Genomic DNA, 56857 nt, shown 5'->3' on the forward strand with positions numbered 1-56857 from the left:
CTGGCGCCGGAAATCCATGCGACGAGCAGCTGGCGTCATAAACCCGCCGCTCGCTTCGCGATGCTCTGGCTGAAGGACTTCAAGGCGAGCAGGCGCCCCGATGCCGGCGGCGGCGATTGCAACCTCCCCCGCCGGTCCGCTTCAGGGTCTGACTTTGCGGCCAGCAGCTACCATTGCGGCAATGGCTTGTAGCGACGACCGGCAACGATCTCGCGGACATGGTCGCGGCCGGCCAGTGCCTCGCCGCGAAGCCTGTCGATATCGATCGTCGTGAAAGCACCGTTGGAATAGAGCACCTTGCCCGCAACGATCGTGCTCGTGACCTCGGCCCGGCTGGCATAGCGCAGCAATTCGCTCGAGAGATGCTGCATCGACATCAGATGCGGACCGCTTCCATCCAGTACGACGATGTCGGCGGCCTTGCCGGGCTCGAGCGATCCGGCAATGTCGTCGATTCTGAGCACCGAGGCGGCCTCGATCGTCGCCATGTCGATGATGTCGCCGGCGGCGAGAAAATCCGCGTCATAGCCGGCGATGCCCCATTTCACGCCATGGATGAGCCAGGCAGCGCGCATGTTGACGAAGATGTCGTTGGCCTGGTTGTCGCAGCCGAGAGCGACCCGGATGCCGGCCGCACGGAAGCGCGGCAGGTTCGGGATCGCGTTGAGATTGGCGACGCATTCGACCGGGGAATGCGCCAGGCCGGCATGGCCGCGCGCCAGCAGCTCGATCTCCTTTTCGCTGGCAAGCACCGCATGGACGGCAACGAGATGCTCGTCGATGACACCGAGATCCGCCAGGCGCTCGACGGGTCTGCGGCCGAAGACCGACAGGCAGAACTCGACCTCCTCGCGGTCGCGCCCGATATGGACCTGGATCGTCGTATCGTGCCGCCGCGCCAGCTCCGCCCCGCCGCGGAAATAGGCCTCGGAGAAATTCATCAGGGCCGACACGTTGACGGAGCCGCGGATCAGGCCGTCGCCGCGCGGCGGATGGCGTCTCAGGAACTCCTCGGTGGCGGCGAGCTCGCGCTCGGCCTCTCCCTCCCGGGCCTTGTACCAGGAGCGGTCGGCGATCTGGCTGTAGAGCGCGGCATGGTGGAAGTCCTGGTCGGCGGCGCCGCGCGCCATGACGCAGCGTATGCCGGTCTCCTCGATCGCGGCGACGATTGCCGGCTCGTGGGCGGGGTTCAGCGTGCCCTCGCACATCGTGGTGATGCCGGAACGCAGGAGCTGCGCTGCGAGCAGGCGCACGGTCGTACCGGCCTGTTCGGCGTTCAGCGAGCGCTGCGCCGGGCTGTAAAGACGCGGAATCATCGGCAATTCGCCGCTGGTCAGCGAGCGCACGAAACATTGCGTGCAATGGGTGTGGGCGTCGATGAAGCCCGGCATGATGATGGCGTGCTCGTCGCCGAGAACCTGCTCGCAACGGTAGCGCGAGGCGATCTCCTGGCGCGGGCCGACTGCCAGAATACGCCCGCCGCGCGAGACGACCATGCCGTCCTCGATGACGGCCCGGTTCCTGTCCATGGTGACAATGCGACCGCGGACTCCGAGGTCGACGCTTTCCTGCTGCACTGACGGCTCCTGTATCGGGTTCAGAGGATGAAAGGCTCGCCCGGGCGCAGTGCGTCATAGGCTTGGGAAATCGTGTCCATATGCGTCATCACGGCCTGCCAGGCCTCGTGGGCATCGCGCCGGGCGATAGCCTCCGCGATCCGCCGGTGTTCGGCGCTGAAATGGGCGCGCCGCTCCGGCCGCAGCACCGCGCGGCGCATGGCGCCCCAGACGATCTCCTTGCGAGCCCGGTTGACGGTCTCGAACAGCTCGATCGCCAGCGGATTGCCGCAGGCAGCGGCGATCGCGCGGTGAAACCCCTCGTCGAAGACCTCGTAGGCATCCATGTTGCGCGCAGCCGCACAGCGGCGGCAGGCGGCCTCGATCTCGGCGATCTGAGCGGCTGAAGCGTTCACGGCAGCGAGCGAGGCGAGCGACGGCTCGAGCATCCTGCGCGCGTCGTGGATATTGCGCGGACTGCAATTGGCCACAGTGCCTTCCGTCGCCGCCTCGATCTCCGTGCGCCGGCCGCGAAAGGTGCCCCGGCCGACATGGCGCCAAAGTGAGCCGCGGGCCTCGAGACGCTCCAGCGCGTGCCGGACGGCATGCCGGGTCACGCCAAGACGCGCCGCAAGTTCACGCTCGGTCGGCAGGCGGCGGTCGCTGTCCTGAATGGTCCCCTCGAAAATCAACTCGATGCTCTCCTCGAGCGTCGATCTAATCTCATCGGTCATCCGCTGGCGAGTCATAATTGCAACCAATCATTTGTCTGGTTGAAAAGCAGATGCCTAAGCTTTGCGCCACATGTCAAGAAATAACGAGCACATACCCCATTGACAGCGCCTATCGTGACGTGTGGATTATCAACCAGACGGGACACAATGCGATAAAAATCGCAACCAATATAGCAACCAATCGATCGGGATGGAGATCTTCGACATGGCGGTACGGAACGGACTGGCTGCCGGGCTGGCGCTCTTCGCATGCCTTCTGCCCATGGCGGCGGCCGCGGGTTCAATCACGGTGGCGAATAATGGCGGTGCTGCCGGCGCGGGTTATCGCGACGCCTATTACAAGCCCTTCACGGCGAAGACCGGTCACGTCGTCGTCGACGATTCCTTCAACCAGGAACTCGCCAAGCTCCGTTCGCAGGTCGAAACGGGCAATCTTGTCTGGGATGTGGTCAGCCTGACCGCGATCAACGAGGCGACAGCCTGCGAAGAAGGCCTGATCGAGCGCATCGACTGGGCGCGCTATGTCGATCCCAAGGACTTCGCCGCAGTCGGCGGCTTCGGCCAATGCGGATTACCGAACAATTTCGTGTCCGGCTCCCTGGTCTACGACACCAAGCGCTATGAAGGCGGGGAGGCCCCCAGGACCTGGGCGGATTTCTGGGACGTCAAGAAATTCCCCGGCAAGCGCGGCCTGCTCTACCGCGCCGAGCAAACGCTCGAGGTCGCGCTGATGGCCGATGGCGTGCCACCGGCCGAGGTCATGACGGTGCTCGCGGCGCCGGGCGGCGTCGACCGCGCCTTCAGGAAGCTTGCCGAGCTCAAGCCCCATATCAAATGGTGGAAGAGCGGCGACGAGTCGATGCAGAACATCCTTACCGGCGAGGTCGTCATGACCTTCGCCTGGAACGGGCGGGTCGCGATCGCCAACCGCACCAACAATCGCGCGCTCAAGATCGAATTCGGCGCCGGCCATGTCTCAGGCAGCCAGATGATCGCGATCATGAAGGGCACCAGGAAAAAGGACATCGCGCTGGATTTCCTGGCTCTCGCCTCCTCGCCAGAACCGCAGGCGGCCTTCGCACGGACCATCGACTACGCGCCGGCCAATGCGAAAGCCTATGCCTTCATGAGCGAGGCCGAGCGCGCCACGCTGCCGGCCAATCACCTGCACCTCGCCTCGCTGCAAAGCGGCCAGCTCTATCTCGACTTCTGGCTCAACAATGGCGACGCGCTGCTGCAGCGCTTCATCACCTTCGCCGCCCAGTAATCCAGCCGTCCCCGGCACAGGGAGCCGTGACATGAAGACCTCGAAGGCCATTCTCGCCATCGGGCTGGCGTTTGCCGGACTTGCCGTCCAGCCCGCCACGGCCCAGTCGCTTACGGTCGCGAACCAGGGCGGCCAGCCCGGCGAGCTCCAGCGCAAGACCGTGTTCGAGCCCTTCACCGCCGAGACGGGCATCAAGATCAATATCGACACGTTCAACCAGGAACTTGCCCGCATCAGGACGCAGGTCGAGACCGGCAACCTCGTCTGGGATGCCATCAGCCTGAACCCGATCAACGAAGCGGCCGGCTGCGAAGAGGGGCTGCTGGAGAAGATCGACTGGTCGAACTATGTCGATGCGAAGGCCTTCGAAGCGGTCGGCGGCTTCGGTGCCTGCGGTGCCCCCTATCTCGCCTCCCCCGGCACGCTGGTCTACGATTCCGACAAGCTCAGCGGCGATGCGGCGCCCCGTAGCTGGGCCGATTTCTGGAACGTCGCGAAATTTCCCGGCAAGCGCGCGCTGATGTATCAGCCCGACCAGACCGTCGAAATCGCGCTGATGGCTGACGGCGTCGCGCCCTCCGACGTGGTCAAGGTGTTGACCGGGCCGGGGGGCCTCGACCGGGCCTTCCGCAAGCTGGCCGAGATCAAGCCGCATGTGAAATGGTGGAAGAGCGGCGACGAGTCGATGCAGCTCCTGCTCACCGGCGAGGTCAGCATGGGCTATGGCTGGCTCGGCCGTGTCAACGCCGCCAATGCCTCGAACAACCGCAAGCTGCGCATCGTCTGGGATGCCGGCTACACCAACGCGCTGATCTATTTCGGCGTCCTGAAGGGCTCGCCTCGCAAGGATGCGGCGGCCAGGCTGATCGCCTATCAGCTGTCGCCGCCCGCCCAGGCCCGCTACATGGAGCAACTCGGCAACCCGCCGGCCAATTCCGACGCGAATGCGCTGCTCAGCGAGGCCAGGCGCGCCGCCCTGCCCGATCCCAAGGCGCGCAACGGCATGATGCAGGCGGGCCCGACCTATATCAATTTCTGGCTCGACAATGGCGACGCCATCCGCCAGCGCTTCGCAACCTTCGTGGCCCAGTGATGAGCATGGCCGCGACATCTCATGAGTTGGCAGCAGCGCCGACGCCACGGACGGCCAGTCTCGCCGCCCAGGTCGGCGCGGCGGAGCGACGCCATCTCTGGCGGATGCTGGCGCTGCTCGCGCCGAGCGTGCTGTTCACCGCCTTCTTCTTCGTGGTGCCGCTGGCGCTGTTCATGTTCCGCAGCGTCGACAATCCCGAGGTGCCCGGCTACCTGCCGCAGACCGCGGCGGTGATGCAGGCCTGGTCGGGCCAGGGCGAGCCGGACGAAGCGGCCTTCGCGGCGCTGGCCGCGGACCTGCGGGCAATCCGCGACACCCCGGCGCTCGGGCTGATCGGCCGCCGGCTGAATTACGCGCTGCCCGGCTTCCGGGGTCTGCTGACCCGCACGGCGCGGCGCCTGCCGGCCGTGGATGACACCGCGACGAAGGCAGCCTTCCTCGCCATCGACGAGAAGTGGCGGGATCCGGCGATCTGGGGCGTGCTGCACCAGCAATCGGGCCGCCTGACGAGCTTCTACCTGCTGACCGCGCTCGACCTCGAAAAGGCGCCGGACGGCGAGATCCGCCGCGTCGCGCCGGAGCAGCGCATCTTCATCGATCTCTACGGCCGCACGCTGACGGTCAGCCTCGGCGTCACGGCGCTGTGCCTGCTGATCGGCTATCCCGTCGCCGCCGTGATGAGCAGGGCCGGCCCACGCGCCGCAAGCTGGATGCTGATGCTGGTGCTCGTGCCGTTCTGGACCTCGCTGCTGGTCCGCAGCACCGCCTGGGTCATCCTGCTGCAGAACGAGGGGCTGGTGAACAAGAGCCTGATCGCGCTCGGCCTGATCGACCAGCCGCTGGCGCTGATCTTCAACCGGGCCGGCGTCTTCATCGCCATGGTCCATGTGCTGCTGCCCTATGCGATCCTGCCGATCTACAGCGTGATGAAGGGTATTTCCGGCAATCACCTGCGTGCAGCCGCTTCTCTCGGCGCGCCGCCGCTGCGGGTCTTCCGCACGGTCTACCTGCCCCTGACGCTGCCTGGACTGGCAGCGGGCGGAACGCTCGTCTTCGTGCTCTCCGTCGGCTTCTACGTCACCCCGGCGCTCGTCGGTGGGCCTGGCGACCAGATGATCGGCTATTTCATCGCCTATTTCACCAATTCGGCGGTCAACTGGGGCCTGGCCTCGGCGTTGGGCGCCCTCCTCCTGCTCGTCGTCGCGGCGATCTATCTCGCGCTCGGCAAGCTCGTCGGCTTCGACCGGCTCAGGGTGCGCTGACATGGCCGCTGCAACTCACATCCCCGCCACCGAGCGGGCCGTCCTGATCGGGTCCCGGATCTTCACGACCCTGGTCTTCGTCTTCCTGATCGCGCCGATCTTCGTCGTCGTGCCGCTGTCGCTGACCGCGGGACAATTGCTCGTCTTCCCGCTGCCGGGGCTTTCCCTGCAATGGTATCGCGAGTTCTTCACCAACCCGCTCTGGACCGGCGCGCTCGCCAACAGCGTCTTCGTCGCCCTCGTCACCACGGTCGCGGCGACGACGCTGGGAACCACGGCGGCGCTCGGCCTGCACGGCGCCCGCTTCCGGTTCAAGCCGATCCTGGTCGCCCTGCTGGTGACGCCGATCGCAGTTCCGGTGGTGATCATCGCGGTCTCGGCCTTCTATTTCTTCGCGTCGATCAATCTCGTCGGCACCTATCTCGGGCTCATCCTGGCCCATATCGCGCTGGCGCTGCCCTTTGTCGTGATCACCGTGTCGGCGACGCTGCAGAGCTTCGACCCCAATCTGCCGCGAGCCGCGGCCAGCCTGGGCGCCTCGCCGCTGCGGACCTTGCGCACCGTGACGCTGCCGATCATCGCGCCGGGCGTCGCCTCAGGCGCCGTCTTCGCCTTCGTCACCTCATTCGACGAGCTCGTGATCGCCCTGTTCCTCACCAGCCCGCAGCAGCGGACCCTGCCGCGCCAGATCTTCAGCGGCGTCAGCGAGAATATCTCGCCGACGATCACGGCAGCGGCCGTGGTGCTCCTCGTCGTCTCGGTGCTGCTGATGCTGGTCATGGAGTGGCTGCGCGCCCGCTCGCAACGCTTGCGAAACCCCTTGGAGACCGCCTGATGCCCGCCGCTACCGTAGACCTGCTGATCGAAGGTGGAACCGTCATCGCCTTCGACGGACAGGAGCACCGCTATCTCGAGGGCGGCACCATCGCCATCTCCGGAGACGAGATCGTCGCCGTCGGACCGGGCTTTGCCGGAGAGGCGAAGCGGCGCATCGATGCGCGCGGGAGGATCGTCATTCCTGGCCAGATCAGCACGCATGCCCATATCGGCGCGCATGAAGGCCCGCGACAGCTGATCGACAGCGGCCGGCGCGACTTCATCCGCTCGAGCTTCCTGCATTTCCTGCCGGCGAGCCGCTCCGGCCGCCCCGGCTTCCTCGCTCCGCAGGATGCGCGCGCCTCGCTGCGCTATGGCTTCGCCACGCTGCTTCGGCAGGGCGTCACCACCGTCCTCGCCTTTGCCCCGGCCGGGCCGCGCGACGGCGAGCTGATGCTGGAGGTGGCGCAGGAATTCGGCATCAGGCTCGTCTGGGCACCGATCGTCGCCGGTGGTCGCTACTGGCTCGAGGATGACGGACGGGTCGTGCGCGAACTCGATGATGCCGCAGGCCTGAAATCGCTGGAAGCCAGCGCCCGTTTCATCGAGACGCATCGCGGCGCTCTCGACGGCCGGCTGTCCGGCGTGATCGCGCTCGACGAATATTATGTCTCGACTCCGGCGCTGAGGCGCGAGGCGAAGCAGGTGGCGCGCGGGCTCGGCGTGCCCTTCACCCTGCATTTCGTCGAGCAGCACCGCGAGTTCTTCGAGACGATGGGTGCGACGGGCAAGACCCCGGTCCAGTGCCTGGCCGAGGAAGGCCTGCTCGACGAAGCAACCATCCTGGCGCATTGCGTCTATATCGCCTCGCACCGTGCGGTCGGCTATCCGCTCGAGGACGACATCGCGATCCTCGGCGCGGCCAAGGTCAATGTCGCGCATTCCCCGGTCGCCTTTTCCCGGCGCGGGCTCGCTCTCGAGAGTTTCTCCCGCTATCGCCGGGCCGGCATCAATGTCGCGCTCGGCACCGATACTTATCCGCTCGACATGTTCTCGGAGATGCGGATGGCGTCGCTGATGAACAAATTCGCCGACAACAATCATGAGGAGGCGCCGGCAGAAAGCGTCTTCTCCGCGAGCAACCTTGCCGGCGCGCAGGCGCTGGGACGCCCCGATCTCGGGCGGATCGCGCCCGGCGCCAAGGCCGATCTCGTCGTCATCGACCCGCGCTCGCTCACCTTCGGCCCCAATCCCGACCCGGTCAGGGCGATCGTGCATCTGGCGACCCCGGAGATGATCGACAGCGTGATCGTTGCTGGCCGCCTGCTCGTCGAGGGCAAGCGGCTGCTGGTCGCCGACGAGGACGAGATCATCGACGCGGCCGCCCGTTCGAGCCGGGCCGTCTGGGACGGTCACGCCGCACATGACATCCTCGGCCGCAGCGCGGCTGAGCGCTTCCCGCCCTCCCTGCGCGCCTGGACGGAGTAGGCCATGACCCTCACCGCAACCGCACATCGCGACGCGCCTGTCCCCAGCGCGCCGCTCGTCAGCTTCTCGCATGTCCAGAAGAGCTATGACGGCCAGGTCCTCGTCGTGAAGGACCTGTCCCTCGACATTGCCCGGGGCGAATTCCTCACGCTGCTCGGCCCCTCAGGCTCGGGCAAGACGACGAGCCTGATGATGCTGGCCGGCTTCGAGACGCCGACCAATGGCAGCATCACCTTGCAGGGCCGCGACATCACCGCACTGCCGCCCTACAAGCGCGGGATCGGCATGGTCTTCCAGAACTATGCGCTGTTTCCGCACATGACGGTGGCCGACAATGTCGCCTACCCCCTGCGGGCGCGAAAGCTATCCGAACCGGAAATCGCGCGGCGGGTGGCGACTGCGCTCGACATGGTCAAGCTCGGGGCGTTCGGCAAGCGCATGCCGGCGCAGCTTTCCGGCGGCCAGCAGCAGCGTGTCGCGCTGGCCCGCGCGCTCGTCTTCGAGCCCGAGCTGATCCTGCTCGACGAACCGCTGGGCGCGCTCGACAAGCAGTTGCGCGAGCGCATGCAGTACGAACTGAAGCAGATCCACGAACGGCTCGGCGTCACCATGGTCTATGTGACGCATGATCAGGAAGAGGCCCTGACCATGTCGGACCGGATCGCCGTGTTCGACCAGGGCAGGATCCAGCAGCTCGCGACGCCGGAGGAACTCTACGAGAGCCCGGCCAATGCCTTCGTCGCGGGCTTCGTCGGCGAGAACAACAGTCTCGACGGCGTCGTCGTGGGCCGCAGCGATGCGACGGTCACCGTGCGCCTCGCCGACGGGGTCGAGGTGGTGGCGCAGTCCATCGATGCGCTCGCGATCGGGGACGAGGCGGTGCTGTGCCTGCGCCCGGAACGGATCGCCCTGACGCCGGGAGAGACCGAGAACAAATATGTGCTCGAGGTCGAACGGCTGGTCTATCTCGGCGAGGCGACCCGCGTCGTCTTCCAGCTCGGCGGGCAGGAGCTGATCGCGAAGGCCGATCCGATGCGCTTGCCCCAGGAGCTCGCGCGCGGCGCCCGGATCGAAATCGGCTGGCGAGCGGACGAGTGCCGCGCCTTTCGCAAGGGCTGAACCGCTTGAACGAGAACCCTGCGAGCACGCAGAGCACGATCGTACGGGGCCGCCATGTCCTGTGCGGCGTCGACGGCGACGACCGCGCCCGGATCATCACCGACGGCGCCCTGCTCATCGAAGCTGGCCGCATCGCCGAGATCGGGCCGGCCTCTGAGCTGATCGCCCGCCATCCCGGCGCCGCATGCATCGGACGGCCGACCGATCTCGTCATGCCCGGGCTGGTCAACGCCCATCACCATACCGGGCTGACGCCGCTCCAGCACGGCACGCCGTTCCTGCCGCTGGAACTCTGGCTGCCGCGCTTTCTCGGCTGGCGCGGGCTCGACCCCTATCTCGACACGCTCTACTCCGCGATCGAGATGATCGAGTCGGGCGTGACCACCGTCCAGCATCTGCATGGCGGACCGGTCGGCCCGCGCGCGCGCTGGCTCGATGCGCCGGACGCGATCATGCGGGCCTATGCCGAGATCGGGATGCGGGCGTCCTTCTCCTTCATGTGGCGCGACCGGAACAGGATCGTCTACGGGGCCGACGAGACTTTTCTCGCAAGCCTGCCGTCGCCGCTCCGCGAACAGCTCGCGGCGATCCTGGCAACGGCCCAGACCTTGGTCGAGACATTGACGGAGCATTTCGAAGCCCTGGCGGAACGCTGGGGCCAACCCGCCGATGGCATGAGCCGGGTCCAGCTGGCGCCGTCCAACCTGCAATGGTGCACGCGCGAGAGCCTGATCGCGCAGCGCGACCTCGCCCAGCGCCATGATGTGGGGCTGCATATGCATCTGCTGGAGACGCCGTATCAGCGCCGGTTCGCCGAGATGGACACCGACGGCTCCGCCGTCCGCCACCTCGCCGATCTCGGGCTGCTGGGCCCGCGCATGACGATCGGCCACGGCATCTGGTGCAGCGACGCCGATATCGCGCTGCTCGCCGAGAGCGGCACCTGCGTCTGCCACAATGCAAGCTCCGGGCTGCGGCTGCGCAGCGGCATCGCGCCCGTCAAGGAGTTCGACCGGGCCGGCATTCCGGTCGCGCTCGGCATCGACCAGGCCGGCATCAATGACGACCGCGACATGCTGCAGGAGATGCGCCTCGCCTGGAACCTGCAGCGCACGCCAGGCCATGCCTACGAACCGCTTTCCGAGGCGCGCATCTTCCGGATGGCCAGCGAGCACGGCGCGGCGACGACGGGCTTTGCCGGCCTGGTCGGCCGGCTCGAGCCCGGGCGTGCGGCCGATATCGTCGTGATCGACTGGGAACAGCTGGCGCAGCCCTATCTCGATCCCGACGCCGAGATCGTCTCGGCGCTGGTGCAGCGCGCCAGAACGGGGATGATCCGCGATGTGCTGATCGACGGGCGCCACGTGCTGCGCGACGGGCGCATCGCCACGATCGACAAGGAAAAGCTGCTCAGCGAGATCGAAGCGGCCATGCAGCGCCCCCCGAGCGAGGCCGAGACGGCACGGCGCGCCTTCGTCAAGGCGCTCGACCCGCATCTGCGCGCCTTCTACGCCGACTGGCCGCTTCCATCCGCGGCAGATGCCTACCGCAGCTTCAACGCGCGGCGCTAGTATCCGCGATCTCCGGGCAGGCGCTCGCCGAGGACGGCGGCGCCAGCAGGGAGATGCGCCGCCGCGCTCGTGACGAGGCCGAAACCGCTCTACGCAGCAGCAGCGGCCGTGATCTCGCTGTGGCGCGCGATCACCCTGCCCTGCCTGACAACCGTCCGGTTCGGCGCGCGCGAGACGATTGCGTCGGCGAGCGTCTCGCCCGTCAGGAGAACGAGATCGGCCCGTGCTCCGTCATGCAGTCCGTAATCTGCGACGCCCAGGGCCAGCGCCCCGCCGAAGGTGCAGCTGTCAAGCGCCAGCTCGAGATCGTCGTCGCGGCGAAAGCCGTTGCGCTGAGCGACCAGCATCGCGCGTTCCAGCATGTCGGCATTATTGAAGGGGCCCCATGTGTCGCGGACGCCGTCCGAACCGGAACAGACGATGACGCCGAGCGAAGCCAGCAGAGCAAGGCTCGGGCACGCCCTGGCAAGGGGCGCCGTCGTCATGATCGCGACCTGCTCGCGCGCCAGCATCTCGCCGAGACGACCGGCATGAGCCGGTCCGATATCGCCCAGGCAGAAGGCGTGGCTGATCATCACGCGCCCCTGAAGGCCGAGCGCCCGCGTGCGCTCGAGGATCAGTTCAACACTGAAGGCTCCGAGCTCTCCAGGTTCGTGCAGATGGATATCGATCGGCTTGGCTGAACGCTCGGCAAGGCCGAATGTCATGTCCAGGCTGCCGCGCGGATCACGGTCGATCTGGCTGGGGTCGAGGCCGCCGACGATATCCGCGCCGATGCGGAGGGCCTCCTCCATCAGCTCGAGGGTGCCGGGCCGCGAGAGCAGGCCCGCCTGCGGAAAGGCAACGGTCTGCACCTCGATCGTCCCGCGGCATGCGTCCCGTGATCTGAGCACGCCCTCCAGCGGCGACAGGCCGACATCGGTGTCGATCGCGACATGGCCGCGAAGCAGGGTCGACCCCAATTCCGCCGACCGGACAAGCTGGCGCGTCGACTGCAATTCCGGGTCGATCCCTCGCCGGCGCAGTTCATCCTTCTCCGCCTGGATCTTGTCGGCCAGGGCCGGGCCGACCTCGTTTCGGAACCAGGGCAGCCCAAGCAAGGAATAGCCCAGATGCGTGTGGGCTTCGACGAGTCCGGGGATGACGATCCTGCCGCAGCCATCCTCCACGGCGCTCCCTTCGGGCGCTGCAAGTTCGTCGCCCGTCGCAGCAATCGTGCCGTTCCGGATCAGGATATCCTGGGGCGGCGAGAGAGGGAGGCCCCGGCCTCGCCAGAGGCGGACCTGCCTGATGAGCAGAGAACCCGTTGGTGCGACCTGCATCCTATGCTCCGTCGACAGCAGGAGCGCCGCTCTTCGCAGCCAGGAAGCGCGCCTCCCACCAGGAGAAGACGATGTCGCGCAGCGCCGCCCCGTCGTCGTCGCCGTGCACAGCATGGCGCAGTACTTCGAGGCGTGCGACATCCTCCTCCGTCAGATCGATCTCGATCCGGACCTGCTGCAACGGGACATTGGTGAATTCCGGCTTGTAGGCCGGATCGCGGCTCAGTTCCCGGTCGGCCTTGATCGTCGGATTCCTGAAGTCGCGCGGCGTGCGCTGGCTGGACAGGATCGGCGTGCGCGGAACCCGCGCGAGATCCTCCTCCGTCGATTCGAGAATGATCACCTCGACCGGCTTCAGCGCGAAATTGCTCGTGCGCATGATATCGGCGCCGCAGACATTCGGCACAGCCAGAACATCCATCAGAGCCAGGAGATCGACATAGTCGCCGGCCCGCGAAGCCTGTCGCGTGATCGTTGCCGATCCGTTTTCGGTGATCTCCGTGCACATGAACAGGTTGAAGCTGTCATGCACGTCGTCCGGCGTCAGCCCGTATTCGCGTTGCGCTTCGGCCTGGATGTCGTGGCAGTTGGTGTGCCGTGCGAAGCCATAGGCGCTCTCATAGAGATAGGCGCTGCAACGCGGGAAGAGCACATCGTTCCGGCCGTAGGTATCTTCAAAAATATAGAGCATCGCCCGCTCGCGCGGCGGCGCCGACCAGAGGAACGTGCCCTTGCTGGGATTGAAGCCGTGCACCGTGCGCGTGCGCCCGCAATGCATGAATTCCTTGTAATCATGAAGATTGAAGCAGTTGAAGTCGACGCATTGCTGCCCCTCGATCTGCTGGATACGCAGAATCTGGCCCGCCCTGACTTCGATGGCCTTCCCGGTACCGGGCTCGAGCCGGATCCTGGCGACTTCCGTCCTCATTGCCGTGCGCTCCCGCCATTCGTCGTCGCCTGCTTCGCCGCAGCCTCGCGCAGCGCGAGTTGTACGAGCGCCTGCACATCGCGCTCCCCGGTCGCTGCGATCGCGCGCCCGAGTAACTCGATCTGCTGCTGATTGAGCTGAAGAACCACGCGACGGGTTGTCATTTGTGCCTACCGTTTTTGCCTCGCCACCGTGACGCTAGCACAGGATTGCATACAGTCACCCCTAAAAACACGCCACAATCCATAAAGGCTATTGCATGCAAAAACAGAACAATATCGTATGCATTTATTGTCGACAGTGCGATCCCGCACGACAATGGTGGAGGGATGGATGGGCCGTTTGCTTTCGATGGTGATGGCAGCCGCTTTCGCGGCGGGCGTCGGACATGCCGGAATGGGAGGCGCCGAAGCGCAGACTCTCAAATGGGGGTCGCCCCGCGAGATCGGCTCGCTGGACCCCTACTCCTACGGAGATACTTACGCCCTGTCGGTGCTAAACCATGTCTATGAGGGGCTGGTTCGCTACAGCGGCAAGCAGGAAATCGAACCCGCCCTCGCCACCGCCTGGACCGTCGCCTCGCCGACGCTCTGGCGCTTCACTTTGCGCCCCGGCGTCACCTTCCACGACGGCGCCCCCTTCAGCGCTGACGACGTTATCGCATCGCTGGAGCGGATCACGCATCCGACCTCGCCCATGCGGGGAGAGCTGCACGGCTACAAGAGCGCCCGAAAGGTCAACGACTCCGTCATCGAGATCGAGCTCGACAGCCCCAATCCGCTGCTTCTGAACGACCTGACCAATGTCCACATCTTCAACAAGGCGTGGCTGGTCGCGAATAACAGCCTTCTGCCCACCGATGCCGGCAAGGGCGTCGAGGGTTTCGCCACAAACAACACGAACGGCACCGGCCCGTTCAAGGTCGTCTCGCGGCGACGGGACACCCAGACAGTCTTCGTCAGGAACACTGGCTGGTGGGACAAGCCCGTCCATAATCTGGAGCGCATCGAATTCGTGCCGATTACGTCGGCGGCGACCCGCGTCGCGGCCATGCTGTCGGGCGAGATCGATTTCACAAACTCCGCTCCGCTCCAGGACCTGAGCCGTCTCGCGGCCTCGCCGGATATCAAGGTCCTGCAGGCGAACGAGGTGCGCTCGACATTCTTCGGGTTCAACTGGCGACAGCGGCTCGTGGAAAGCGATGTGCAGGACAAGAATCCGCTGCGCGACATCCGCGTCCGCGAAGCCATGTATCGCGGCATCGACGTCGCCGCGATCCAGTCGCGCGCCATGCGTGGCCTGTCTCGCACCACCGGCGCCCTTGTCGCGCCATCGATCCCGGGCTTCACGCCCGAGCTCGACCAGCGCCTGCCCTTCGACGCCGCCGAAGCACGCCGGCTTCTGACCGAGGCCGGGTATCCCAACGGCTTCTCCTTTCTGATGAACTGCGCCAGTGACGCACTCATCAACGAGGAGGAATTCTGCCAGGCCGTCGCCTCGATGTGGTCCCGCATCGGCCTGCGGCCCAATCTCAGCATCGCCCCGCGCAGCCAGCAGACGCCGAAGCGGGTTCGCGGCGAGTTCGACGTCGTCGCCTTCGGCTGGGCCAATGAGCCCACCCTGGATTCGTCCTCGCTGTTGACACAGGTGATCCACAAGAAGGACGCCGCGGCCGGCGTCTTCAACTGGGGCGAATGGGGCGATGACAGGATCGACGCCCTGAACGCCCAGGCCGCCGTCGAGAACGACGCCGCCAAGCGCACCGCCATGCTGACCGCGGCGATGAAAATCGCCAAGGATCAGCACATGTTCCTGCCAATGCATCAGCAACCCATGGCCTGGGCCGCCCGGTCGCGGATCACGTCCCTGGTGCAGAACTCGGACAACAAGCCGCGGATGTGGCTCACCGTCGTGAAGTAGAACCCGGCCCCGGTCAGCCCCGTGGCCTATCCGCCCGCACGCTGCTTCGCCATGATGCGCCGCGATCCCGATCGCGGCGCATCTCTTGTTCCAGGCCTACGCCGAGCCAGATAGAGCGGCCGTGCCCCTCCCAGGGTTCAGCGCCACCCCTTCGGATGGCGCCCAGAACCAGAACCTCCCTCCGGGCGGCTGACTTTTCGGAATGCGCCGCCTGCGGATAGCGCCTATGCGACATCTGCAGGACAGGCGCCGCCATTTTGGGTCAGTCTAGCGACGTTGCCTGCCGGTCGGCTCGCACGTTACTCACGGTGCCTCCTGATGAATAAGCACACGCCCTCAGCGGAGCTTTCGACGATGCCATTCGAGGTCGGCCAGCCCGTCCCGCGCAACGAGGACCCCGTGCTCGTGCGCGGCGAGGGCCGCTATACCGATGACGTCTCGCTGGAGGGGCAGCTCTACGCGGCCTTCGTCCGCAGCCCGCACGCGCATGGCGTCCTGCGCGGCATCGATATCTCGCAGGCCGAAGCCATGAAGGGCGTCGTCGCGATCTATCGGGGGGAGGATCTCGCGGGCCAAGGCTACGGCTTGCTGAAATGCGTTGTCGAGCATCCCAATCGGGACGGCAGCCCGATCAGGAAGCCCGCCCGCAACGCCCTGGCGACCGACAAGGTCCGCTTTGTCGGCGATCCCATCGCGATGGTCGTGGCTCGCACCGCCGTCCAGGCGCGCGATGCGGCCGAGGCCGTGCTGCTCGATATCGAGATCCTGCCCGCGGTCACGGCCAACGAGGATGCCCTCAAGCCGGACGCGCCGCAACTCTATGACGACGTCCCCGGCAATGTGGTCCTCGACTATCATTTCGGCGATGCCAGCAAGGTCGCGGCCGCTTTTGCCAGCGCCGCCCATGTCACGAAGCTGCGCATCGTCAACAGCCGCATCGTGGTGAACCCGATCGAGCCGCGTGCGGCGGTCGGAACCTATGACCGCAAGACCGGCCGCTACACGCTGCATGCGCCGAGCCAGGGCGCGTTCGGGATGCGCAACAACCTGGCCGCGGCAATGGGCGTGCCGGCGGAACGGATGCGGCTGCTCACCGGCCATGTCGGCGGCTCCTTCGGGATGAAATCCTCGGTCTTCCCCGAATATGTCGTGCTGCTGCACGCGGCCCGCCTGCTGAAGAAGCCGGTGAAATGGACCGATCAGCGCTCCGAGAGTTTTGTCTCGGACTATCATGGCCGCGACATGGTCTTCGAGGCCGAGCTGGCGCTCGACGCGCGCGGCCGGTTCCTGGCGACGCGCTTCAGCGGCATCGGCAATATGGGCGGCTATCTCTCGCCTGTCGGGCCGATGATGGCGACGACGAATATCGGCAAGAACAGCATCGGCATGTACCGCACGCCGCTCGTCGAGGTGCAGACCAAATGCGTCGTCACCAACACGGCACCGATCGGCGCCTATCGCGGCGCCGGGCGCCCCGAAGGCAATTACTTCATGGAGCGGCTGATCGATGCGGCCGCCGTGGAAATGGGGATCGACAAGACCGTCCTGCGGCGGCGCAACCTCGTCGCTCCGCAGCAACTGCCCTGGGCGACGCCGGTCGGGACGCTGTATGACAGCGGCGATTTCCCGGCCCTGTTCGCAGAAGCGCTCAAGGCGGCCGACTGGAAGGGCTACGGGGCGCGGCAGCGCCAGAGCCGGAAGGCCGGCAAGCTCCGCGGCCGCGGCATCGGCTGCTATCTCGAGGTCACCGCGCCGCCAAGCAATGAAATGGCCGGCCTCCATTTCGAAGCCGATGGCAGCGTGACCATCGTCACCGGCACGCTCGATTACGGACAGGGCCACTGGACGCCCTTCGCCCAGGTGCTGACGAGCAAGCTCGGCGTGCCCTTCGACAAGATCCGACTCGTCCAGGGCGACAGCGACCGGCTGATCGCGGGCGGCGGCACCGGCGGCTCCAAATCGATCATGGCGAGCGGGTCGGCCATCATGGAAGCGGGCGATCGCGTCATCGAGAAGGGCAAGCTCCTGGCCGCCCATTTTCTGGAAGCCGGCGTCGCCGATCTCGAGTTTGGCCGTGGCCGGTTCACGATCGCCGGGACCGACCGCGCGATCGGTATCATGGAGCTCGCGGAACGGGTGCGCATGACCCCCGACCTGCCCAAGGAGCTGCCCCGGAGCCTGGATGTCGATCATGTCTTCAAGTCGGCGCCATCGGCCTATCCCAATGGCTGTCATGTCGCCGAGGTCGAGATCGATCCTGAGACCGGGGAGGTCGCGGTGGTCAGCTATGTCATGGTCAATGATTTCGGCACGATCGTGAACCCGTTGATCGTCGCGGGGCAGCTGCATGGCGGCGTCGCGCAGGGCATCGGCCAGGCGCTCTACGAGATGACCGCCTATGACGAGGCCGGCCAGCTCATGACGGGGTCCTATATGGACTACGCGATGCCGCGCGCTGCCGACCTGCCCTTCTTCTCATTCGCCAGTCAGGGCAGCCCGACCGCGACCAATCCCGTCGGCGCGAAAGGCTGCGGCGAGGCCGGCTGCGCGGGCTCGCTGCCCTCGGTGATGAACGCGCTCGTCGATGCGCTCTCGCCCTATGGCGTGCGGCATGTCGACATGCCGGCGACGCCACAGGCGATCTGGCGGATGATTCACGGGGGGAAGTGAGAGATCATTTCGGCAGGGGGCCCGCCCCGAGCTGCTGCGCATATTGGTCGAAATGAACCTGCACATGCTGGAGGCGCTGATCGGCGAAGGGGCGTGCGGCTGCCGCGTCACGGGCTTCACCCGGGGCCATTCCGAAGCGCGCGCGGAAGGCGCGGTGAAACTGGGCGCTGTTGGAGAAGCCCTGTTCATGCGCGATCTGCGTGATCGAGCGTGATGGCGCGGCGGGACTGGCCAACTCGCGGAACGAGGCGTCGAGCCGCTTCTCGCGGATGATCGTGGCGACACCGCCATCGCCGGCAAACATCCGGTAGAGATGCGCGCGCGAGACCCGGAAGCGGGAAGTCAGCACGGCCGGGTTGAGGCCGGGATCCGACAGATTGGCCTCGATGAACGCCAGGATGCGCTGACGCAGGACGTTTCCCAGCACGGGGTCCTGAAGAGCGATCCCCGGCGCGTGACGAGCGAGGCCCGAGGCGATGAGGAAGATCGCCGATTCCTCGATCGCCCGCAGGTCGTCGTCGCTCATCACGGGCGAGACATGGGACAGGCTGACGATGAAGTCGCTCAGGAGGCGCGTGATCGGATCTCCGGTCCTGAGCACCAGGCCATGCAGGTTGCGCCCCCCCGCCACCCGGTCGACCCGCTCCCGCGGCAGGACCAGCGACAGCGTGGAGCCGGTCCGGACCCTGCTCCTGAAGGTCCGGGCGAGGTCGAAGACGCAGATATCGCCAGGGCCGACCGATATCGCCTCCCCCTCGCAATCGGCCTCGAGTGTGCCGGCGACGAAGAGCTGGACGAAGTACTGATCCAGCCCGCCCTGCAGGATGGTGCGCCGGTCCCGGCTGTATTGCTGCTGGTTGAAGCTGGTCGGACCGATCAGCAGTGCGCCCAGCGCCCGCGAGCGGATCGAGCCCTCAAGCACAGCTCCGCGATCGTCGGGATGCGCCGTCGTCTCGAAGAACGGGCGGGAGATCTCGCGCCAGAGATCGCTGCGCAGGTCAGGCTCGACCATGTCGGTCGACAGGACGAGCTCTTCCGCCGCCACCGGAGCAGTCGCCCCCCGGGCCTGCCGCATCGCTCGCTCTCCCCCGCCAAGATCGGAACTTGCCCCGCACGTTCGGAACCTGCCCGATCACTCCTAGGGTGATTTGCCTGGTGGAACCAATGCCGCCGACGCAGGGGCATAGGCCGTCCCAGGACGAGACGACGTCCGGACGATTGAGACGCAGCGTCATCACAAATGAGACGCAGCGCTACAGGCGGGCGCTCGCGAATATGCGATCCTGGCAGCGCGGCGGCACTGCTGGGGGGCATGTTGCGCAGCCTTGCGGCTGCGTGCGCCGCCTTCGGCACCTGACAGCAACGCCCCCGACATCACAGCGCTCCGGGGGATGAGGCCCCCGGCTTCGGAGTGGCCTATGCCTATCGAATTGACCATCCAGCCATCGGGAATCATGTCTGGACATTCCGCATTGCCGGGGCTCAAGCGGAGTGCCAGCGCAACGGCGATCATTCTCGCGCTGACGGCGGCCTCGGCGGCTTCGGCAGCGGATTATCACTACGTTGCGTCCAGCGACGCCCTGTGGGGTCAGTTTGGAGGCACCCAGTGGGGCGTCGGCATACCAGGCCCCAACGACCGGGCGATCTTCGACCTGGCGGGAACCGGATCCACCTACACCTGGGGCAGCGCACGCAGTGTCGGACAGATCGTGTTCCTGGCTCCCTATACCGGGTTTGGCTTCGTCAATACCCCAGTGTCGACGAACGGTCTCGTCAGTATCGGCGGTATCGACGGGCTGGGCGTGGTCAGCCAGGTCAATCAGGCGATCACGCTCAGCGAGAGGATTACGCTGACAGGCAGCCAGGAATGGCGGATCGACAGCCAGAGCGGCAGCATCAGCCAGCTTTCCAAATCCGGGGCGGCCGCCCTCAATCTCGGCGCGCAGACCCTGACGCTGAACCCGGTGCAGAGCGGCAATGCCTTCTACCTGAACAACCCGATCTCCGGCACGGGCGGCCTCGTCGTGACCGGCGCCGGCACGGTCTATCTCATCGCAGCCAACACCTATTCTGGCGGGACGGTCCTCAACGGCGGCACGCTGTCGATGTCCTCGGACGCCAATCTCGGCAGTGTCGCGGGAGCACTGTCCATCAATGGTGGCGTGCTGCAGATCACCGGCACCGGCTTCAACAGCACCGGGCGCACCATCAACTGGGGCGCCAATGGCGGCGGCTTCGACATCGCCGATGCCAGCAACAATTTTGCCGTCGGCCAGGCGCTCGGTGGCGGGCCACTCACCAAGCTCGGGGCCGGCTCGCTGACGCTGACCGGAGCCAACAGCTTTACGGGCGCGACGACGATCCAGTCGGGCAGGCTCGCCCTCACCGGTGCGGGCAGCATCGCCGCGTCCAGCGGCGTGCGCAACAACGGCGTGTTCGACATCTCCGGAACCGCGGCCGGCGCCTCGATCAGGACGCTTTCGGGCAGCGGCGTGGTCGCGACCGGGGCGCAGACTCTGACCCTGACCGCCGCCGCCGACACGTTCGCCGGCCGCTTCGAGGGAACGGGAGCGCTGGTTCTCGCCGCTGGCCACGCAAACCTCACGGGCGACAGCTCGGGCTTCGGCGGCGCCACCACGATCCAGGCAGGCGCGCTCTCGGTGAATGGCATCCTCGGCGGCACGCTGGCGGTGCAGGGCGGCCGGCTGCAGGGCATCGGCACGGTCGGCACCACGATGAACGCAGCCGGCGGCACGATCGCGCCCGGTAACTCGATCGGCACGCTGACCATCAATGGCAATTATCGCGGCAATGGCGGCAGGCTCGAGATCGAGACGGTGCTCGGCGGCGATGCCTCGCCTTCCGACCGGCTGGTCATCACCGGCAGCAGCGCCGGATCGACGCTGGTCAACGTGCTGAACCAGGGCGGGACTGGCGCACCGACCGTCGAGGGCATCAAGATCGTCGATGTCGGCGGCGCCTCGAATGGCAGCTTCACCCTCGCCAATGGCGACTATGCCTTCCAGGGGCAGCCCGCCCTGATTGCAGGCGCCTACGCCTATACGCTGCAGCACAACGGCGTCAGCACGCCCAACGACGGCGATTGGTATCTGCGCTCGGCCTATGTCCCGCCGGCAGCCGCGGCGGCGCCAGTCGGCAGCCCGGCGCGCACCGTGCCGATCCTGCAGCCCGGCGTGCCGGTCTACGAGGCCTATGGCCAGGTGCTGCAAAGCCTGAACGGCCTGCCGACGCTGCGCCAGCGCGTCGGCGACCGCATGCATGGCGACGGCACGGCCCCGGCGGGTACGCCCGAGAGCCAGGCGATCTGGGCCCGGATCGAGGGCGCCCATAGCCGGATCACGCCCAGGCTCTCGACCAGCGGCACCTCCTACGAGATCGACAGCTGGCGGCTCCAGGCCGGGCTCGAGGGACAGCTTCTGGCGAACGGCGCCGGCACGCTGGTCGGCGGCCTGACCGCGCATCACGGCGGGGCCACGGCCGATATCGCCTCGGTCTTCGGCCGCGGCAAGATTGCGACCAGCGGCACCGGCTTTGGCGGCACGCTGACCTGGTATGGCGAGAGCGGGCTCTATGCCGATGCCCAGGCCCAGGCGAGCTGGTTCGACAGCGATCTCAGCTCGACCACGCTCGGGCGCCGGCTCGCCGACGGCACGGGCGGGTTCGGCTATGCCTTCGGCCTGGAGCTCGGCCAGCGGATCGCGCTGAACGGCGCCTGGTCGCTGACGCCGCAGGCGCAACTGATCTATTCCAGGGTCACTGGCGACAGCTTTACCGATCCGTTCGGCGCCCGCGTCTCGCTCGGGGATGGCGACAGCCTGAAGGGCCGCCTCGGGCTCGCGGCGGACTATCGCAGCATCTGGCGCGACAGCGCCGGACAGCTCGTCAGCACCACGCTCTACGGCATCGCCAACCTCTCCTACGAGTTCCTCGACGACACCACGGCCAGCGTCGCCGGCACGCGCTTCAGCAGCGCCGAGGAGCGGCTCTGGGGCGGGGTCGGCCTCGGCGCGAAATATGATTGGGGCCGCTACTCGCTCTATGGCGAAGCCTCCGTCAGGACGAGCCTCGCCCAGTTCGCCGACAGCCACGAACTCAGCGGACGCGCCGGCTTCCGCATGAGCTGGTGAGCCCTCCCCTGAACTAAACGAACCCGAGAGGAGGACCCATGCGTCTTCGTGCATCGTCCCCATGGCACCACGCCAAGCGCGCCGCAGCCGCCACACTGGTCGCGGCGATGCTGGCGACACCCCAGTCCGTGCTCGCCTGCACGAGCTTCCTGATCCGGACGACCGATGACGGCGCCGTCTATGGCCGCACCATGGAGTTCGGGTTCGAGCTCGAGTCGCGCGCGATGGTGATCCCGCGCAACTACAAGCTGGCTTCGACCGGGCCGGGCGGAAAACCGGCGATGAGCTGGACCGGCAAATATGCGGCCGTCGGGCTCAATGCGCTCGGCGTCTCCGCCCTGGTCGACGGCATGAACGAGAAGGGCCTCTCCGGCGGCATTCTCTATTTCCCGGATTATGCCGGCTACGCCGACCCGGCGAAGACCGACCCGGCCAAATCCCTCGCGCCATGGGACCTGCTCACCTGGGCTCTGACCAGTTTCGCGACGGTCGCAGAGGTCAAGGCGGCGATCGGCGACGTCGCCGTCATCCATGTCGTGCAGGAGGCGATGAAGATCGCGCCGCCAGTGCATTACACCTTGCACGATGCCTCCGGGGCCTCGCTGGTGATCGAGCCGGTCGATGGCAAGCTCAAGGTCTATGACAACCCGCTCGGCGTGATGACCAACGCGCCATCCTTCGACTGGCACCTCACCAATCTCAGGAATTATGTGAAGCTGTCGCCCGTCAACGCGCCGCCGCTGAAGGTCGGCGAGCAGTCCTTCGCGCCGCTCGGCCAGGGCTCGGGCATGCTCGGCATTCCCGGAGATCCGACGCCGCCATCGCGTTTCCTGCGGGCGCTCGGCTATACGATGTCCGTCGAACGCAAGCCGAGCGGCCCGGAAAGCGTCCGGCTGGCAGAGCATATCGTCAATAATTTCGATATTCCGAAGGGCTGGATCAGGCTGCAAGACAAGGGCCAGGGAGACAAGCCCAGGGAGCCGCTGGAATACACGCAATGGTCGACGGTGGCCGACCTCGTGAACCGGGTCTACTACGTCAAGACCTATGAGGATCCGGTCCTGCGCGGCATCGACCTGAAGAGCTTCGACCTCGACGCCAAGACGATCGTCAGCGCGGCGCTGGTGCCGGCGATGACGCCTCCCGCCCTGCCTTTCGCCAAACCCTGATCAGTGATCGCGTCCAGCCAGACGCCGGCGGCCATGGCCGTCCGGCCGCCTTGCCGCGGCGCACAGCCTTCATCCGCATCTCATCGATATCGCCAGGGCCGGGGGGCCACAGCACCATGACGTCAGCGACATCCGGCAAGCGGCATCGCTCCCGCCGGACCAGAGCCATGATCGGCGCGGCCGCCCTGCTTGCGGCGGCGGCGCCTGCTGCGGCAGCCGATCTCACCCCTGTCCGCATCGCGCAGGCAGGCGCCCCCCTCGCCCAGAGCGACTGGTCGGTCACCCTCAGCCCCTATCTCTGGGCGGCCTCGCTCAACGGGGATGCGGCCGTGCTCGGGATACACCGGCATGTCGACGTCCCGTTCCGCGACACCCTGAAGAATCTCGACCTCGGGCTGATGGGCAATCTCGAGATCCGCCGCGGCGCCTTCGGCGCCTATGTCAATGGCGAGTATGTCGATGTCTCCAGCGACGAAAAGATTGCCTCCCTCAACATCGGCACCGGCATGAAGTCCTATCTGGTCAGCGCCGGCGTGTTCTACCGCGTCTATCAGTCCGAACTCGGCGGCAATACCGTGTTCGGCGCACCCCGCGTCTTTGCACTGGAACCGACGGCGGGCGCCCGCTGGACGCGCCTGACGGGCCGCATCCGGGTCGCCGGGCTGCATGTTTCCGACAGCGAGAGCTGGCTCGACCCCTTCGTGGGGGCGAGGCTGAATCTCGACCTGACCGACCGCTGGAACCTCTTCATGGAAGGCGATGCCGGCGGCTTCGGCGTCGGCTCGCGGCTGAGCCTCAACGGACAGGCGCTTCTCGGCTACCGCACCACGCTGGCGGGCTACAAGACCATGGTTCGCACCGGCTACCGCGTCCTGCACCAGGACTACCGGGATGGCGGCTTCCAGTGGAAGGTCACTCAGCACGGGCCGATCATCGGTGCGTCGATCGAGTTCTGAGGCCCCAAGGACCGCCAAGCACGCTATCGCGGGCGGGCCTCGCAAATAGCGTTCGTGGCAGAGGCGGTCCGGAAGATGTCGATGAAGAGGCTGTGAAACTGGCGCGGGGCGACGACAAGGCTGCGGCAGTGCAGCGGGTCGCCCTCGCCATCGATTTCCGTCGCGATGCAGCCGGCTTCGCGGGCGATGATCACGCCCGCAGCGAGGTCCCAGAGATCGAGCTTGGCGCCCGAGGTCCAGAACCCGTCGAAGCGCCCTTCTGCGACGTAGGCGATCTCGAGGGCGGCGGAGCCCGGACTCCTGATCCCTGAAACCTGCGGCATGATGGCTGCCATTTCACGCGCGGCTTTTTCCGTGTCGCCCTTGCCATGATAGGGGAAACAGGTGCCGACGACGGCATGGGCGAGCGAGTTGCGCTTCGAGCCCGTGAGGCGCTGGTCGCCGAGAAAGGCGCCCTCTCCTTTCGCGGCCCAGAACATGTCGTGGCTGAGCGGATGATAGGTGACGCCCGCTGTCACCTCGTCGCCCTCCATCAGGGCGAGCGACACGGAAAACTGCGGGATGCCGTGCAGGAAGTTGTTGGTGCCGTCGAGGGGATCGATGACGATCCTGCGACCGTCACTGGCGCCTGGGGATGCGCCGCTCTCTTCGCCGAGCACCGCGATATCGGGCAGCGTGTCCCCGAGATGCGCGATGATCAGCCGTTCGGATTCGATATCCGCGGCAGAGACGAAATCCGACGGCCCCTTCTCCAGGATCGGCAGGGCGGCGAGGCGGGCGAAATTCCCGGCGAGCGATGCGCCGCCGATCCGGGCAGCCTCCTTCATGCACTCGACGATATGGCTCCTGGAACGCGTGCGGTCATGCATGGCGAAGTCTCGACTGGGGATTGTGAGTGCTGCGCCCGGTGCGGCTGCGTGAGCCCTGGCCGAACACAGGTTTGGAATGCGGCATCGCTCGCTGTGTCAGGCGGCCGGCAGGGTTCGGTGCGAGGGTGCGATCCGGCCCAACGCGGCTGCGTGCAGGGCGGAGTTTGCCGCGGCCAGACAATGCCCGCCCGAGCGGATCGTCAGCGGCGCGCCGTCCCAATCCGTCATGACGCCGCCGGCATGGGTGATCACGGCGACATGGGCGAGGTAGTCATGCGGATTCTCGAAGCGGTCGATGGCGATGTCGATCGCCCCGGAGGCCAGCCGTCCATAGGAATAGCAACTGCCGCCATAGACGCACCAATGGACGGAGGAGCGCAGGGCCTTGAAGGTCGGCAGGCTGTCCTCGTCATAGAGTTCGATATTGCTCGTCGACATCACCGCTTCCGACAGGAGGCGCCGGCCCGAGGTCGTGACGCGCGCGCCGTTCAGCGTCGTCGGAAAGCCCTCCGCGCCGACCCAGCGTTCCCGTGTCATCGGCTGGTCGATGACACCGAGGATCGGGACGCCACGATGGGTCAGAGCGACGAGCGTGCCGAAGACCGGGATGCCGGCGACGAAGGCCTTGGTTCCGTCGATCGGGTCGATGACCCAGACAAAATCCTCGTCCATTCCCTGCGAACCGAACTCCTCGCCGAGGATGCCATGGCCGGGATAGGCCGCTTCGATGCGGCGGCGGATCTCGGTCTCGGCGCGCCGGTCGATCTCGGTGACGGGGCTGTCGTCGCCCTTGGGGATGAAGGCGTTGTTGTGCCTTGCCGCCTCGCGGATGATCTCGCCGCTCGCCTCGACCAGCTCCTGGGCGAAGGCAATGAAATTCCTGATGTCGCTAGTCGGCATGTCTGACCTGTCCGGGGATCGCTGCGCGGCTCTTGAGCGGGCGCTGGTGCTTGCTGAGGCTGTATTCGGCGAATTTGAAGCAACGCGTGATGACGAGCGTGATCGAGAGATAGATCAGCGCAGCCATGATGAAGATCTCATAGGGCGAGAACGTATCGGCCACGATGGTATTGGCCACGCCGGTCAGCTCCATCAGCGTGATCGTGCTGGCAAGCGAGGTGCCCTTCAACATGCCGATAGCCTGGTTGCTATAGGCCGGCAGCATCAGCCGCAGCGCGATCGGCAGCACGATCAGCCGCTGGACCTGGAAGGCCGACATGCCGCAGGCGCGCGCCGCCTCGATCTCGCCGGCCGGCACGGCCTGGATCGCGCCGCGCAGGATATTCGCGGTATAGGCGGCGGAATGCAGGGCACAGGCCAGCAGGGCGCAGATGAAGGGCTTGCGCAGATACGGCCAGAGAAAGCTTTCGCGCACGAACTCGAACTGCGCGAGCCCGTAATAGACGATGAAGATCTGGACGAGCAGCGGCGTGCCGCGAAAGAAATAGACGAAGCAATAGATCGGCGCCCGTACCCCCCTGCTGCCATTCGCGTAGAGAATGCCGAGCGGCAGAGCGAGCACGAAGCCGATGATCTCGGTCAGCAGCAGAAGCTGCAGGGTGACGACCGCGCCTTCGAGCAGGCGCGGGATGCTCTCGATCATGAGCGAGATGTCCATGATCAGACCCTCCGCACGCCGCGGTTCGCGCGGGTCTCGAGACATTCGATGATGAGGGAATTGATGATGGTCAGCGTGAGATAGATGACCGCCGCGAGCAGGTAGAAATGGAACGGGCTGCGCGTCACCGAGGTGGCGAGATAGCTGACGCGCATCAACTCCTCGAGGCCGACGACCGAGATCAGCGAGGTGTTCTTGATCAGCGAGATCCAGATATTGCCGAGGCTCGGCAGGGCGTAGCGCCACATCAGCGGCATGCGGATATGGATGAACAGCGTCAGCGGCGACATGCCGAAGGCCTTCGCCGCCTCGATCTGACCCGGCGGGATGGCGAGAAAAGCGCCCCGGAAGATTTCGGCCGCATAGGCGCCGAAGACGAGGCTGAGCGCGAACACGCCGGCCGCCATCGCCGGGATCTCGACATAGACCTCCGGTCCCGCGATCCAGCGCAGCATCGCCGAGAGCGCAACCGTGCTGCCGAAATAGACCAGCAGGATGATGAGCAGTTCGGGCGTCCCGCGGACGCAGGTCGTGTAGAAATCACCCGCCGCGCGCAGGAACCGCGACGAGGAGAGCTTGGCGAGCGCAACCGCCAAGCCGATCGCGAGGCCCGCCAGCAGCGACAGGAACGCGACCTGGAGCGTGACCATCGTGCCCCAGAAGAGCTGCGTTCCCCAGCCCTGGAAGAGGTCTGCCGTCATGAATCGGTCCTGTCGGGGCGGAGGTCGCGCTGGGCCTTGTCAGCCGCGCGGGCGATGCCGGGCGGCGGCTAGCGCCGCCCGGAGAGCGTCACTGAGTCCAGACGCTGGGGAGCACCGTGAACTTCCAGTACTTCTGGTTGATCGCCTTGAAGGTCCCGTCGGCGAACATGCCCTTCAGCGCATTGTTGACCTTGTCGAGCAGTTCAGGCTCGTTTTTGCGCAGTCCGACGCCGACGCCGGGGCCGAAATATTTGATGTTCTCGAGTTCAGGGCCGATATACTTGAAGTTCTTGCCCTGGGCGTCCTCGAAGAAGCCCTCCATCTTGATCGGCCCGGCCATGATCAGGTCGACGCGGCCGGAGACGAGGTCGAGGAGCAGGGTCTCGTAGTTCTCGTAGCGCGAGATCTGCACGCCGGGGAACAGTTCGGTGAAATAGCGGTCATAGGTGCTGGAGCGGATCAGCCCGACGACCTTGCCGTCGAGGGCCTTGGGATTGGGCTGCCCCTCGGCGGTGACGGGCGCGAGCGTGGACGATTTCGGGCCAACGAACCGGCCGGTCGACGAGCGGTAGGGGATGCTGAAATCGATGCTCTTCTGGCGCGCTTCGGTGATCGAAAGGCTCGCGAGGATGAGATCGAATTTGCGCGCCGTCAGGGCCGGGAGCGCACCATCGAGCGACTGGCAGACGAATTTGAGGTCGAACCCTTCACGCTTGCCGATCTCACGGGCGATATCGACGTCAAAACCCGCCAGTTCGCCGCTGGCGGTGCGGTAGTTGAAGGGTGGATTGGTGCAGTCGGTGCCGATCTTCACCTCGCGGGCGAAGGCGGTGCCGGCCAGCAGCAGCGCTGCGCCCGACAGGAGGGCGAGAGCGGTCTTTCTCATGGTTCTTCTCCTCAAAGAACGCGCTGCAGAAAGCGCCTGCACCGTTCCGACATCGGGTTGCCGAAGATCTGATCGGGGCTGTTGCGCTCCTCGATCTTGCCCTCGTGAAGGAAGAGCACCTCGTTCGAGACCTCGCGGGCGAACGCCATTTCATGGGTCACGACGATCATGGTCCGCCCCTCCTCCGCGAGAACGCGCATGACGCGCAGCACCTCGCCGACGAGCTCGGGGTCGAGCGCCGAGGTCGGCTCGTCGAAGAGCAGCAGCTTGGGCTCCATCGCCAGGGCGCGGGCGATGGCGCAGCGCTGCTGCTGGCCGCCGGAAATATGAGCGGGGTAATGATAGCGCTTGTCGAACAGCCCGACCTTCGCCAGCAGCGCCTCGGCACGTTCGATCGCCTCGGCCTTCGCAACGCCCAGCACCTTGATCGGCGCGATCGTAACGTTCTCGAGCACGGTCAGGTGGCTCCACAGGTTGAAGCTCTGGAACACCATGCCCATCCGGCTGCGGATTCGGCTGATCTGCCTGGCGTTCAGCACCGGCGGGCGGTCTCCGCTGCGCTGGAGCTTGATCTCCTCGCCCTCGAAGGAGATCGTGCCGGATTCCGGGGTCTCCAGCAGATTGATGCAGCGCAGGAAGGTGCTTTTGCCCGAACCGCTGGCGCCGATCATGCAGATCACGTCCCGTTCGCGGGCCGCGAGGCTGACACCCTTGAGAACGGGAAAGTCGCCATAGCTCTTGTGGATGACGTCCGCGGTGAGGACGGTCTTCGCCTCCGGTCGAGACACGTGATCCTCCCCTTTGCATTGCTGGATCGGCTCTGTCCGACCTCGATTGGCAGGGACGGTATCGGCGGCTCCTGGCCGCCTCAAGTACCAATTTTTCCAAATGGTACAGACCAATTGCGCCGAGCCGCTTGACCCTGCCGCCTGCGGGCGGCTCAATCCGACCCGGTGAAGGGTGAGGTGGCGACGCGCACGCTTTCGGCCTCGCGAAGGGTGCAACAGGACATGAATTCGGCCTTCAACTATCCGTTCTGGAATGCGCTGGCGCTGGAGCGGGACGGGCCGGAACCGCTCTACGACCAGATCGCGGGGCAGCTCCGTGCGATGGTCGTGGCCGGCGCCATCCCCCGCGGAGCACGGCTGCCACCGCAGCGAAAGCTCTCGGACGAACTCGATGTCTCCCGCTCGACGATCGTGCTCGCCTATGCCCGCCTGAAGAACGAGGGCTATGCGCATGGCCGCACCGGCGCTGGGACCTATATCGAGACCGACCTGCCGGAGGATCTGCACCGCCGCCTGGACGCCCCGGCCCCAGCCGGGCCGCCGCGGCAGCCGCGCATCCTGGCAAGGCGTGGCAGCGCGCTGATGGGCCTGCCGCTCCCGAGCGAGCGTGAGCTCGGCTACGATCTCAGCCCCCTGCTCCCGGCGCTCGACGAATTGCCGTTCAGCGACATCCGCCGCAGCACCGCCGAATACTGGGGCTCTGAGCCCTGGCCCCAGTTCAGCTTCAGCGAGCGCCTCGGGCTCCCGGCCCTGCGTCAGCAGATCGCCAAATATCTCGGCGAATACGAGGGCGTGCCCTGCGCGGCCGAGCAGATCGCGGTCGTCGCCAGCACGACACAGGCCTTCATCCTTCTCGCCCAGCTGCTGCTCGACCCAGGCGACGGCGTCATCGTCGAGGATCCGGGCTATCCGACCCGGGTCGCCGCGCTCGTGGCGAATGGTGCCCGCGTCCTGCCGCATGCGGTCGATCATGACGGGCTCTGCGTCGATCGCTTCAGCGCGGAGACTGAGACCGCCCGGATGGTGATCGCCTCGCCGACCAATCAGTTTCCCTACGGCTCGACGATGCCGATGGCGCGCCGGCTTTCGCTGCTGGCCTGGGCCCGCGCACGGGACGCCTGGGTGATCGAGTATGATTACAGCAGCCCGATCGGCATCAACCGCCAGCCCCTGGCTTCCCTGCTGTCGCTCGATACCGACCAGCGCGTCATCTTCATCGGCAACATCAACCGGATCTTCTCCCCGTCGCTCGGCCTGACCTATCTGGTCCTGCCCCCCGATCTGGTCGAGCTGTTCTACCGGGCCAAGCTGGTCTTCTCCTGCTATCTGCCGCCGCCGCTGCAGCAGATGGTGGCCGATATCATGGGCCGGGGCGTGCTGGCCCGGCATGTCAGGCGGATGCGGCTTCTGTATCGCGAGCGGGCGGCCATCCTCGTCGGAGCCCTGCGTGAGGCGCTCAGCGATCGGCTGGTCATTCCCGAGGTGACGGCGGGGTTGCATCTGACCGCCCATGCGCGCGGCCCGCTCGACGACCGCGCGGTCACCGATGCCGCCCGGCAGCGCGGCATCGATGTGCCGGCCCTGTCCCGCTACCGGCTGCAGAGCCAGGAGGCGACGGGGTTCATCTTCGGCTTCGGCAATACCGCGCCCGAGCGCATTCCGCCGGCGGTGCGGCGCTTTGCCGAGATCGTGGCGGCGACCTAGCGTGGCCGTGGCGAAGAATTTGAAATTTGACGCCGGGGCTCGAAGAAGCACCGGCCTGGGGGAGAACGAGATGATCGATGAGAATGGATTGGCGCAGCGCTTGATGCGCGAGCACGAGGAACAGGTGCGCTTCCGCCCGTTCGCGGCGGCGAGCGGCATCGCTTCGCTCGAGGACGCCTACAGGGTGCAGGACCGCTATGTCTCGCTGCTGCAAACCCGGTTCGGTGACGGGATCGGCTACAAGATCGGCCTGACCTCGCAGCGCATGCAGACGATGTGCGGCATCGACCAGCCGATCGCCGGGGTCGTCCTGGCCGACCGGCTGCACCATTCCGGCGCGAAGGTCGCAATCTCCGGCTATGGGCGGATCGGTCTCGAATTCGAGATCGCCGTGCGCCTAGCGAACGATCTTCCCGTCGGCGGCCCCGCCTTCACGCCCGAAACCGTCGCTGCCCATGTCGGCGGCGTCTGCGCCGCAATCGAGATCGTCGACGACCGCGCCGCCGACTATGCCGAGCTCGACGTGCTCTCGCTCGTCGCCGACAATTCCTGGAACGGCGGCATCGTCCTCTCCGAATTCCGCAGCGCATGGCCCGCGCTGGATGCGGTCACCGGCGTGGTCCACCGCAATGGCGTCGAGATCGACCGCGGCCACGGACGGGACGTGCTCGGCCACCCCTTCTCGCCCCTGGCCTGGCTGGCGAATGCGCTGGCGGCCAAGGGCCGGACGCTACGTGCCGGCGATGTGGTCATGACCGGCAGCCTGGTCACCACCCGCTTTCCGACCGAGACGGAAACCTACACTTTCGCGTTGGACGGCATCGGAGCCGTCGAACTCACTGTCGAAGCCGGCAAACCTGGCTGAAACAGGTTTGCTCCCGCCCCCTCTCCTTGCAGGCGTTTGTACCGTCGTGGCTGACTGGAAAGCCCCCGGTGCAGACTGTAAGCAAGAGCCATGGCGCAGCAGGACCATGATCTCTGTGTCCCGATCGATGCCGGACTTGTTCGACGATTGATCGCCGCACAATTCCCCGCATGGGCTGACCTGCCCATCGAGCCAATCGAGCCGGGCGGCTGGGACAATCGTACCTTTCGTCTGGGCGATCAGATGTCGGTCCGCCTGCCGAGTGCGGCTGCCTATGCGCCTCAGGTCGAAAAGGAGCGCCGCTGGCTGCCAAAGCTGGCGCCTCACCTCCCATTGCCGATCCCCGCGCCACTTGCCCTGGGCGCTCCAGCGGAGGCCTACCCGTGGCCATGGTCCGTCTATCGCTGGCTTGACGGCGAGCCAGCCGCGACCAACCCGATTGCCGATCTCACGCAGTTCGCCCGCTCGCTTGCCGGGTTTCTCGGCGCCCTTCAGCGCATCGACGCGACTGGCGGGCCGGCGGCGGGGCAACATAATTTTCATCGGGGTGGCAGGCTGGCGGTCTATGATGCAGAAGCCCGGGCTGCGCTTGCAGCGCTTGGGTGCCGCACCGACATCGCTGCGGCCGAGAGCGTATGGGCCGCCGCGCTCGGTTCGCAGTGGCGCGGCCCGCCTGTCTGGGTCCATGGCGATATTGCCCTTGGCAACCTGCTCATCAGGAATGGCAAGCTCTTTGCCGTGATCGACTTCGGGAGTTCGGGGGTCGGCGACCCTGCCTGCGACCTCGCGATCGCGTGGACGGAGTTTACCGGAGCGAGCCGCGACATGTTCCGTGCCGCGCTTTCCCTCGACGACGACACCTGGGCCCGCGCCCGCGGCTGGGCCCTGTGGAAGGCGCTGATCACGGTTGCCGGCCACGATCGCAACCAGCGCGATGCGGACAAATCATGGCAGGTGATCGAGCGCGTATTGGCGGACCACCGGCAGTTCGACGGCAAATAGGTGAACCCGAACATCCCCGCCGGGAGCGCGCCTCTCCGGGCTTATCCCGGCCGGCGGTTTGATCCATGGGATCCGCCGCTGTCCAGGCCATCCAGGCAATCTTCGAGCTGCCGAAGCAGGCTTTGCAATTCGGCAAGACGCTCGCTGCCGTAACGTCCCGTGATCTCGCGATAGATCGCCTCGGACTCGACGCCGGCCCGCTCGATCAGCTCAAGACCCAGCGGCGAGATCGAGACGAGCCCCCGGCGCAGATCGGCCTGCGAGGTGCGCCGCAGGATGAGGCCGCGTTCGTCGAGGTCCTTCAGGATGCGCGAAAGACTGGGCGCGAGCAGGAACGTGTCCTCCGCCAGCGCCGTCACCTCGATCGTGTTCACGGCCGTCAGGGCGCGCAGAACGCGCCACTGCTGCTCCGTCATGCCGAAATGCCGAAGGCTGGCACGGAAATGGCGCATCACCGCTTCCCGGGCCCGCAGCAGGGACATCGGCAGGGATTTGGAGAAATGGCGCAGGCGCACGCGCGCTGCCGGCTGCCCGGTTTCGGCAGGCAGGTCCAGGCCCTCGGCTGGCGTCCGGTCGCTCATCAATCCCCCCGCTGCCAGGAATGGCCTGGCCAGCCCCATTTTCCGGCCTGCCGAGTCGCCCTTTTCAGGCCGACATCTTCTCTGGAATACCGCGCTGCTTCAAATACTCGCGGTAATTGCTCGTCTTGAAATTGACCGTCTCATCGGCCTCTTCCATCTGCACGGAAATKCCGAGGGGCCGCGACGCGCTGACCGGGGCGAGCAGCGCCTTCACCGCCTCGATCACCCGGCTGCCCGCCGTCTTGCGGTCGGCCTCGGAGCGCCCGGCCGCGATCCGCAGCAGGACATGCACGAACGCGTTATCGGGGTGACCGTCGACGATGAGATAGTTCGCGACGGGCACGCCGCGCGTGCGCGCCCCGGCGAAGGGGAAGATGCTGCCGTCGCCGATCAGGGCATCCTGCACGGTCTTCAGCAGCGCGGGCACGTCGACGCTGGCTTCGAGATTGGTCGAATACTCGACCCAGATATGAGGCATGGATACGATCCGTTGCTGGATTAGCGGAGGGCGGCAGCGGCGGCAGTGATGCCGGCACCGACTGAGGGGACGGGGTGACCGAGCGCAACAAGCGTGCGTTCGAGAAAATGCAGGTCGGTCAGGATATCGGCTTCGCTGATCTGGCCCATCGTGCCGATGCGGATGACCCTGCCGCTCAGCCGGTTGCGCGCACCGGCGATCATCGTGTTGTAGGTCTCGTTGAGGTGCTTGACGATCGCCCCGCCCGTCAGGGGCTCGGGCACCGACGCGACGACAACGGTCTGGGAGGCCACGGCAGGATCACCGAAAGCCGGCAGGCCAAGCGCGACACAGCCGGCGCGGAGCGCGCCCGAGAGCCGCTCGTGCCGCGCGAAGACCTGCGGCAGCCCCTCCTCGTGAATCATCTTCAGCGCCTCGTGCAGGCCAAAGAGCAACGAGACCGGGCAGGTGAAGGCGGTCTCCTGGTTGTCGACGACGGCCAGCGCCTTGCGCATGTCCCAGTAGAAGCGCGGGCAGCGGTCGGTGCGCTCGATGACCTTGCGGGCCTTGTCGCTGACGCTGGCGAGGCCGAGGCCGGGCGGGCACATCAGCGCCTTCTGCGAGCCGGTGACGACGATGTCGACGCCCCACTCGTCCTGGCGCAGCTCCATGCCGCCGAGCCCGCTGATCGAGTCGACGAGGAACAGCGTCTCGCGCTCGCGCAGGAGCGCGCCGATGCCGGCAAGATCGGTCACCGCACCGGTCGAGCTCTCGTTATGGACAGCGATCACGGCGCGGTACTCGGCCTTGTCGAGCTCGGCGGCGACCCGCGCCGGGGTCGGCGCATGCCCCCATTCGCTCTCGATGACGTCGACCTGCGCGCCCAGTGCCCGCGCGATCTGGGCATAGCGCTCGCTGAACTGGCCGTGGACCAGCGCCAGCACTTTCTCGCCGGGAGCGAGAATATTGACGAGGCTCGCCTCCATCACGCCGGTTCCGGAGCTGCCGAAGACCAGCACCGGCGCCTGCGTGCCGAAGAGCGGCTTGATCAGGCGCTGGATCTCGCCCAGCACGACACGCATCTGCGCGCCGCGATGGTTGACGATCGGCAGCGCGGTGGCACTGCGCACGCGCTCGGGGATCGAGATCGGCCCGGGGATGCGCAGGCGATAGGGATAAGCGGCGGAAGGCGTCGTGCTCACGGGGTTCAGGCTCCGGACTGGAATGATGGCTGCGGCTGGGCCGGCCGGTTAGTGAATGACCTGCTGGATGAACTGGCGGGCGCGCTCGGTTCGCGGCGCAGAGAAGAAGGCGTCCGGCGTCCCGACTTCGGCGATGGCGCCGTTATCCATGAAGACGACCCGGTCAGCCACGGCGCGCGCAAAACCCATTTCATGGGTGACGCAGATCATCGTCATGCCGGTGCCGGCGAGCTCGATCATCACGTCCAGGACCTCCTTGACCATCTCGGGATCGAGAGCGGAAGTCGGCTCGTCGAAGAGCATGACGTCCGGTTCCATGGCGAGCGCCCGGGCGATAGCGACGCGCTGCTGCTGGCCGCCCGAGAGCTGGTTCGGGAACTTGCGGGCCTGCTGGCCGATATGGACGCGTTCGAGCAGCTCCATGGCCTGGGCTTCCGCCGCGGCGCGCGGCAGGCGCCTGAGCTTGATCGGGCCGAGCGTCAGGTTGTCGAGGATCGACAGATGCGGGAACAGGTTGAACGACTGGAAGACCATGCCGACGCGCTGCCGGATCTTCTCGATATTGTCGTCGCCCTGAGACACGGTCTCGCCGCCGACCGTGATCCTGCCACCCTCATAGTGCTCGAGGCCGTTGATGCAGCGGATCATCGTCGACTTGCCCGAGCCCGACGGGCCGCAGACCACGATGCGTTCGCCCTGCTTCACCGCAAGGTCGATGCCGCGCAGGACGTGGAACTGCGAGAACCATTTATCGACGTTCTCGAGCCGGATGATGGGATTTTCCATGATTGCAATACCCGATGCGGTCAGGCCCGGTCGGCCCGTGCGAAGCCGCCCTCGATGGCGCGGCTGTAGCAGGACAGCCCAAAGCTCATGAGCCAGAAGACCAGCCCGACGACGAAGTAACCCTCGGCCTGCGAGCCGACCCAGAGCGGGTCCGCGACGCCGGCGGAGACGATGTTGAGCAGGTCGAACAATCCGACGACCATCACCAGCGTCGTGTTCTTGAGCAGCGAGATGGTGGTGTTGACGATGCCGGGCACGACCTTCCGGATCGCCTGGGGCAGGATGATGTAGAGCATCGTGCGCCAGTAGCCGAAGCCGAGCGCCATGGCCGCCTCGTACTGCCCCTTCGGCAGCGCCTGCAGGCCTCCGCGCACCACCTCGGCCATGTAGGCAGCCTCGTAGAAGATGATGCCGACCACGGCGAGCGCGAGCGGATCAGGCTTCATGCCGGAAGGCAGGAAGAAGGGCAGCATCACGATGGCCATGAACAGCACCGTGATGAAGGGCACGCCGCGGCAGAATTCGATGAAGCCGATGCAGAACCAGCGGACCAGCGGCATCTGGCTGCGCCGCCCGAGCGCGAAGAGCGCGCCGAAGGGCAAGGAGAAGCTGATGCCGGAGACGGCAAGGATCAGCGTGAGCAGGAGCCCGCCCCATTTGTCGCTGGGCACCACCGGCAACCCGGCGACCCCGCCATGCAGCAGGACGAAGGTGACGACCGGCAGGACCACCATCATGAACAGGCCGGCATAGCCCTTCCCCGGAATGCGGGGCACCATCAGCCAGGTCAGCCCGGCGATCAGCAGGGCAAAGACGGTATCCGGGCGCCAACGTTCCAGCGGAGGGTAGAAGCCGTAGATGAACTGCGAGGCCTTGGCTGCAACGAAGCCCCAGCAGGCACCGCCCGGCACGCAATCGGCCCGGCTTGCAGCGGTCCAGGTCGCCTTGAACAGCGCCCAGGGCAGGATGGTCCAGGCGATCGCCCCGAGGATGAGGGCGACCGCGAGCGACAGCAACGCGTCGCGCCAGGAGGCGAAGATGCGCCGGCGCAGCCAGAGCGCGATCCGGGCCGGCGCACCGGCATGGGCGGCCGGGCGGCGCGGCGTATCGGAGATGAGGGCGGCTTCGGTCACCGTTCGACGATCCTGGTCATGTGGTTGAACAGGTTGATCAGCGCGCCGATCAGCAGGCTGATCGCGAGATAGACGGCCATGGTCATGCCGACGATCTCGATGGCGCGGCCGGTCTGGTTGATGCTGATGCCGGTGAAGACGCCGACGAGATCGGGATAGCCGATCGCCACCGCGAGCGAGGAGCCCTTGAGGATATTGAGATACTGGTTCGACAGGGGCGGCAGCAGGACGCGCACCGCCTGCGGGATCACGATGAAGCGCAAGGTCCACCACCAGCCGAAGCCGAGCGCGGCCGCGGCTTCGCGCTGGCCCTTGCTCACGGACTCGATGCTGGCGCGTACCAGCTCGCCGATGAAGGCAGCGTTGTAGATCGCCATGGCGAAGACGAGTGCCGTCAGCTCCGGCACCAGGGCCCAGCCGCCGATGAAATTGAACCCTTTGAGCTGCGGCACGGAGACCGAGACCTGCGTGCCTGTCAGCGCGACAGTGAGGACCGGCAGGAGCACGAGCACCGCCAGCGACGGCAACCAGGCGTTCACCGAACGCCCCGTGCGCTCGGCATAGGAGGTCAGGCTGCGGAACAGGGCGAGCGCCGCAACGACTGCAATGAGGATGGCGATGACCAGGAGCCCCGGGCGATCGCTTGTCAGCGCCGGCAGGAAGACGCCGCGGTTCGAGAGATAGACCATGTCGCCGATACCGACGGCGACGCGCGGAGCGGGAAAGGCCCGGAGCGCGACATTGTACCAGATCAGGATATGGAGGAGCTGCGGCAGGTTGCGGACGAGCTCGACATAGATGCGAGCGGCGCGCGACACGGCCCAGTTGCCGGAGAGCTGCGCGATGCCGATGGCGAAGCCCAGGATCGTCGAGAGCACGATGGCGATCGCCGTCACCAGCAGCGTGTTGGTGATGCCAACGAGGAAGACCCGCCAGTAATTGTCGCTCGACGTATACGGGATCAGGTGGAACGCGATCTCGAAGCCCGCCTCCTGCCACAGGAAGTCGAACCCGAGCTTGAGGCCGCGGGCCGCGAGATTGTCGTAGAGGTTGCCGATGGCGACATGGGCCACCCAGGCCAGCGCGACCACGAGCAGCGCCTGGAAGACCCAGCCCATGACGCGGCGGCGTCCCGGCAGCGCAGTACGCTGAGATGATCGAACGGCAGGTGTGGTGGTCATTGTCCGGCTTGTCTGCGTGTGGGGAGATCGAGGCCGGCGGCTGGCGCCGGCCTCGCGCCTTTCGCTCAGCGGAGCAGCGGCGACGACATCAGGCCCTTGTTGTTCCAAAGGTTGTTGAGGCCGCGCTCGAGCTTGATCGGGCTCTTGTTGCCGAGATTGCGCTCGAACATCTCGCCGTAATTGCCGACGGCCTTGATCGCGTTGAGCGCCCAGTCATTGCCGAGCCCGAGCTTGACGCCGAAATCACCGGTCACGCCGAGCAGGCGCTGGACCTCCGGCGAGGTCGAACTCGCCTTCAGCTTCTCGACATTGGCCTGGGTGATCTCCAGCTCCTCGGCGGCGATCAGCGCATTGAGCGTCCAGCCGACGATATCCCGGAAGCGGCTATCGTCCTTGCGCACGACCGGGCCGATCGGCTCCATCGAGATCAACTCGGGCAGCACGACCCAGTCATCCGGCTTGCCGAGCTTCGACACGGCTCCGGCCAGGGCGCTCAGAACATTCGCATAGACGTCGCAACGCCCGGTTTCGAGGTTCTTCTCGTTCTGGTCGCGCGAATTGGCGGCGACCGGGGTGAACTTCAGGCCGTTCTTGCGGAAATAGTCGGCGAGGTTCAGCTCGTAATTGGAACCAGCGGAGACGCAGATCGACGCGCCATCGAGCTCCTTGGCGCTTTTGACGCCGAGCGACTTCTTCGCCAGGAAGCCCTGGCTGTCATAGAGATAGGCGCCGGGCCAGGCGACGTTCAGCTCGATATCGCGAACAAAGGTATGCGTGGCGGTGCGCGCCAGCAGATCGATGCCGCCCGACTGGAGCGTGGCGAACGCCGTCTTGATCTCGAGCGGCACGAACTTGATCTTCTCGGCATCGCCCAGCACGGCGGCGGCGACGGCACGGCAGAAATCGACCTCGAAGCCATTCCATTTCGCTGCGCTGTCGAGCGTGCTCATGCCGGTCTGCACGCCGCTGGACACGCCGCAATTGAGCAGCCCGCGCGCCTTGATCGTCTTCTGCGTGTCGCCGCTCTGGGCCGAAGCCACTGTCACGGCAGCCAGCATGCAGCCGGCAGCGAGGGTCCATTTGTTGCGCAGATATCCGAGCATTCCAATTCTCCCAGCAATTCCTACGGAGCGGTCATCGCGATCGGGGCCGCTCCGAAAACCGGGCCCCGATCTCACATAACAAGTTAATTATCAAGTTAATTATATCGGAGCGGGGAGCCGAAGAGATTGCATTCCCATTCCGATTTGATCTGGTTTGTCAGATGCTTGACTACGCGCCGGGGCTGCCGTCGCCATGACCGGGGCTGCATGGAGAGCCGACGGCTCCCCTGCCGAACGCATGCGGTGCGGCGCCCCCGCCAGCACTCCACCACTGGAGCCGAACGCCGCAAGCCGGCGCCGGCGCGACACGGCGCCGCGGGGGCCGTGGCCGCCCTCCGGGGACGCCGCCCCTTGCCCTTAGGGCAGAGGGAGCGACAGGCGTCTGCCTATTCGAAGAAGCAGCTGACGCTGCCCAGCGGGCCGTAATCGCCGGTGATGGTGTCGCCATGCCGCGCTTCCACCGGGCGAATGAAGGAGCCCGCCAGGACGATCTGGCCGGCCTCGATATGGTCGCCATAGGCGGCGAGCCGGTTCGCAAGCCAGGCGACGCCACGGGCGGGATGGTTCAGCACGCCAGCTCCGAGCCCTGTCTCCTCGACCTGGCCGTTGCGCGAGACGATGGCGCCGACCCAGCGAAGATCGACCTGGTCCGGCCGCATGGCACGGCCCCCGACGACGATGCCGGCATTGGCGGCATTGTCGGCGATCGTGTCGACGATAGTGCGGGCCTTCCCGCTCTGCGGATCGACGCGCAGAATGCGGGTATCGAGGATCTCGAGCGCCGGAGTGATGTAGTCGGTGGCATTGAGCACGTCGAAGATCCCGATATTGGGGCCCTTCAGCGGCGCCTTCATCACGAAGGCGATCTCGGCCTCGATCCGCGGCTGGATGAAGCGGTCCTTCGGCACGCTGTCGCCATCGGCGAACATCATGTCGTCGAACAGCACGCCTGAATCCGGGATGTCGATATTCAGCGCGTATTGCATCGCCTTGGAGGTCAGGCCGATCTTCCAGCCGATCACCTTTCGACCGGCGGCGATCTTGTGCTTCACCCAGGCGCCCTGGATGGAATAAGCGTCATCCATCGTCATCTGAGGATGCCTGAGCGACATCAGCCCCGTCTGGCGGCGCGTCCGTTCGGCCTCGTCGAGGCTCAGCGCCGCGGCGGCGATTTCATTGGCGTTCAGCATCGATCAGGCCTCGTCGGCAATGGTGTTGCGGAGAAGGCCGATCCCCTCGGCCTCGACCTCGACGACGTCACCGGGCTTCAGCCAGACCGGCGGCTCCAGGCGAGCCCCTGCCCCGGTCGGCGTGCCGGTGACGAGGATGTCGCCCGGCACGAGCGTGGTGAAGGTCGAGATGTAGCTGATGATCCGGCGGAAGGAGAAGACCATCCGGCTGGTCCGGTCCTCCTGGCGCAGCTCGCCGTTGACGCGGGTCGTCAGCGCGATATCGGCGATCTGCGCCTCATCGCTGAAGGGAACGAGCCATGGCCCGATGGAGCCCGAGCGGTCGAAATTCTTGCCCTGCGTGACGTTGAACTTGGCGTGCCGAACCCAGTCCCGGATCGTCCCCTCATTGCAAAGCGACAGGGCCGCGACATGGTTCAGCGCGTCGCGCTCGGCGATGCGGCGCCCCGCTTTGCCGATGACGATGACGATCTCGCCCTCATAATCGAGCTGCACGCTCTCGGGCGGGCGGATCAGCGGCTGGTCATGACCGGTGAAGGAGCGGGGAAAGCGCGGGAACAGGGAGGGATTGGCCGGGGCGGCCTGGCCATCCTTGTATTCGGCGTTGCGGTCGGGAAAATTGACGCCCACGCAGATGATCTTTTCGGGCGCGGCAATCGGAAGCTCGTAGCGGATCGCCTGGAACGGCAGATCCGGAGACAGCCCCGCCGCCGCGTCGGCAAGCTTCGCAAAGGCGCCCTCGGCTACCACCTCCTTCAGGCTCGGCCACCGAGCCGAGAAGCGGCTGGACAGGTCAATGACGCCCCCTTCCACGGCCAGGCCGTATCCGGCGCGGTTTTCAGCGGAGAAGCTGACGAATCTGGGGGCAAGCATGAATCCGGTCCTTCTGTCGCCTCGTGCCTTTGGCCGAGATCGACGTCTTCGAGAGTTGATTGCCAGGGGGATGGCGACGCGGCGGGCTGGCTTCAGCAACGGCGCAGGACCACACCGCCACGCAGGATTTATGATTATCATGTTAATTAGATAGCATGACCCGATCAAGAGGCGATCCGGCCTTATCCCCTACCCTGCCCTGACGTCCTGAGGTCGCGGCGGACATGTCGGGAAACCGCGCAGCGAAACCTGCGGTTCCGCATCGGCGCGCCATCGCTACGTGATCGATAGACGAGCAGTGGGACCACCGGTGCCCGCCCTTCACATCTGGGGAAGGCCGCCGTGACCGTTGGCGCCCATGCCGACGTCCCGTCAGCATTCCAGCCATCTCGGCGATCCGACTGACGCTTGACAGCCCGCTCGATCAAACCATAGCATATCAAATAACAAAATGATGTTTCATTATATGAAATGAAACACAGAGGGACGCTCCTTGACGCTCGATACCGACAAAGCCTCCGCCAAAGCTGTGCCTGCCGGCACAAGCACGCTCGACCTCGCCCTGCAGGCAGTCGAGTATCTGGTCCTGCAGAGCCGCCCCGTCGCACTGGCGCAGATTGCCGAGGCGCTCTCCTCCTCCAAGGCCACCATCTACCGGCATCTGGTGACGCTTCAGCGCCACGGCTTCGTCCGGCAGGATCCGAATACCGGCCGCTACGATGCCGGCATCAAGCTGATGGTCCTCGGCGAGGCGCTGCGACAGCGCTTCGATATCGTCTCGGCAGCACGCGAGGAGTTGATGACGCTCCGCGACCGCTCCGGCCAGGCCGTGACGCTTTGCGACGTGATCGATGAGGAATTGATCGTCCTCGAGCTGATCCAGGGCCGCACGATGATCGAATTCGCGATGCGGCCGGGCACGCGGCTCGCCTTCCACGCCAGCGCGCATGGCAAGATCTGGCTCGCCTTCGGCTCGCCGGAACGCAGTCGCACCGTTGCAGCCGGCGAGTTGAAGGCGTGGACGCCGAGCACGATCGTCTCCGGTGAGGCGCTTCTGGCGGAAATCGCACGCGTCCGCGAGTGCGGCTGGGCCACTGCGCCCGACCAGGTGATCACCGGCGTCAACACGCTGGCCGCCCCGGTCTTCGACCACCGCAAGGCGCTGGTCGGCTCGATCGCCATCGTCGGCTCCACGCAATTCATCGCGCCAGAACCCGATCCCGAACAGATCCGCGAAGTCGTCGGCGCAGCCGCACGCATCTCGCGCGGATTGACCTGGAAAGACTGAGATCATGACCTATTCCTTGGCCGTCGATATCGGCGGCACCTTCACGGACATCGTCCTGCGCGACTCCCGCGGCAGCCTCAGCGTCGACAAGACACTGACCACCCACCACGACCTGCTGGAGGGCTTCTTCCGGGGTGTCGATTCCGTGCTGGGCAAGGCCGGCATCGCGGCCGGCGCGATCGATGGTGTCGTGGTCCACGCCACCACGGTCGTCACCAACGCGCTGATCGAGCGCAAGGGGCTGCCGACGGCGCTCGTCGTCACGGAGGGCTTCCGCGACGTGCTCTCGATCCGCAACGAGCACCGCTATGACATGTACGATCCGCAGATCGAGTTCCCCGAGCCGCTGGTGACGCGCGAGCTGACCTTCGGCATCAAGGAGCGGGTCCTGGCAGACGGCACCCTCGCGCTTGCTCCGGCAGCCGAGGACATTACCGAACTCGCAGCCGAGATCCGCGCCTCCGGTGCTCGCGCCATCGCGATCTGCTTCCTCAACAGTTTCGCCAATCCTGAAAACGAGGTCGCGGTCGCGGCTGCCCTCTCTCGCGAACTCAACGACGTGTTCATCTGCACCTCGGCCGAGGTCGCGCCGCAGATCCGCGAATACCAGCGCGCCTCGACGGCGACGGTGAATGCCTACGCCATGCCGATCTCGCAGCCCTATCTCAAGCGGCTGAGCGACCGGCTGCGCGTCGAGGGTTTCGCCAACACGCCGCTGATCATGCTGTCCTCGGGCGGCGTCGTCGGCGCCGAGACAGCGGGCAAAAATCCCGTGCGCATGATCGAGAGCGGTCCGGCAGCCGGCGCCCTTGCTGCCTGCCACTATGCGGAGCTGCTCGGTATCGATCGACTGATGTCGTTCGACATGGGCGGCACCACGGCCAAGGCCTGCCTGATCGAGAACCGTACGCCGCTGATCACCGGGCTGTTCGAGGTCGACCGGCGCTACCGCTTCCGGGAAGGCAGCGGCCTGCCCGTCACGGTGCCTTCGATCGACCTGATCGAGATCGGCGCCGGCGGCGGCAGCATCGCCCATGTCGACGATCTCGGCCTGCTCAAGGTCGGGCCCGAAAGCGCGGGCTCCAATCCGGGACCTGCCTGCTACGGCCGCGGCGGCAAGAACGCGACCGTCACCGATGCAGATCTCGTGCTCGGCCTGATCGATGCCGAGAACTTCCTCGGCGGCGACATGTCGCTCGACAAGGCAGCCTGCGACGCCGCGATGGCGCGGCTCGGCGATGCGCTCGGCCTCAACGCCGTCCAGGCGGCGCGCGGCATCTACCGCATCGTCACGGAGGCCATGGCCTCGGCGGCGCGGACCCACGCCACCGATCGCGGCGTCGATTATCGCGGCCTGCCGCTCTTCGCCTTCGGGGGGGCCGGTCCGTTGCACGCCTGCGGCGTCGCGGACCTGCTGCAGAGCACCAGCGTGATCGTACCGCCGCAGTCGAGCGTGCTGTCGGCCTTCGGCACGCTCGTCACGCCGGTCCGGCTCGATCTGGTGCGCAGCGACCTGACGCGGGTCGACCATCTCGACTGGGGCCGCGTCGATCGTGTGCTCGGCGAGCTCGAGAGCGAGGGGCTGACGGCGCTCGGCGTATCCGGTTGCGCGGCGTCCGACGTCACGATCCTCATCGGCGCGGACATGCGCTATGTCGGCCAGCAGCACGAGGTCACGATCATCTTCGAGACCGACCCGCGCAAGAGCCGTGACAGCGCAGCGCTGACGGCACAGTTCGAGGCGGCCTATCGCACCCTCTACGGCGTCAACCCCTCGCATGTCCCGATCGAACTCGTGACCTGGCGCGTCGTGGCACGCGGTCCCCTGCCGCATTTCGACAGCCAGGCCCGGCCCCAGAACACAGCCGGTGCACCCAAGCGTCATCGTCCGGTCCATGCCTGGGAAGACGGTCAGTCGGTGCCGGTCTACGAGCGCTCCGCCCTCGCCACCGGCCAGACCATCGCCGGCCCCGCCATCATCGAGGAGCGCGAGACCACGACCGCGCTGCCCCCGGGCTGGAGCGCGACGATCGACGCGCTCGGCTGCATCGTCGCCACGAAAGGCTGAAATCCGATGGACGGAGTCGAACTCGAAATCCTCTGGTCGAACCTGATCGGTATCGTCAACGAACGCGCCAAGGCGCTGCAGCGCATCGCCTTCAGCCCGATCGTGCGCGAAGCCGGCGACCTCGCCTGCGCGCTCTTCGACCAGCGCGGACGCATGGTGGCGCAGGCCAATACCGGCACACCCGGCCATATCAACTCGCTCGCCATCGCGGGAGCCCATCTCGTGCGCCTGTTCGAAGGGCGGTGCGAACCCGGCGACGTGCTGATCACCAACGACCCCTGGCTCTCGGCCGGGCACTTCTTCGACATCACGATCCTGACGCCCATCTTCAACGGCACCAAACTGCTCGCCTATATCGGCTCGACCATCCACCACACCGATATCGGCGGCTACGGCATCGGCGCCGGTGCCCGCGACGTGCATGAGGAAGGCCTCTGGATCCCGCCGCTCAAGCTCTACGAGCGCGGCAAGCCGAGCGAGATGCTGCACGACATCATCCGCCGCAATGTGCGCACGCCCGACGCCGTCTTCGGCGACCTGTCGGCGCAGGTCTCTTCCGGCGAGGCCGCCGCCGAGCACCTGATCACGCTGTGCGAGCGCTACGGCATCGAGGACATCGAGGCCCTGTCCGACGAGATCATCGATCGCTCCGAGGAGGCGACGCGCAACGCCATCCGCAAGCTGAAGCCCGGCACCTATCATGGCGAGGCCGTCTTCGACGTTCCCGGCGGCGAGATCATCACCTTGAAGAGCGCCGTCACCGTCGATGCCGAGAGCGGTTCGATCATCGTCGACTTCGACGGTTCCTCACCGCAGACGACGACCGGCATCAACGTGGTGCTGAACTACACCCACGCCTATTCGACCTTCGCGATCCGCTCCTGCCTCAATCCGGACCTGCCGAACAACACCGGCTCGCTCGCGCCGATCGAAGTCCGCGCTCCCGTGGGCTCGATCATCAACTGCGCCTATCCTGCGCCGGTGAATGCGCGCCATGTGGTCGGCATGTACGTCCCGATGCCGATCCTGAAGGCGCTGCATCAGGTCATGCCGGAACGGGTCCTGGCGGAAGGATCAGGCGCGGTCTGGACCATTCAGATCCAGGGCCGGCGTCCGAGCGGCGAACCCTTCACCTCGTCGATGTTCAACTATTCCGGCGGCATGGGCGCGCGCGCCGGCAAGCCGGGGCCGAGCGCCACCTGCTATCCGACAGGGGTCGCGGCTGTGCCGATCGAGATCCTGGAAGCAGCGATGCCGATCGTCTTCGACCGCAAGGAACTGCGGCCGGGGTCCGGCGGCAAGGGCCGGATGCAGGGCGGGGACGGCCAGATCATCCAGTTTCACATGCGTACCGACCATGCTTGGCTGCTCAACGCGGTGCCGAGCCGGCTCGAACGCGGGCCTGACGGGATCGATGGCGGCCTGCCGGGGGCGCCCGGGCGCTTCCTCGTCAACGGCACATCCGTCAGCGAGGCGAAGAAGCTGACGATGAAGGCCGGCGACGTCGTGCTGCTGGAGACGCCCGGCGGCGGCGGCTACGGCAAGCCGGCGGCCTGAGAACTGCCATCGGGCGCAAGACCAGATCGTTGCACAAGACCAAGAAAAAGGCGGAGCCCCGCACCGGGGCGACCAGTCGAAGCCAAGGGAAACCGGGAGGACAGTTGATGAAGCAGACCCTATTTGCGGCCGGCATCGCCGCAAGCGTCGCGATGGTCGGCGCGGCGCCCGCCCGCGCGCAGGAGCCCTACAAGATCGGCGTCTCGGCAGGTCTGACCGGCTATGCCGCGACGGTCGATCGCGCCTGGCGCGACGGCGTTGAACTGGCGGCCGCGGCGGTGAACGCCAAGGGCGGCGTCATGGGCCGCAAGATCCAGGTTGTCGTCGAGGACAACCGATCCGAGCCGCAGGAGGCGGTGACCGTCTATCGGAAGATGCTGAGCTCGGACAAGGTCGACGTCTTCGTCAGCGGCTGCGTCTCGGCCGGCAATTTCGCGGCCGCCGGCCTGCTCTTGCGCGCCAAGGTGCCGATGATGCTGTGCTCGATCCTGCCGCAGCAGGCCGAGCACCTGCCCTGGGCCTTCACCACCCTGCCGCCGGCCGGCTTCGAGGTCGACAAGCGCCTGGAATACCTCAAGGAAAAGACGCAGATCCGAAAGATCGCGGTGCTGCATGACCCGACCCCCTACGCCAATCTCCAGAAGGGCGTGGCCGAGCGCAACGCGGCCAAGTACGGCCTCGAGGTCGTCTCTGTCGATCAGTACAAGCAGGACGACCCTGATCTCAGCGTCCAGATCAGCAAGGCGCGTTCGGCGGGCGCCGAAGCGATCCTGAAGATCGGGCTCGGCGGCACGACGCTGACCGCGGCCAAGAACATCAAGCAGCTCGGCGCCGACATGCTGCTGCTGACGAGCCTCGAGGACCTGGCCGTGTTCGGTCCGGTCTCCGAGGTGCTGGGCGACAAGTTCTTCTTCGTCGCCTCGCCGTCGCAGGTCTATGAGGCGCTGCCCGAGGGCACCCTCAAGACCGGCATCAAGGCCTTCCTCGAGCCCTGGCGCGAAAAATACAGGGATCGCGACCCGAACTGGGCCTCGCGCGGCTGGGACGGCGTCATGCTGACGGTCGCCGCGATCGAGAAGGCGAAGTCCTTCGAGGGCGAGAAGGTTCGCGCCGCCTATGAGGAGTTGACCGGCTTCCAGGGCACGACCGGCATCTACAATTTCCGGCCGGACCTGCATCAGGGCATCACCGAGAACCCCTTTGTGCTGGCCACCATCGAAGCCGGCAAGGTCAAGGTGGTGCAATGAGCCTCGCGGTCGCGACCAAGATAGAAGCGAGCGCTGCTCCGCCGATCCTGGCCGCGACCGGCCTCTCGGCGCGCTATGGCCATGTCGAGGCGCTGCACGGGGTCGATCTGCACATCGGCGAGGGCGAACTCGTCGCCGTGCTCGGCCCCAACGGGGCCGGCAAGTCGACGCTGCTGCGCGCGATCATGGGGCTCTCCGCCAATAGCGGCGAGGTCCGTTTCCGGGGCCAGGCGCTGTCGCGGCACGATGCAGTCGCGGTCGCTTCGCGCGGCATCGTGCTGGTGCCGGAGGGGCGCGGTCTCTTCGCCCCGATGTCCGTTGCCGACAATCTCGAACTCGGCGCCTATCGCTTGCGGGACAAGGCCGAATTCAACCGCCGGCGCGAGCGCGTGCTGACCCTGTTCCCGCGCCTGAAGGAACGGCTCGGACAGGCCGCAGGCTCCATGTCCGGCGGCGAGCAGCAGATGCTCGCCCTTGGCCGTGCGCTGATGGCCGGGCCGAAGCTGCTGCTGCTCGACGAGCCCTCGCTCGGCCTCGCGCCGCGCGTCACCGAGGAAATCCTGGAGACGCTCGGCCTCCTGAACCGCGAAGGCCTGGCGATCGTGCTGGTCGAGCAGAAGGCGCCGCTCGCGCTCGAACTTGCCAACCGCGTCTACCTGCTTTCGCTCGGGCGCATCGTCGCCGAACTCGATCCGCGTGACATCACCTCCCATGACGAACTCGCTCAGCATTACTTCGCCTGAACGGCGCCCGCTCAGGCTGGTGGGCCTGCTGCCCTGGCTCTTCGCCGGGCTCGTCGTCGGCTATGCCATGATCGTGGGCGGCTATGCCGCAACGGTCGTCGCCTTTGCGCTGATCTACGCGGTCTTCGTGACCGGGCTGAACCTGTTCATGGGCTTCGCCGCGCAGGTTTCCTTCGGGCAGAACGCCTTCGCCGCGATCGGCGGCTATATCTCCGCCGTGCTGACCGCCACCCATGGCTGGAGCCCCCTGCCCGCCATGGTGCTCGGCATCGTCGCGGCCGTGATTGCCGCCGCGATCGTCGGCTATCCCGCGCTCAGGCTGAAGGGCCATTACCTCGCGATGGGTACGCTGGCCATCGGCCTGATCACCTACGAGATCACCGTCGAATGGCAGTCGGTGACGCAGGGCTATATGGGCATCTCCGGCATCCCGCCCTTCGGGATCGGTCCCTATGAGATCACCTCCGACCGCGGCCAGCTCATCCTGCTCTCGCTGGTTGTCGCGGCTTGCGCCTTTGCGGCAGCGCGCATCCGCCGCTCGCGTTTCGGCCGAGCGCTCTCGGCTGTCGCCGGCAGCGAGGAGGCGGCGACGGCGCTCGGCATCGACGTCGCGCGCTACAAACTCGCGGCCTTCCTGCTCTCGGCCGGTTTTGCCGCGCTCGCGGGCTCGCTCTTCGTGCATGTCGTCGGCTTCGTCAGCCCCGAGGTCTTCGGGCTGCACATGGTCATCGTCACCTTCACCATGCTCTATGTCGGCGGCATCGGCACGGTCGCCGGACCTTTGGTCGGGGCGCTGATCGTCAGCCTGCTGCCGGAGACTTTTCGCGCCTTCAAGGACTATCAGGACCTCGCCTATGGCGCGGCGCTGATCCTGCTGCTGATCTATGCGCCGCGCGGCCTCGCCGGCCTCTTTGCCCCGCGGGGGCGCTCGTGAGCCGGCTTCGCCTGGACGGCGTGACGCGCCGCTTCGGCGGCCTCGTCGCAGTCGACGATGTCTCGTTCGAGGTCCCTGCCGAGGGCGTCACCGCCGTGATCGGCCCCAATGGCGCCGGCAAGACGACGCTGTTCAACCTGATCTCCGGCTTCCTGCCGCCGAGCGCAGGCCGGATCGTCTTCGAGGGCAAGGACATCACCGGCCGGCCGCCCGCGGAGATCGCCACTGCGGGACTGGTGCGGACCTTCCAGCTCGTCAAGCTGTTCGAGGATCTGAGCGTGCTCGATAACGTCAAGGTCGGGTGTCACCTGCAGGGCAAGGCCGGCCTGTTCTCGGCATTGCTGCGGCCGGCCTCTGCCCGCCGCGAGGAGGCAGCCGTCGAAGCCCGGGCGCGCGACCTCCTCGCCTTCGCCGGTCTCGCAGGGATGGCCGACGAACCGGCATCGGGCCTGCCCTATGGCCGCCAGCGCATGCTTGAACTGGCGCGCGCCATGGCGGCGGGGCCACGGCTCATCCTGCTCGACGAGCCGGCGGCCGGCCTGAATACCGAGGAATCAGCCGTGCTCTCGCGCACCATCCGGCGCATCGCCGACGAAGGCACCAGCGTGCTCCTGATCGAACACGACATGACGCTGGTGATGAATACCGCCGACCGCGTCGTCGTGGTGGATTTCGGCCGCAAGATCGCAGAGGGCACGCCGGCCGAGGTCCGCGCCGACCCGGCCGTGATCGCGGCCTATCTCGGCACCGGCAAGTCTTTCTCGAACAAGTCCTCCTCGGACAAGTCTTCCCTGAACAAGTCTTCCACCGACACGCCCGGCACGCAGGAGGCGGCCCATGGCTGACTTGTCCTATATCCCGCAAGTGCTCGTCAGCGGGCTCGGCATCGGCTGCGTCTACGGCCTGATCGGCATCGGCTTCTGCGTGATCTACAACGCCAGCGGCATCGTGAATTTCGCGCAAGGCGCCTTCGTGATGCTCGGCGGCATGATTACCCAGGTGCTGTTCGCCCGTAACGGCGTGCCGCTGCCGGTCGCCGCCCTGATCGCGATCGCAGCCGTCGCCGTGCTCGGCGTGGCGATCGAGCGCGTCGTCGTCAGGCCGCTCTGGAACCGCAAGGCGACGATGTTCGTGATGATCCTGGCGACGCTGGCCGCCCAGATCGTGATCGAGCGGCTGACGCTGATCGCAGTCGGCGACCAGCCCAAGACCCTGCCGGTCTTCACCGACCTCCCGCCGCTGATGATCGGTAGCGTCGCGATTGGCTACCAGCTGATCTGGATCGTCGGGGGATCGCTTGCGATCGTCGCAGCGCTTGCCGCCTTCTTCGGCCTGACGCGGACCGGCAAGGCCATGCGCGCCTGCTCGATCAACCGCGAGGCGGCTGCGCTGCAAGGCATCCCGGTCGCGCGCATGCTGGCACTGGCCTTCGCGCTGAGCGCGGCGCTCGGCGCCATTGCCGGCATCCTGATCACACCGACGCAGTACACCGCCTTCAATGTCGGCGTGCCCTTCGCGATCAGCGGCTTCATCGCCGCGATCGTCGGCGGCTTCGGGCGGCCTTTCGGCGCCTTTCTCGGCGGGTTGCTGCTCGGCCTGCTGCAGGCACTCGCCATCGTCGGCTTCGGCGCGGGCCTGAAGAACGTCGCGGCGCTGTCGGTGCTGCTGCTCTTCCTGTTCATCCGGCCGTCCGGCATCCTCGGCGCGGCCAAGTAGACAAGCGACGCACCCGACCGCCCGGACGGTCGCTCTTGTTCAATCGGGAGATCCACCATGGACATTCACAAGATCGACTGGAGCCAGATTCCGTGGACGCCAGTGCGTCCAGGCGTGGACCGCAAGGCCTTCTCCGGTAGTGCCGCGACAGTGGCGTTGCACCGGCTGATGCCTGGCCATGAGCCCAGGCCGCACAGCCATCCCCATGAGCAGATCGCCTATATCGTGAGTGGGACGCTGCGCTTCTTCATCGGCGGCGAAGAGCATCTCGTCGGCCCCGGCGGGCTCGTCGTGATCCCGTCCAATGTCGAGCATTGGGGCGAGGTCGTCGGCGACGAGCCCGTGCTCAATCTTGACGTCTTCACACCGCGCCGCCCGGAATACGCCTGAAACCAAGGGGTTCCAGGCCCAAGGGGGGGCGCATTCGAGGGAAAAGTCACAGCCCACGAGGGAGCCGAGGGGCTGGTCGATCGCGCGTCCGGCCGCATCCCGCCGGGTCGCGCCAGTGCCGGACGTCGGCCTCTTGGCCGAATACGGACCTAGGCAGGACGGTGCGGCGGGGCCCGATGTCGCCCATTGCGGGCAATCACGACGGGCTTATCGTCATGGCCTTGGTGGCACTCATGATGATCAGCTGGCGGTAGACTATGGCTCGCATCCCTCCGCAACATTTGACAACGGATCGCCTGGTTCTGCGCCCAACGAGCCTCGCGGATGCTGATCGCGCCTTTGAAATACAGTCGGACTGGGAGGTGACGCGCATGCTGCGAATGGCGTCGTTTCCGCCCGATCGAGCAGACATCGCGCAATGGTTCGCCGACCATCCGCGCGAATGGGCAGCGGGAGAAGCCTATCGTTTTGCGGTCGAGCTCCAGGGCAGAGCCATCGGGGTCATCGACGTCGATGAGATCTCTCAAGGCGAGGGGGAACTCGGCTATTGGTTCGAGCAGGCCAGCTGGGGCTGCGGCTATGCATCGGAAGCGGCACGAGCGGTCCTGAACTTCGCGTTTCGAACAGTCGGCCTGTCGCAGCTTCTCTCCGGACATGCCGTCGACAACGCAGCTTCGGGGCAGGTGCTTCTCAAACTCGGCTTTCGCCCACTGGACACCGTTCAGCGAAGCTCCCGCTCGAGAGGCGAGACAATCCTGCAGCGCCGCTACGTCCTGCCCGCCTCCGTAACGCTGGAGTGAGCGAGGGGCGGCCGCCCCGGGACAGCCGCGTTTCCGTGCGGTGGTCGGCGATCGCGGCACCGCCGGCATTCATTAGCACCGCTTATCTGTCCTAGTGAATCATTGAGCCTAATCGAATATCGGCCAGATCGTTAGGTTCCCCGCGAAGCTGACGCAGCAACCGAGGGGCGCATGCCGACGATCAAGACGCTATTCCTGCTTCCATCCATCCTGATCGCGACCGGTCTGCTCAGTCTGACGCCTGCGCTTTCACAATCTGCCGGGAAGCCAGAGCCTTTGGTCATTCAGGACCAGGGCAGTTTCGCGGTCGGCGGCGTGATCGCCAGCGCCCCGGGCACATTCGATGCGATGAAACCCCTGCAGCCGGCCGGGCAGACCTTCCATGGCGATCATCTCTACGCCTTCTACCAGCTGCCGGTCGCCCCGCGGAAACTCCCCATCGTGATGTGGCACGGGGCCGGGCAATTCTCGAAGACCTGGGAGACGACACCAGACGGGCGCGAAGGCTTCCAGAACATTTTCCTGCGCCGCCGTTTCGCGACCTATCTCATCGACCAGCCGCGGCGCGGCAATGCCGGCCGCAGCACGGTCGAGGCGACTATCAAGCCGACTCCCGACGAGCAGTTCTGGTTCGGCCAGTTCCGCGTCGGCATCTGGCCGACCTATTTCGACGGCGTCCAGTTCGACCGCAAGCCGGAGACGCTGAACCAGTATTTCCGTGCCATGACCCCGAACACCGGCCCGTTCGATGCAAACCTGATTTCCGATGGCGTGTCGGCGCTGTTCGCCAGGATCGGTCCCGGCATCCTGATGACGCATTCGCAGAGCGGCGGGCCAGGCTGGCTGACCGCGATCAAGAGCAAAAACGTCAAGGCGATCGTCGCCTTCGAGCCCGGCAGCGGCTTCGTCTTCCCGCAGGGCGAGCTGCCGAAGCCTGTGCCGACCGCGTTCGACACGCTTGAAGGCACGCCGGTGCCGATGTCGGACTTCATGGCACTGACCAAGCTGCCGATCATCATCTTCTACGGCGACAATATCCCGTCGAAGGCGTCCGATGTTCCGACCCAGGACGCCTGGCGTGGCCGGCTGGAGATGGCTCGGATCTGGCGCGACACCGTCAACAAGCGTGGCGGCCAAGTCACTTTGGTCCACCTGCCGGAGATCGGCATACGGGGCAACACGCATTTCCCGTTCTCGGACCTGAACAACATCGAGATTGCGGACCAGGTCTCGCGCTTCCTGGCGGACAAGCAGCTGGACTGATCACTCCCAGCACTCTCGCCGGCACGACGACGGCGCATGCCTGTCGCGGCCACTCATTCGGACAAGGAAAGCCCCACCATGAGCCCCCTCGCGCGTGCCCTGCTCGCCGCCACATGCCTGTTCGCTGCTGGCCACGCAACGACCTCCTACGCCCAACCCCAGGCGCCAGCCCCGGCCCAGCCGGCGACGCCAAAGCCGCCTTCCCGGGCGCAGCAGCTGATGGGCGATATCGCGCCAAAGCTGGCCGAGCTCACCGACACTGTCCTGTTCGGCGACATCTGGGAGCGGCCAGGCCTCTCCAGGCGCGACCGCAGCCTGGTCACCGTCAGCGCTCTCATTGCCATGAACCGCCCTGATCAGTTGCGGTCCCATCTCGCCCTGGCGCGGCAGAACGGCGTGAAGGAGGAAGAGCTCGTCGAGGCGATCACGCAGCTCGCCTTCTACACGGGCTGGCCGAACGCCGTTTCGGCGGTCGCGGTTGCGCGCGACGTGTTCAAGCCGAAATGAGGCCCGGGATGGTCGTTCCAGAGCTTGCACCACCTGGTCCCGATGGAGCGAACGGTCGGCGCAGCCCCTCTGCAACGCAGGGCGTGGCCATTCCGCGACCTCCCCGGCCCTCGACGGCACGGCCGCGGCCAGAAGCAATCATGTCTCCAATGAGCAATCCAAGGACAACCCATTCATGAAGGTGCCTACGCTTCAGATCGCCCTGGCAAGCCTGTCCATGGCCGCCGTCCTCACGGTGGGCTGGCGGGTCCATGCGGAGGCCACGAGGGTGACGTTTCCCGAACTCGACACGCTGGTCCACTACACCACCGTCCGGCGCGGCAACGTCACCGAACATATCATGACGACGCCCGCGGCGATCGAGGCCGTGAAGAACCGCCAGCCAGTGCCGGCCGGAACCCATTTCGTGCTGGTCGACCATCGCGACGGCAAGCTGTTCCGCTACTTCGTGATGGAGAAGGGCCAGAACTGGGGCGCGGATTACGACGACGACCGCCGCACCGGCGACTGGCAGTTCCAGTGGTTCTGGCCGGATCGGACGATCAACACGAGCGAGAACACCGCCCGCTGCCAGTCCTGCCACCAGAGCCAGTCGGGCAGCGAATTCCTCTTCACCGGCTATCGCATCCCCCGTTTCGACGGCAAGCCGGTCGAATAGGTCCAGGGGAGCACGAAGGTGAGTTCTCTCTTCATATCCCGGCTATGGCTCGACGCTCTGGCGGCCGGCCTGCTGCTGCTCGGGTTTGCCTATTGGTGGCTTGGCAACCCCATCCATGAGATCGCGGGAACGGCGCTGTTCCTGCTCCTGATCGCCCATAACGTCTTCAACCGGCGCTGGTATGGCGCCGTCGCACGGACCCGGCACGGGCCGCGCAGCCTGTTCAACATCAGCGTCACCGTCGCGCTCCTGATCGCCATGCTGGCGCTGGTCGCGACCAGCGTGCTGATCTCGCATGCCCTTGCCGCCTATCTGCCGGCCTGGGGCGGCTTCACCATTCGGCAGATCCACACCCTTGCCGCCTACTGGGTCCTGGTGATCGTCGCGATCCATCTCGGGCTGCGCTGGCCGATGCTGATGGGCGTGGCCCGCAACCTGTTCGGCATCAGAACGCCCAGCAGGCTGCGAACGCTCCTGCTGCGGGCAGCAGCAGTGACGATCGCCGTCCACGGCGCCTGGAGTTGCATCGTCCTCGGGCTCGGAACCAGGCTTTCCATGCAGACGACACTGGATTGGTGGAATTTCGAGGAAGCGGTGGCGGGCTTCTTCATCCATTGCGCGGCTGCCGCCGGGCTGTTCATGGTCGCAACCTATTACGGCCTGAAGCTCGTCCAGCCCGGCTGGCCCATCGGCAGCAATCGCCAACGGGAATTGCCAGGCGCGGAGCCCGGTCAGGCCAGCCAGGCATGACGTAGCGCGACCGCCATCGGCTTCACCGGCGAGATCATTCCCGGTAGCGCAGGACGTCGATCAGGACGGCCAGGGCCGGCGAGACATGCCGGCGGCTCGGATAGTACAGGTGATAGCCAGGGAATGGCGGGCACCAATCCTCCAGCACGCGCACAAGGCGCCCGTCCCGGATATGCGGGATGGCCTGATCCTCTGGCAGATAGGCGAGCCCCAACCCGTCCAAGGCGGAGTTCAGCCGCATGGCGAGGCTGTTGAACACAAGCTGCCCCTCGCCGCGGACCTTGATCTCGCGGCCGTCCTTTTCCAGCCCCCAGGCAAAGAGGCCGCCATAGGTCGGCAGGCGCGACGCGATGCAGTTATGAGCGGTCAGGTCCTGAGGAGTCTCGGGAATGCCGTAGCGGGCGAAATAGTCCGGCGAGCCAATCACGGCCATGCGCATCTCCGGGCCGATGCGAACCGCGATCATGTCCTTCGCCAGTTGCTCGCCAAGGCGCACGCCGGCGTCGTAGCCAGCCGCGACGATATCGACGAGGCCATAATCGACGATGATCTCGACCGTGATGTCGGGATGATCCGGCAGGAATTTGCGCAGGGCCGGCTGCAACATGGCGACCGCCGCGTGCTCTCCGGCCGTGATGCGTACCGTTCCCGCGGGTTTACCTCGCAACTCGCCGAGCGCCGCGATCTCCGCCTCGATCTCCTCGAAGCGCGGACCGACCGTCTCCAGAAGTCTCTTGCCCGCTTCCGTGGGCGCGACGCTGCGCGTCGTACGGGTCAGCAGGCGCAGCTTCAGTCGTTCCTCGAGTGCCTTGATCGTCTGGCTCAGGGCCGATTGCGAGACGCCCAGCTTGGCCCCGGCCTTGGTGAAGCTGCGCTCCCGCGCCACCATGGCGAAGGCAGCGAGATCGTTGAAGTTCGGCTGCGCCATTGATTAGGGGACCTTATGAGCTCTTGCGGATTATAACTCCTAATCACCGCGGGCCACGCTCGCTACATACGCGCCATCAACATCGTGAGCAGAGTGTGAGGTGGACCATGCAGAAACGGACACTCGGCAAGAGCGGCCTGAGCGTGTCGGCGCTCGGTCTCGGCTGCATGGGCCTGAGTTATGGTTATGGCCAAGCCGTCGAGGGGAAAGCCGGCGTCGAGCTGATCCGCCGGGCCTTCGACCGAGGGGTGACCTTGTTCGACACCGCCGAGTCCTATGGGCCGTTCGTCAATGAGGAGCTCCTGGGTCAGGCGCTCGCGCCGATCCGCGAGCACGTCGTCATTGCGACCAAGTTCGGGTTCGACATCGACCAGAATTCCGGAGAACGGCGCCCAGGGCTGAACAGCCGGCCCGAGCATATCAGGCGCGTCGCCGAGGCGTCCCTGAAGCGACTTCGCACCGATGTCATCGATATATTCTACCAGCACCGTGTCGATCCCGAGGTTCCCATCGAGGAGGTGGCCGGCGCAGTCCGGGCCCTGGTCGCGGAAGGCAAGGTCCGCCATTTCGGGCTGTCCGAAGCCGGCGCGGCGACGATCCGCAGGGCGCATGCGGTTCATCCCGTCGCTGCCGTCCAGAGCGAATACTCGCTGTTCTATCGCGACGCGGAAGCGGAGATCTTGCCTGTGCTCGAAGAGCTCGGCATCGGTTTCGTGCCGTTCAGCCCGCTCGGCGCCGGTTTCCTGACCGGCAAGATCGACGGCAACACGACCTTCGAACCGACGGATTTCCGCAATGCAGTGCCACGCTTCTCGGTGGAAGCCCGCAAGGCCAATGCAGCCTTGGTCACGCTCATTGAGGACGTCGCCGAGGACAAGGGCGCGACGCCCGCGCAAATCGCGCTGGCCTGGCTCCTGGCGCAGAAACCGTGGATCGTTCCCATCCCCGGCACGACGAAACCTCATCGCCTCGAGGAGAACATCGCAGCGACCGCGGTGCAGTTGACCGCGGCCGATCTCCACGAGATCGATCAGGCCCTGTCGACGATGA

At 66.3% G+C, this 56857-nt stretch carries 52 protein-coding genes (1 of these 52 only partly in view); 30 read left to right on the plus strand and 22 right to left on the minus strand.

Annotated features, from left to right (window positions below; genetic code table 11):
• Nucleotides 1-167: 167 nt before the first annotated feature.
• Both AC1DGP_RS03215 and AC1DGP_RS03220 read right to left on the minus strand, forming a co-directional pair.
• Entirely contained in the window at nt 168-1577 is a 1410-nt protein-coding gene (locus AC1DGP_RS03215; protein WP_441504640.1) for an amidohydrolase family protein, read from the minus strand.
• Between the two features lie 20 nt (nt 1578-1597).
• On the minus strand, nt 1598-2290 hold the full coding sequence (locus tag AC1DGP_RS03220; protein ID WP_441504641.1) for a FadR/GntR family transcriptional regulator: 693 nt from the start codon (nt 2288-2290) through the stop codon (nt 1598-1600).
• Between the two features lie 205 nt (nt 2291-2495).
• Between AC1DGP_RS03220 and AC1DGP_RS03225 the strand changes: the two genes are divergently transcribed.
• The 7 genes from AC1DGP_RS03225 to AC1DGP_RS03255 are packed head-to-tail and all read left to right on the plus strand — an operon-like array spanning nt 2496 to nt 10906.
• On the plus strand, nt 2496-3557 hold the full coding sequence (locus AC1DGP_RS03225; protein WP_441504642.1) for an ABC transporter substrate-binding protein: 1062 nt from the start codon (nt 2496-2498) through the stop codon (nt 3555-3557).
• A 31-nt stretch (nt 3558-3588) separates the two neighbouring features.
• Nucleotides 3589-4650, plus strand: a complete 1062-nt coding sequence (locus AC1DGP_RS03230; protein WP_441488544.1) for an ABC transporter substrate-binding protein — start codon at nt 3589-3591, stop codon at nt 4648-4650.
• Nucleotides 4651-4655: 5 nt separating this feature from the next.
• Nucleotides 4656-5912, plus strand: a complete 1257-nt coding sequence (locus tag AC1DGP_RS03235) for an ABC transporter permease (protein ID WP_441504643.1) — start codon at nt 4656-4658, stop codon at nt 5910-5912.
• Nucleotide 5913: 1 nt separating this feature from the next.
• On the plus strand, nt 5914-6747 hold the full coding sequence (locus AC1DGP_RS03240) for an ABC transporter permease (RefSeq protein WP_441504644.1): 834 nt from the start codon (nt 5914-5916) through the stop codon (nt 6745-6747).
• Nucleotides 6747-8216 carry an amidohydrolase family protein gene (locus tag AC1DGP_RS03245; protein WP_441504645.1) on the plus strand — a complete coding sequence of 490 codons (1470 nt, stop codon included), beginning with the start codon at nt 6747-6749 and terminating at the stop codon, nt 8214-8216. The genes AC1DGP_RS03240 and AC1DGP_RS03245 overlap by 1 nt, the downstream gene beginning before the upstream one ends.
• A 3-nt stretch (nt 8217-8219) precedes the next feature.
• Nucleotides 8220-9335 (plus strand): ABC transporter ATP-binding protein, encoded by a 1116-nt coding sequence (locus tag AC1DGP_RS03250; RefSeq protein WP_441504646.1) that lies wholly within the window; start codon nt 8220-8222, stop codon nt 9333-9335.
• 5 nt (nt 9336-9340) lie between these two features.
• Complete coding sequence (locus AC1DGP_RS03255) at nt 9341-10906, plus strand: amidohydrolase family protein (RefSeq protein WP_441504647.1); 1566 nt, start codon at nt 9341-9343, stop codon at nt 10904-10906.
• Nucleotides 10907-10995: 89 nt separating this feature from the next.
• Here AC1DGP_RS03255 and AC1DGP_RS03260 read toward each other — a convergent pair whose 3' ends face one another.
• From AC1DGP_RS03260 to AC1DGP_RS03270, 3 genes are read right to left on the minus strand one after another with little or no spacing between them, the layout of a single operon-like run.
• The gene (locus AC1DGP_RS03260) at nt 10996-12228 is read right to left on the minus strand and encodes an amidohydrolase family protein (protein WP_441504648.1); all 1233 of its coding nucleotides are present in this window, start codon (nt 12226-12228) and stop codon (nt 10996-10998) included.
• A 1-nt stretch (nt 12229) separates the two neighbouring features.
• Nucleotides 12230-13156, minus strand: a complete 927-nt coding sequence (locus AC1DGP_RS03265; protein ID WP_441504649.1) for a DUF1989 domain-containing protein — start codon at nt 13154-13156, stop codon at nt 12230-12232.
• On the minus strand, nt 13153-13320 hold the full coding sequence (locus AC1DGP_RS03270) for a hypothetical protein (protein WP_441504650.1): 168 nt from the start codon (nt 13318-13320) through the stop codon (nt 13153-13155). Before AC1DGP_RS03270 ends, AC1DGP_RS03265 begins: the two co-directional genes overlap by 4 nt.
• 169 nt (nt 13321-13489) lie before the next feature.
• On the opposite strand from AC1DGP_RS03270, the gene AC1DGP_RS03275 reads away from it, so the two are divergent.
• Together AC1DGP_RS03275 and AC1DGP_RS03280 are read left to right on the plus strand one after the other, a co-directional pair.
• Nucleotides 13490-15076: an ABC transporter substrate-binding protein gene (locus tag AC1DGP_RS03275; protein WP_441504651.1), complete on the plus strand. Its 1587-nt coding sequence runs from the start codon at nt 13490-13492 to the stop codon at nt 15074-15076.
• Between the two features lie 318 nt (nt 15077-15394).
• A complete protein-coding gene (locus AC1DGP_RS03280; RefSeq protein ID WP_441504652.1) occupies nt 15395-17746 on the plus strand; it encodes a xanthine dehydrogenase family protein molybdopterin-binding subunit in 2352 nt (783 codons plus the stop codon).
• A gap of 4 nt (nt 17747-17750) precedes the next feature.
• Here AC1DGP_RS03280 and AC1DGP_RS03285 read toward each other — a convergent pair whose 3' ends face one another.
• Nucleotides 17751-18821, minus strand: coding sequence for a helix-turn-helix domain-containing protein (locus AC1DGP_RS03285; RefSeq protein WP_441504653.1), 1071 nt, complete (start codon nt 18819-18821; stop codon nt 17751-17753).
• 343 nt (nt 18822-19164) lie between these two features.
• Between AC1DGP_RS03285 and AC1DGP_RS03290 the strand changes: the two genes are divergently transcribed.
• From AC1DGP_RS03290 to AC1DGP_RS03300, 3 genes are all read left to right on the plus strand, one after another.
• On the plus strand, nt 19165-21894 hold the full coding sequence (locus AC1DGP_RS03290; protein ID WP_441504654.1) for an autotransporter family protein: 2730 nt from the start codon (nt 19165-19167) through the stop codon (nt 21892-21894).
• Nucleotides 21895-21932: 38 nt separating this feature from the next.
• A complete protein-coding gene (locus AC1DGP_RS03295) occupies nt 21933-23063 on the plus strand; it encodes a linear amide C-N hydrolase (protein WP_441504655.1) in 1131 nt (376 codons plus the stop codon).
• Between the two features lie 167 nt (nt 23064-23230).
• Nucleotides 23231-24019, plus strand: coding sequence for a hypothetical protein (locus AC1DGP_RS03300; RefSeq protein WP_441504656.1), 789 nt, complete (start codon nt 23231-23233; stop codon nt 24017-24019).
• A 23-nt stretch (nt 24020-24042) separates the two neighbouring features.
• On the opposite strand, the gene AC1DGP_RS03305 is transcribed toward AC1DGP_RS03300, so the two are convergent.
• The 6 genes from AC1DGP_RS03305 to AC1DGP_RS03330 all read right to left on the minus strand — a co-directional run bounded on the left by AC1DGP_RS03305 (nt 24043) and on the right by AC1DGP_RS03330 (nt 28881).
• Nucleotides 24043-24888: an inositol monophosphatase family protein gene (locus AC1DGP_RS03305; RefSeq protein ID WP_441504657.1), complete on the minus strand. Its 846-nt coding sequence runs from the start codon at nt 24886-24888 to the stop codon at nt 24043-24045.
• A 96-nt stretch (nt 24889-24984) separates the two neighbouring features.
• Nucleotides 24985-25788, minus strand: a complete 804-nt coding sequence (locus AC1DGP_RS03310) for an inositol monophosphatase family protein (RefSeq protein ID WP_441504658.1) — start codon at nt 25786-25788, stop codon at nt 24985-24987.
• Complete coding sequence (locus AC1DGP_RS03315; protein WP_441504659.1) at nt 25778-26506, minus strand: ABC transporter permease; 729 nt, start codon at nt 26504-26506, stop codon at nt 25778-25780. Before AC1DGP_RS03315 ends, AC1DGP_RS03310 begins: the two co-directional genes overlap by 11 nt.
• A 2-nt stretch (nt 26507-26508) precedes the next feature.
• A complete protein-coding gene (locus AC1DGP_RS03320) occupies nt 26509-27207 on the minus strand; it encodes an ABC transporter permease (RefSeq protein WP_441504660.1) in 699 nt (232 codons plus the stop codon).
• Between the two features lie 88 nt (nt 27208-27295).
• A complete protein-coding gene (locus AC1DGP_RS03325; protein ID WP_441504661.1) occupies nt 27296-28093 on the minus strand; it encodes a transporter substrate-binding domain-containing protein in 798 nt (265 codons plus the stop codon).
• Between the two features lie 11 nt (nt 28094-28104).
• Nucleotides 28105-28881, minus strand: a complete 777-nt coding sequence (locus AC1DGP_RS03330) for an ABC transporter ATP-binding protein (protein WP_441504662.1) — start codon at nt 28879-28881, stop codon at nt 28105-28107.
• Nucleotides 28882-29103: 222 nt separating this feature from the next.
• Between AC1DGP_RS03330 and pdxR the strand changes: the two genes are divergently transcribed.
• The 3 genes from pdxR to AC1DGP_RS03345 all read left to right on the plus strand — a co-directional run bounded on the left by pdxR (nt 29104) and on the right by AC1DGP_RS03345 (nt 32452).
• Entirely contained in the window at nt 29104-30585 is a 1482-nt protein-coding gene (pdxR, locus tag AC1DGP_RS03335; RefSeq protein WP_441504663.1) for a MocR-like pyridoxine biosynthesis transcription factor PdxR, read from the plus strand.
• A gap of 70 nt (nt 30586-30655) precedes the next feature.
• Nucleotides 30656-31450: a 2-keto-4-pentenoate hydratase gene (locus AC1DGP_RS03340; protein WP_441504664.1), complete on the plus strand. Its 795-nt coding sequence runs from the start codon at nt 30656-30658 to the stop codon at nt 31448-31450.
• 90 nt (nt 31451-31540) lie between these two features.
• Nucleotides 31541-32452, plus strand: a complete 912-nt coding sequence (locus AC1DGP_RS03345) for an aminoglycoside phosphotransferase family protein (protein ID WP_441504665.1) — start codon at nt 31541-31543, stop codon at nt 32450-32452.
• A 41-nt stretch (nt 32453-32493) separates the two neighbouring features.
• On the opposite strand, the gene hpaR is transcribed toward AC1DGP_RS03345, so the two are convergent.
• The 9 genes from hpaR to AC1DGP_RS03390 form a co-directional block, all read right to left on the minus strand.
• A complete protein-coding gene (gene hpaR / locus AC1DGP_RS03350) occupies nt 32494-33033 on the minus strand; it encodes a homoprotocatechuate degradation operon regulator HpaR (RefSeq protein ID WP_441488563.1) in 540 nt (179 codons plus the stop codon).
• A 64-nt stretch (nt 33034-33097) separates the two neighbouring features.
• Nucleotides 33098-33511, minus strand: a complete 414-nt coding sequence (locus AC1DGP_RS03355) for a hypothetical protein (RefSeq protein ID WP_476831718.1) — start codon at nt 33509-33511, stop codon at nt 33098-33100.
• 20 nt (nt 33512-33531) lie between these two features.
• Nucleotides 33532-34692: a pyridoxal-phosphate-dependent aminotransferase family protein gene (locus AC1DGP_RS03360; protein WP_441488565.1), complete on the minus strand. Its 1161-nt coding sequence runs from the start codon at nt 34690-34692 to the stop codon at nt 33532-33534.
• Nucleotides 34693-34740: 48 nt separating this feature from the next.
• Nucleotides 34741-35478 carry an amino acid ABC transporter ATP-binding protein gene (locus AC1DGP_RS03365; protein ID WP_441488566.1) on the minus strand — a complete coding sequence of 246 codons (738 nt, stop codon included), beginning with the start codon at nt 35476-35478 and terminating at the stop codon, nt 34741-34743.
• A gap of 20 nt (nt 35479-35498) precedes the next feature.
• The gene (locus AC1DGP_RS03370; RefSeq protein ID WP_441488567.1) at nt 35499-36611 is read right to left on the minus strand and encodes an amino acid ABC transporter permease; all 1113 of its coding nucleotides are present in this window, start codon (nt 36609-36611) and stop codon (nt 35499-35501) included.
• Complete coding sequence (locus AC1DGP_RS03375; RefSeq protein ID WP_441488568.1) at nt 36608-37792, minus strand: amino acid ABC transporter permease; 1185 nt, start codon at nt 37790-37792, stop codon at nt 36608-36610. The genes AC1DGP_RS03370 and AC1DGP_RS03375 overlap by 4 nt, the downstream gene beginning before the upstream one ends.
• A 65-nt stretch (nt 37793-37857) precedes the next feature.
• A complete protein-coding gene (locus AC1DGP_RS03380; RefSeq protein WP_441488569.1) occupies nt 37858-38895 on the minus strand; it encodes an amino acid ABC transporter substrate-binding protein in 1038 nt (345 codons plus the stop codon).
• Between the two features lie 386 nt (nt 38896-39281).
• Nucleotides 39282-40085 (minus strand): 2-oxo-hept-4-ene-1,7-dioate hydratase, encoded by an 804-nt coding sequence (gene hpaH / locus AC1DGP_RS03385; RefSeq protein ID WP_441488570.1) that lies wholly within the window; start codon nt 40083-40085, stop codon nt 39282-39284.
• Between the two features lie 3 nt (nt 40086-40088).
• Nucleotides 40089-40958 (minus strand): fumarylacetoacetate hydrolase family protein, encoded by an 870-nt coding sequence (locus AC1DGP_RS03390; RefSeq protein ID WP_441504666.1) that lies wholly within the window; start codon nt 40956-40958, stop codon nt 40089-40091.
• 493 nt (nt 40959-41451) lie between these two features.
• Between AC1DGP_RS03390 and AC1DGP_RS03395 the strand changes: the two genes are divergently transcribed.
• The 14 genes from AC1DGP_RS03395 (at nt 41452) to AC1DGP_RS03460 (ending at nt 54879) form a co-directional block, all read left to right on the plus strand.
• A complete protein-coding gene (locus AC1DGP_RS03395; RefSeq protein ID WP_441504667.1) occupies nt 41452-42246 on the plus strand; it encodes an IclR family transcriptional regulator in 795 nt (264 codons plus the stop codon).
• Between the two features lie 4 nt (nt 42247-42250).
• Nucleotides 42251-44314 carry a hydantoinase/oxoprolinase family protein gene (locus tag AC1DGP_RS03400; protein ID WP_441504668.1) on the plus strand — a complete coding sequence of 688 codons (2064 nt, stop codon included), beginning with the start codon at nt 42251-42253 and terminating at the stop codon, nt 44312-44314.
• A 6-nt stretch (nt 44315-44320) separates the two neighbouring features.
• Nucleotides 44321-45871, plus strand: coding sequence for a hydantoinase B/oxoprolinase family protein (locus tag AC1DGP_RS03405; RefSeq protein WP_441504669.1), 1551 nt, complete (start codon nt 44321-44323; stop codon nt 45869-45871).
• A gap of 107 nt (nt 45872-45978) precedes the next feature.
• Nucleotides 45979-47118, plus strand: a complete 1140-nt coding sequence (locus tag AC1DGP_RS03410) for an ABC transporter substrate-binding protein (RefSeq protein WP_441504670.1) — start codon at nt 45979-45981, stop codon at nt 47116-47118.
• Nucleotides 47115-47861 (plus strand): ABC transporter ATP-binding protein, encoded by a 747-nt coding sequence (locus AC1DGP_RS03415; RefSeq protein ID WP_441488576.1) that lies wholly within the window; start codon nt 47115-47117, stop codon nt 47859-47861. The genes AC1DGP_RS03410 and AC1DGP_RS03415 overlap by 4 nt, the downstream gene beginning before the upstream one ends.
• A complete protein-coding gene (locus AC1DGP_RS03420; RefSeq protein ID WP_441488577.1) occupies nt 47830-48795 on the plus strand; it encodes a branched-chain amino acid ABC transporter permease in 966 nt (321 codons plus the stop codon). The genes AC1DGP_RS03415 and AC1DGP_RS03420 overlap by 32 nt, the downstream gene beginning before the upstream one ends.
• Nucleotides 48792-49640, plus strand: coding sequence for an ABC transporter ATP-binding protein (locus AC1DGP_RS03425; RefSeq protein ID WP_441488578.1), 849 nt, complete (start codon nt 48792-48794; stop codon nt 49638-49640). The genes AC1DGP_RS03420 and AC1DGP_RS03425 overlap by 4 nt, the downstream gene beginning before the upstream one ends.
• Nucleotides 49633-50511, plus strand: coding sequence for a branched-chain amino acid ABC transporter permease (locus AC1DGP_RS03430; protein WP_441504671.1), 879 nt, complete (start codon nt 49633-49635; stop codon nt 50509-50511). The genes AC1DGP_RS03425 and AC1DGP_RS03430 overlap by 8 nt, the downstream gene beginning before the upstream one ends.
• Nucleotides 50512-50568: 57 nt before the next feature.
• Complete coding sequence (locus AC1DGP_RS03435) at nt 50569-50901, plus strand: cupin domain-containing protein (protein ID WP_441488580.1); 333 nt, start codon at nt 50569-50571, stop codon at nt 50899-50901.
• 257 nt (nt 50902-51158) lie between these two features.
• Nucleotides 51159-51701 (plus strand): GNAT family N-acetyltransferase, encoded by a 543-nt coding sequence (locus AC1DGP_RS03440; RefSeq protein WP_441488581.1) that lies wholly within the window; start codon nt 51159-51161, stop codon nt 51699-51701.
• 171 nt (nt 51702-51872) lie between these two features.
• On the plus strand, nt 51873-52964 hold the full coding sequence (locus tag AC1DGP_RS03445; protein ID WP_441504672.1) for an alpha/beta hydrolase: 1092 nt from the start codon (nt 51873-51875) through the stop codon (nt 52962-52964).
• 78 nt (nt 52965-53042) lie between these two features.
• Nucleotides 53043-53471, plus strand: coding sequence for a carboxymuconolactone decarboxylase family protein (locus tag AC1DGP_RS03450; RefSeq protein WP_441488583.1), 429 nt, complete (start codon nt 53043-53045; stop codon nt 53469-53471).
• Between the two features lie 175 nt (nt 53472-53646).
• Nucleotides 53647-54129: a cytochrome P460 family protein gene (locus AC1DGP_RS03455; RefSeq protein WP_441504673.1), complete on the plus strand. Its 483-nt coding sequence runs from the start codon at nt 53647-53649 to the stop codon at nt 54127-54129.
• An 18-nt stretch (nt 54130-54147) separates the two neighbouring features.
• Nucleotides 54148-54879, plus strand: a complete 732-nt coding sequence (locus AC1DGP_RS03460; protein ID WP_441488585.1) for a DUF4405 domain-containing protein — start codon at nt 54148-54150, stop codon at nt 54877-54879.
• A 34-nt stretch (nt 54880-54913) separates the two neighbouring features.
• Here the strand turns inward: AC1DGP_RS03460 and AC1DGP_RS03465 are convergent, their stop codons facing one another.
• Nucleotides 54914-55807 carry a LysR family transcriptional regulator gene (locus AC1DGP_RS03465; protein ID WP_441488586.1) on the minus strand — a complete coding sequence of 298 codons (894 nt, stop codon included), beginning with the start codon at nt 55805-55807 and terminating at the stop codon, nt 54914-54916.
• A gap of 107 nt (nt 55808-55914) precedes the next feature.
• Between AC1DGP_RS03465 and AC1DGP_RS03470 the strand changes: the two genes are divergently transcribed.
• A protein-coding gene (locus AC1DGP_RS03470) for an aldo/keto reductase (protein WP_441504674.1) crosses the window boundary here: on the plus strand, nt 55915-56857 show its 5' portion. 53 nt of this gene lie beyond the right edge of the window; 943 of the gene's 996 nt are visible here — the first part of the coding sequence; the start codon lies at nt 55915-55917; its stop codon lies off the right edge, out of view.

The sequence above is a fragment of the Allobosea sp. 05T433 genome (genome assembly GCF_056396065.1).

Excerpts from the sequence above, each read along its gene's own strand:
- AC1DGP_RS03220 (WP_441504641.1), bottom strand. The coding sequence starts at position 2,290 with ATGACCGATGAGATTAGATCGACGCTCGAGGAGAGCATCGAGTTGATT.
- AC1DGP_RS03225 (WP_441504642.1), top strand. The coding sequence starts at position 2,496 with ATGGCGGTACGGAACGGACTGGCTGCCGGGCTGGCGCTCTTCGCATGC.
- AC1DGP_RS03230 (WP_441488544.1), top strand. The coding sequence starts at position 3,589 with ATGAAGACCTCGAAGGCCATTCTCGCCATCGGGCTGGCGTTTGCCGGA.
- AC1DGP_RS03235 (WP_441504643.1), top strand. The coding sequence starts at position 4,656 with ATGGCCGCGACATCTCATGAGTTGGCAGCAGCGCCGACGCCACGGACG.
- AC1DGP_RS03240 (WP_441504644.1), top strand. The coding sequence starts at position 5,914 with ATGGCCGCTGCAACTCACATCCCCGCCACCGAGCGGGCCGTCCTGATC.
- AC1DGP_RS03245 (WP_441504645.1), top strand. The coding sequence starts at position 6,747 with ATGCCCGCCGCTACCGTAGACCTGCTGATCGAAGGTGGAACCGTCATC.
- AC1DGP_RS03250 (WP_441504646.1), top strand. The coding sequence starts at position 8,220 with ATGACCCTCACCGCAACCGCACATCGCGACGCGCCTGTCCCCAGCGCG.
- AC1DGP_RS03260 (WP_441504648.1), bottom strand. The coding sequence starts at position 12,228 with ATGCAGGTCGCACCAACGGGTTCTCTGCTCATCAGGCAGGTCCGCCTC.
- AC1DGP_RS03265 (WP_441504649.1), bottom strand. The coding sequence starts at position 13,156 with ATGAGGACGGAAGTCGCCAGGATCCGGCTCGAGCCCGGTACCGGGAAG.
- AC1DGP_RS03270 (WP_441504650.1), bottom strand. The coding sequence starts at position 13,320 with ATGACAACCCGTCGCGTGGTTCTTCAGCTCAATCAGCAGCAGATCGAG.
- AC1DGP_RS03275 (WP_441504651.1), top strand. The coding sequence starts at position 13,490 with ATGGGCCGTTTGCTTTCGATGGTGATGGCAGCCGCTTTCGCGGCGGGC.
- AC1DGP_RS03280 (WP_441504652.1), top strand. The coding sequence starts at position 15,395 with ATGAATAAGCACACGCCCTCAGCGGAGCTTTCGACGATGCCATTCGAG.
- AC1DGP_RS03285 (WP_441504653.1), bottom strand. The coding sequence starts at position 18,821 with ATGCGGCAGGCCCGGGGGGCGACTGCTCCGGTGGCGGCGGAAGAGCTC.
- AC1DGP_RS03290 (WP_441504654.1), top strand. The coding sequence starts at position 19,165 with ATGCCTATCGAATTGACCATCCAGCCATCGGGAATCATGTCTGGACAT.
- AC1DGP_RS03295 (WP_441504655.1), top strand. The coding sequence starts at position 21,933 with ATGCGTCTTCGTGCATCGTCCCCATGGCACCACGCCAAGCGCGCCGCA.
- AC1DGP_RS03300 (WP_441504656.1), top strand. The coding sequence starts at position 23,231 with ATGATCGGCGCGGCCGCCCTGCTTGCGGCGGCGGCGCCTGCTGCGGCA.
- AC1DGP_RS03305 (WP_441504657.1), bottom strand. The coding sequence starts at position 24,888 with ATGCATGACCGCACGCGTTCCAGGAGCCATATCGTCGAGTGCATGAAG.
- AC1DGP_RS03310 (WP_441504658.1), bottom strand. The coding sequence starts at position 25,788 with ATGCCGACTAGCGACATCAGGAATTTCATTGCCTTCGCCCAGGAGCTG.
- AC1DGP_RS03315 (WP_441504659.1), bottom strand. The coding sequence starts at position 26,506 with ATGGACATCTCGCTCATGATCGAGAGCATCCCGCGCCTGCTCGAAGGC.
- AC1DGP_RS03320 (WP_441504660.1), bottom strand. The coding sequence starts at position 27,207 with ATGACGGCAGACCTCTTCCAGGGCTGGGGAACGCAGCTCTTCTGGGGC.
- AC1DGP_RS03325 (WP_441504661.1), bottom strand. The coding sequence starts at position 28,093 with ATGAGAAAGACCGCTCTCGCCCTCCTGTCGGGCGCAGCGCTGCTGCTG.
- pdxR (WP_441504663.1), top strand. The coding sequence starts at position 29,104 with ATGAATTCGGCCTTCAACTATCCGTTCTGGAATGCGCTGGCGCTGGAG.
- AC1DGP_RS03340 (WP_441504664.1), top strand. The coding sequence starts at position 30,656 with ATGATCGATGAGAATGGATTGGCGCAGCGCTTGATGCGCGAGCACGAG.
- AC1DGP_RS03345 (WP_441504665.1), top strand. The coding sequence starts at position 31,541 with ATGGCGCAGCAGGACCATGATCTCTGTGTCCCGATCGATGCCGGACTT.
- hpaR (WP_441488563.1), bottom strand. The coding sequence starts at position 33,033 with ATGAGCGACCGGACGCCAGCCGAGGGCCTGGACCTGCCTGCCGAAACC.
- AC1DGP_RS03365 (WP_441488566.1), bottom strand. The coding sequence starts at position 35,478 with ATGGAAAATCCCATCATCCGGCTCGAGAACGTCGATAAATGGTTCTCG.
- AC1DGP_RS03375 (WP_441488568.1), bottom strand. The coding sequence starts at position 37,792 with ATGACCACCACACCTGCCGTTCGATCATCTCAGCGTACTGCGCTGCCG.
- AC1DGP_RS03380 (WP_441488569.1), bottom strand. The coding sequence starts at position 38,895 with ATGCTCGGATATCTGCGCAACAAATGGACCCTCGCTGCCGGCTGCATG.
- hpaH (WP_441488570.1), bottom strand. The coding sequence starts at position 40,085 with ATGCTGAACGCCAATGAAATCGCCGCCGCGGCGCTGAGCCTCGACGAG.
- AC1DGP_RS03390 (WP_441504666.1), bottom strand. The coding sequence starts at position 40,958 with ATGCTTGCCCCCAGATTCGTCAGCTTCTCCGCTGAAAACCGCGCCGGA.
- AC1DGP_RS03400 (WP_441504668.1), top strand. The coding sequence starts at position 42,251 with ATGACCTATTCCTTGGCCGTCGATATCGGCGGCACCTTCACGGACATC.
- AC1DGP_RS03405 (WP_441504669.1), top strand. The coding sequence starts at position 44,321 with ATGGACGGAGTCGAACTCGAAATCCTCTGGTCGAACCTGATCGGTATC.
- AC1DGP_RS03410 (WP_441504670.1), top strand. The coding sequence starts at position 45,979 with ATGAAGCAGACCCTATTTGCGGCCGGCATCGCCGCAAGCGTCGCGATG.
- AC1DGP_RS03415 (WP_441488576.1), top strand. The coding sequence starts at position 47,115 with ATGAGCCTCGCGGTCGCGACCAAGATAGAAGCGAGCGCTGCTCCGCCG.
- AC1DGP_RS03420 (WP_441488577.1), top strand. The coding sequence starts at position 47,830 with ATGACGAACTCGCTCAGCATTACTTCGCCTGAACGGCGCCCGCTCAGG.
- AC1DGP_RS03430 (WP_441504671.1), top strand. The coding sequence starts at position 49,633 with ATGGCTGACTTGTCCTATATCCCGCAAGTGCTCGTCAGCGGGCTCGGC.
- AC1DGP_RS03435 (WP_441488580.1), top strand. The coding sequence starts at position 50,569 with ATGGACATTCACAAGATCGACTGGAGCCAGATTCCGTGGACGCCAGTG.
- AC1DGP_RS03440 (WP_441488581.1), top strand. The coding sequence starts at position 51,159 with ATGGCTCGCATCCCTCCGCAACATTTGACAACGGATCGCCTGGTTCTG.
- AC1DGP_RS03445 (WP_441504672.1), top strand. The coding sequence starts at position 51,873 with ATGCCGACGATCAAGACGCTATTCCTGCTTCCATCCATCCTGATCGCG.
- AC1DGP_RS03450 (WP_441488583.1), top strand. The coding sequence starts at position 53,043 with ATGAGCCCCCTCGCGCGTGCCCTGCTCGCCGCCACATGCCTGTTCGCT.
- AC1DGP_RS03455 (WP_441504673.1), top strand. The coding sequence starts at position 53,647 with ATGAAGGTGCCTACGCTTCAGATCGCCCTGGCAAGCCTGTCCATGGCC.
- AC1DGP_RS03465 (WP_441488586.1), bottom strand. The coding sequence starts at position 55,807 with ATGGCGCAGCCGAACTTCAACGATCTCGCTGCCTTCGCCATGGTGGCG.